The 57,671-nt window shown below is 31.0% G+C and carries 58 protein-coding genes, 1 tRNA gene and 1 pseudogene (2 of these 60 cut by a window edge); 35 read left to right on the top strand and 25 right to left on the bottom strand.

The features are described from left to right. On the top strand, window positions 1-822 hold the 3' portion of the coding sequence (locus G6N05_RS07500; RefSeq protein ID WP_166126223.1) for a TonB-dependent receptor. The gene continues 639 nt to the left of window position 1, outside the view; the window shows 822 of its 1,461 coding nt (coding positions 640-1,461); its start codon lies off the left edge, out of view; it ends in the stop codon at window positions 820-822. Window positions 823-868: 46 nt separating this feature from the next. Here G6N05_RS07500 and G6N05_RS07495 read toward each other — a convergent pair whose 3' ends face one another. From G6N05_RS07495 to G6N05_RS07480, 4 genes are all read right to left on the bottom strand, one after another. Then, window positions 869-1,303, bottom strand: a complete 435-nt coding sequence (locus tag G6N05_RS07495; protein ID WP_166126221.1) for a LexA family protein — start codon at window positions 1,301-1,303, stop codon at window positions 869-871. Beyond that, entirely contained in the window at window positions 1,297-2,586 is a 1,290-nt protein-coding gene (locus tag G6N05_RS07490) for a Y-family DNA polymerase (RefSeq protein ID WP_225875140.1), read from the bottom strand. The genes G6N05_RS07495 and G6N05_RS07490 overlap by 7 nt, the downstream gene beginning before the upstream one ends. A 117-nt stretch (window positions 2,587-2,703) precedes the next feature. Then, the gene (gene lpdA / locus G6N05_RS07485) at window positions 2,704-4,107 is read right to left on the bottom strand and encodes a dihydrolipoyl dehydrogenase (RefSeq protein ID WP_166126219.1); all 1,404 of its coding nucleotides are present in this window, start codon (window positions 4,105-4,107) and stop codon (window positions 2,704-2,706) included. 101 nt (window positions 4,108-4,208) lie between these two features. Next, window positions 4,209-4,664 carry an Lrp/AsnC family transcriptional regulator gene (locus G6N05_RS07480; protein WP_091311911.1) on the bottom strand — a complete coding sequence of 152 codons (456 nt, stop codon included), beginning with the start codon at window positions 4,662-4,664 and terminating at the stop codon, window positions 4,209-4,211. Window positions 4,665-4,849: 185 nt separating this feature from the next. Between G6N05_RS07480 and G6N05_RS07475 the strand changes: the two genes are divergently transcribed. From G6N05_RS07475 to G6N05_RS07450, 6 genes are all read left to right on the top strand, one after another. Then, window positions 4,850-6,067, top strand: a complete 1,218-nt coding sequence (locus tag G6N05_RS07475; protein WP_166126217.1) for an aminotransferase class I/II-fold pyridoxal phosphate-dependent enzyme — start codon at window positions 4,850-4,852, stop codon at window positions 6,065-6,067. A 103-nt stretch (window positions 6,068-6,170) separates the two neighbouring features. Then, window positions 6,171-8,339: a S9 family peptidase gene (locus G6N05_RS07470; protein WP_166126215.1), complete on the top strand. Its 2,169-nt coding sequence runs from the start codon at window positions 6,171-6,173 to the stop codon at window positions 8,337-8,339. A 117-nt stretch (window positions 8,340-8,456) separates the two neighbouring features. Beyond that, entirely contained in the window at window positions 8,457-9,407 is a 951-nt protein-coding gene (locus G6N05_RS07465) for a hypothetical protein (RefSeq protein ID WP_166126213.1), read from the top strand. 32 nt (window positions 9,408-9,439) lie between these two features. Beyond that, on the top strand, window positions 9,440-10,375 hold the full coding sequence (locus G6N05_RS07460) for a hypothetical protein (RefSeq protein ID WP_166126211.1): 936 nt from the start codon (window positions 9,440-9,442) through the stop codon (window positions 10,373-10,375). 81 nt (window positions 10,376-10,456) lie between these two features. Next, the gene (locus G6N05_RS07455; protein WP_166126209.1) at window positions 10,457-10,666 is read left to right on the top strand and encodes a hypothetical protein; all 210 of its coding nucleotides are present in this window, start codon (window positions 10,457-10,459) and stop codon (window positions 10,664-10,666) included. Continuing rightward, window positions 10,654-10,971, top strand: a complete 318-nt coding sequence (locus tag G6N05_RS07450; RefSeq protein WP_166126207.1) for a type II toxin-antitoxin system RelE/ParE family toxin — start codon at window positions 10,654-10,656, stop codon at window positions 10,969-10,971. Before G6N05_RS07455 ends, G6N05_RS07450 begins: the two co-directional genes overlap by 13 nt. Window positions 10,972-11,018: 47 nt before the next feature. On the opposite strand, the gene G6N05_RS07445 is transcribed toward G6N05_RS07450, so the two are convergent. From G6N05_RS07445 to G6N05_RS07415, 7 genes are all read right to left on the bottom strand, one after another. After that, window positions 11,019-12,485, bottom strand: a complete 1,467-nt coding sequence (locus G6N05_RS07445) for an AAA family ATPase (RefSeq protein ID WP_166126206.1) — start codon at window positions 12,483-12,485, stop codon at window positions 11,019-11,021. Window positions 12,486-12,594: 109 nt separating this feature from the next. Then, entirely contained in the window at window positions 12,595-13,704 is a 1,110-nt protein-coding gene (locus G6N05_RS07440) for a vWA domain-containing protein (protein WP_166126204.1), read from the bottom strand. 62 nt (window positions 13,705-13,766) lie between these two features. Beyond that, window positions 13,767-14,150 carry a YchJ family protein gene (locus G6N05_RS07435; RefSeq protein WP_166126202.1) on the bottom strand — a complete coding sequence of 128 codons (384 nt, stop codon included), beginning with the start codon at window positions 14,148-14,150 and terminating at the stop codon, window positions 13,767-13,769. Then, complete coding sequence (locus G6N05_RS07430; protein ID WP_166126200.1) at window positions 14,137-14,361, bottom strand: hypothetical protein; 225 nt, start codon at window positions 14,359-14,361, stop codon at window positions 14,137-14,139. The genes G6N05_RS07435 and G6N05_RS07430 overlap by 14 nt, the downstream gene beginning before the upstream one ends. Window positions 14,362-14,375: 14 nt before the next feature. Beyond that, window positions 14,376-15,980, bottom strand: coding sequence for a class I SAM-dependent methyltransferase (locus tag G6N05_RS07425; protein ID WP_166126198.1), 1,605 nt, complete (start codon window positions 15,978-15,980; stop codon window positions 14,376-14,378). A 62-nt stretch (window positions 15,981-16,042) separates the two neighbouring features. Next, the gene (locus G6N05_RS07420) at window positions 16,043-16,189 is read right to left on the bottom strand and encodes a hypothetical protein (protein WP_166126196.1); all 147 of its coding nucleotides are present in this window, start codon (window positions 16,187-16,189) and stop codon (window positions 16,043-16,045) included. After that, entirely contained in the window at window positions 16,176-16,667 is a 492-nt protein-coding gene (locus G6N05_RS07415; protein WP_166126194.1) for a hypothetical protein, read from the bottom strand. Before G6N05_RS07415 ends, G6N05_RS07420 begins: the two co-directional genes overlap by 14 nt. A 184-nt stretch (window positions 16,668-16,851) precedes the next feature. On the opposite strand from G6N05_RS07415, the gene G6N05_RS07410 reads away from it, so the two are divergent. The 3 genes and pseudogenes from G6N05_RS07410 to G6N05_RS07400 all read left to right on the top strand — a co-directional run bounded on the left by G6N05_RS07410 (window position 16,852) and on the right by G6N05_RS07400 (window position 18,240). Continuing rightward, window positions 16,852-17,574: a DUF4369 domain-containing protein gene (locus G6N05_RS07410; RefSeq protein ID WP_166126192.1), complete on the top strand. Its 723-nt coding sequence runs from the start codon at window positions 16,852-16,854 to the stop codon at window positions 17,572-17,574. A 20-nt stretch (window positions 17,575-17,594) separates the two neighbouring features. Continuing rightward, window positions 17,595-17,996: pseudogene (locus G6N05_RS07405) on the top strand (TlpA family protein disulfide reductase); the annotation flags it as partial. A gap of 163 nt (window positions 17,997-18,159) precedes the next feature. Further along, window positions 18,160-18,240 (top strand) — tRNA-Tyr (locus G6N05_RS07400). Window positions 18,241-18,295: 55 nt separating this feature from the next. Here G6N05_RS07400 and G6N05_RS07395 read toward each other — a convergent pair. Both G6N05_RS07395 and G6N05_RS07390 read right to left on the bottom strand, forming a co-directional pair. Continuing rightward, complete coding sequence (locus G6N05_RS07395; RefSeq protein ID WP_166126190.1) at window positions 18,296-18,988, bottom strand: SIMPL domain-containing protein; 693 nt, start codon at window positions 18,986-18,988, stop codon at window positions 18,296-18,298. Between the two features lie 45 nt (window positions 18,989-19,033). Next, window positions 19,034-19,672: a rhomboid family intramembrane serine protease gene (locus tag G6N05_RS07390; protein ID WP_166126188.1), complete on the bottom strand. Its 639-nt coding sequence runs from the start codon at window positions 19,670-19,672 to the stop codon at window positions 19,034-19,036. Between the two features lie 129 nt (window positions 19,673-19,801). Here G6N05_RS07390 and G6N05_RS07385 point away from each other — a divergent pair, with 129 nt between their 5' ends. Then, window positions 19,802-20,674 (top strand): lysophospholipid acyltransferase family protein, encoded by an 873-nt coding sequence (locus G6N05_RS07385; protein ID WP_166126187.1) that lies wholly within the window; start codon window positions 19,802-19,804, stop codon window positions 20,672-20,674. A gap of 55 nt (window positions 20,675-20,729) precedes the next feature. On the opposite strand, the gene G6N05_RS07380 is transcribed toward G6N05_RS07385, so the two are convergent. Further along, window positions 20,730-22,214 (bottom strand): aminotransferase class V-fold PLP-dependent enzyme, encoded by a 1,485-nt coding sequence (locus G6N05_RS07380; RefSeq protein WP_166126829.1) that lies wholly within the window; start codon window positions 22,212-22,214, stop codon window positions 20,730-20,732. A 175-nt stretch (window positions 22,215-22,389) separates the two neighbouring features. On the opposite strand from G6N05_RS07380, the gene G6N05_RS07375 reads away from it, so the two are divergent. From G6N05_RS07375 to G6N05_RS07340, 8 genes are all read left to right on the top strand, one after another. After that, the gene (locus G6N05_RS07375; RefSeq protein WP_166126185.1) at window positions 22,390-23,526 is read left to right on the top strand and encodes a HEAT repeat domain-containing protein; all 1,137 of its coding nucleotides are present in this window, start codon (window positions 22,390-22,392) and stop codon (window positions 23,524-23,526) included. Between the two features lie 146 nt (window positions 23,527-23,672). Next, window positions 23,673-24,947 carry a glycosyltransferase family 2 protein gene (locus G6N05_RS07370; RefSeq protein WP_317167478.1) on the top strand — a complete coding sequence of 425 codons (1,275 nt, stop codon included), beginning with the start codon at window positions 23,673-23,675 and terminating at the stop codon, window positions 24,945-24,947. After that, window positions 24,947-26,200, top strand: a complete 1,254-nt coding sequence (locus G6N05_RS07365; RefSeq protein WP_166126181.1) for a YaiO family outer membrane beta-barrel protein — start codon at window positions 24,947-24,949, stop codon at window positions 26,198-26,200. The genes G6N05_RS07370 and G6N05_RS07365 overlap by 1 nt, the downstream gene beginning before the upstream one ends. Before the next feature lie 12 nt (window positions 26,201-26,212). After that, the gene (locus G6N05_RS07360) at window positions 26,213-26,584 is read left to right on the top strand and encodes a response regulator transcription factor (protein WP_166126179.1); all 372 of its coding nucleotides are present in this window, start codon (window positions 26,213-26,215) and stop codon (window positions 26,582-26,584) included. Window positions 26,585-26,648: 64 nt separating this feature from the next. After that, window positions 26,649-28,214 carry a protein adenylyltransferase SelO gene (locus G6N05_RS07355; RefSeq protein WP_166126177.1) on the top strand — a complete coding sequence of 522 codons (1,566 nt, stop codon included), beginning with the start codon at window positions 26,649-26,651 and terminating at the stop codon, window positions 28,212-28,214. Between the two features lie 126 nt (window positions 28,215-28,340). Next, window positions 28,341-28,721, top strand: a complete 381-nt coding sequence (locus G6N05_RS07350; protein ID WP_166126175.1) for an iron chaperone — start codon at window positions 28,341-28,343, stop codon at window positions 28,719-28,721. Beyond that, a complete protein-coding gene (locus G6N05_RS07345) occupies window positions 28,718-29,125 on the top strand; it encodes an SRPBCC domain-containing protein (protein ID WP_166126173.1) in 408 nt (135 codons plus the stop codon). The genes G6N05_RS07350 and G6N05_RS07345 overlap by 4 nt, the downstream gene beginning before the upstream one ends. Window position 29,126: 1 nt before the next feature. Beyond that, window positions 29,127-29,564, top strand: coding sequence for an SRPBCC family protein (locus G6N05_RS07340; protein ID WP_166126171.1), 438 nt, complete (start codon window positions 29,127-29,129; stop codon window positions 29,562-29,564). Window positions 29,565-29,618: 54 nt separating this feature from the next. On the opposite strand, the gene G6N05_RS07335 is transcribed toward G6N05_RS07340, so the two are convergent. Beyond that, complete coding sequence (locus G6N05_RS07335) at window positions 29,619-33,305, bottom strand: fibronectin type III domain-containing protein (protein WP_166126169.1); 3,687 nt, start codon at window positions 33,303-33,305, stop codon at window positions 29,619-29,621. A 247-nt stretch (window positions 33,306-33,552) separates the two neighbouring features. Between G6N05_RS07335 and G6N05_RS07330 the strand changes: the two genes are divergently transcribed. Next, complete coding sequence (locus G6N05_RS07330; RefSeq protein ID WP_166126167.1) at window positions 33,553-34,419, top strand: hypothetical protein; 867 nt, start codon at window positions 33,553-33,555, stop codon at window positions 34,417-34,419. 99 nt (window positions 34,420-34,518) lie between these two features. On the opposite strand, the gene G6N05_RS07325 is transcribed toward G6N05_RS07330, so the two are convergent. From G6N05_RS07325 to G6N05_RS07310, 4 genes are all read right to left on the bottom strand, one after another. Further along, the gene (locus G6N05_RS07325) at window positions 34,519-34,842 is read right to left on the bottom strand and encodes a hypothetical protein (RefSeq protein WP_166126164.1); all 324 of its coding nucleotides are present in this window, start codon (window positions 34,840-34,842) and stop codon (window positions 34,519-34,521) included. Between the two features lie 3 nt (window positions 34,843-34,845). Then, a complete protein-coding gene (locus G6N05_RS07320) occupies window positions 34,846-35,172 on the bottom strand; it encodes a hypothetical protein (RefSeq protein ID WP_166126162.1) in 327 nt (108 codons plus the stop codon). Further along, the gene (locus G6N05_RS07315) at window positions 35,172-36,344 is read right to left on the bottom strand and encodes a GlmU family protein (RefSeq protein WP_166126160.1); all 1,173 of its coding nucleotides are present in this window, start codon (window positions 36,342-36,344) and stop codon (window positions 35,172-35,174) included. The genes G6N05_RS07320 and G6N05_RS07315 overlap by 1 nt, the downstream gene beginning before the upstream one ends. A 161-nt stretch (window positions 36,345-36,505) precedes the next feature. Continuing rightward, window positions 36,506-36,760: a type B 50S ribosomal protein L31 gene (locus G6N05_RS07310; RefSeq protein WP_091311849.1), complete on the bottom strand. Its 255-nt coding sequence runs from the start codon at window positions 36,758-36,760 to the stop codon at window positions 36,506-36,508. A 590-nt stretch (window positions 36,761-37,350) separates the two neighbouring features. Here G6N05_RS07310 and mtaB point away from each other — a divergent pair. The 15 genes from mtaB to G6N05_RS07235 all read left to right on the top strand — a co-directional run bounded on the left by mtaB (window position 37,351) and on the right by G6N05_RS07235 (window position 50,985). Continuing rightward, window positions 37,351-38,679: a tRNA (N(6)-L-threonylcarbamoyladenosine(37)-C(2))-methylthiotransferase MtaB gene (mtaB, locus tag G6N05_RS07305; RefSeq protein ID WP_166126158.1), complete on the top strand. Its 1,329-nt coding sequence runs from the start codon at window positions 37,351-37,353 to the stop codon at window positions 38,677-38,679. A 115-nt stretch (window positions 38,680-38,794) separates the two neighbouring features. Then, complete coding sequence (locus G6N05_RS07300; protein ID WP_166126156.1) at window positions 38,795-39,532, top strand: hypothetical protein; 738 nt, start codon at window positions 38,795-38,797, stop codon at window positions 39,530-39,532. Window positions 39,533-39,705: 173 nt separating this feature from the next. Beyond that, window positions 39,706-41,238 (top strand): hypothetical protein, encoded by a 1,533-nt coding sequence (locus G6N05_RS07295; RefSeq protein WP_166126154.1) that lies wholly within the window; start codon window positions 39,706-39,708, stop codon window positions 41,236-41,238. Window positions 41,239-41,440: 202 nt separating this feature from the next. Continuing rightward, complete coding sequence (locus G6N05_RS07290) at window positions 41,441-43,426, top strand: DUF262 domain-containing protein (RefSeq protein WP_166126152.1); 1,986 nt, start codon at window positions 41,441-41,443, stop codon at window positions 43,424-43,426. Between the two features lie 231 nt (window positions 43,427-43,657). After that, window positions 43,658-44,257, top strand: a complete 600-nt coding sequence (locus G6N05_RS07285) for an REP-associated tyrosine transposase (protein ID WP_166126150.1) — start codon at window positions 43,658-43,660, stop codon at window positions 44,255-44,257. 98 nt (window positions 44,258-44,355) lie between these two features. Then, window positions 44,356-44,736: a PH domain-containing protein gene (locus G6N05_RS07280; protein WP_166126145.1), complete on the top strand. Its 381-nt coding sequence runs from the start codon at window positions 44,356-44,358 to the stop codon at window positions 44,734-44,736. A gap of 17 nt (window positions 44,737-44,753) precedes the next feature. Beyond that, window positions 44,754-45,203 carry a hypothetical protein gene (locus G6N05_RS07275; RefSeq protein ID WP_166126149.1) on the top strand — a complete coding sequence of 150 codons (450 nt, stop codon included), beginning with the start codon at window positions 44,754-44,756 and terminating at the stop codon, window positions 45,201-45,203. 27 nt (window positions 45,204-45,230) lie between these two features. Further along, entirely contained in the window at window positions 45,231-46,037 is an 807-nt protein-coding gene (locus G6N05_RS07270; RefSeq protein WP_166126147.1) for an alpha/beta hydrolase, read from the top strand. A 17-nt stretch (window positions 46,038-46,054) separates the two neighbouring features. Next, complete coding sequence (locus tag G6N05_RS07265) at window positions 46,055-46,435, top strand: PH domain-containing protein (RefSeq protein WP_166126145.1); 381 nt, start codon at window positions 46,055-46,057, stop codon at window positions 46,433-46,435. Between the two features lie 102 nt (window positions 46,436-46,537). Beyond that, entirely contained in the window at window positions 46,538-47,065 is a 528-nt protein-coding gene (locus G6N05_RS07260; protein WP_166126143.1) for a hypothetical protein, read from the top strand. Window positions 47,066-47,127: 62 nt separating this feature from the next. Next, window positions 47,128-47,772 carry a hypothetical protein gene (locus G6N05_RS07255; protein WP_166126141.1) on the top strand — a complete coding sequence of 215 codons (645 nt, stop codon included), beginning with the start codon at window positions 47,128-47,130 and terminating at the stop codon, window positions 47,770-47,772. A 134-nt stretch (window positions 47,773-47,906) separates the two neighbouring features. Beyond that, entirely contained in the window at window positions 47,907-49,598 is a 1,692-nt protein-coding gene (locus tag G6N05_RS07250; protein WP_166126139.1) for a M1 family metallopeptidase, read from the top strand. A gap of 57 nt (window positions 49,599-49,655) precedes the next feature. Continuing rightward, window positions 49,656-49,922: a hypothetical protein gene (locus G6N05_RS07245; protein ID WP_166126137.1), complete on the top strand. Its 267-nt coding sequence runs from the start codon at window positions 49,656-49,658 to the stop codon at window positions 49,920-49,922. Between the two features lie 5 nt (window positions 49,923-49,927). Further along, window positions 49,928-50,395: a hypothetical protein gene (locus G6N05_RS07240; RefSeq protein ID WP_166126135.1), complete on the top strand. Its 468-nt coding sequence runs from the start codon at window positions 49,928-49,930 to the stop codon at window positions 50,393-50,395. Window positions 50,396-50,484: 89 nt separating this feature from the next. Continuing rightward, entirely contained in the window at window positions 50,485-50,985 is a 501-nt protein-coding gene (locus G6N05_RS07235; RefSeq protein WP_166126133.1) for a DUF2004 domain-containing protein, read from the top strand. Here G6N05_RS07235 and G6N05_RS07230 read toward each other — a convergent pair. The 6 genes from G6N05_RS07230 to G6N05_RS07205 all read right to left on the bottom strand — a co-directional run. Further along, a complete protein-coding gene (locus G6N05_RS07230) occupies window positions 50,982-51,467 on the bottom strand; it encodes a hypothetical protein (RefSeq protein ID WP_166126131.1) in 486 nt (161 codons plus the stop codon). The two genes, G6N05_RS07235 and G6N05_RS07230, sit on opposite strands and share 4 nt — an antisense overlap. 231 nt (window positions 51,468-51,698) lie before the next feature. Next, window positions 51,699-53,240, bottom strand: a complete 1,542-nt coding sequence (locus G6N05_RS07225) for an acyl-CoA carboxylase subunit beta (protein WP_166126129.1) — start codon at window positions 53,238-53,240, stop codon at window positions 51,699-51,701. Window positions 53,241-53,311: 71 nt separating this feature from the next. Beyond that, window positions 53,312-54,751 (bottom strand): acetyl-CoA carboxylase biotin carboxylase subunit, encoded by a 1,440-nt coding sequence (gene accC / locus G6N05_RS07220; RefSeq protein WP_166126127.1) that lies wholly within the window; start codon window positions 54,749-54,751, stop codon window positions 53,312-53,314. Window positions 54,752-54,921: 170 nt separating this feature from the next. Then, the gene (locus G6N05_RS07215; RefSeq protein ID WP_166126125.1) at window positions 54,922-55,407 is read right to left on the bottom strand and encodes a biotin/lipoyl-containing protein; all 486 of its coding nucleotides are present in this window, start codon (window positions 55,405-55,407) and stop codon (window positions 54,922-54,924) included. A gap of 93 nt (window positions 55,408-55,500) precedes the next feature. After that, a complete protein-coding gene (locus G6N05_RS07210) occupies window positions 55,501-55,710 on the bottom strand; it encodes a response regulator (protein ID WP_225875139.1) in 210 nt (69 codons plus the stop codon). 14 nt (window positions 55,711-55,724) lie between these two features. Continuing rightward, on the bottom strand, window positions 55,725-57,671 hold the 3' portion of the coding sequence (locus G6N05_RS07205; RefSeq protein WP_166126121.1) for a B12-binding domain-containing radical SAM protein. Its footprint extends 234 nt past the window's final position; the window shows 1,947 of its 2,181 coding nt (coding positions 235-2,181); the start codon falls outside the window, past its right edge — the gene reads right to left on this strand; its stop codon occupies window positions 55,725-55,727.

The raw sequence follows: 57,671 nt of genomic DNA, 5'->3' as shown, positions 1-57,671 counted from the left end.
CGTTTTGCTGATGTTGACAACAGATTAATGAGTTTACAATTAGTAAAATATGGATTTACAGATGCCGTAATGTTCAATCCAGAAGGAAAAAACATTTTACCAGCAGCTGTTTTATACAAAAAGAACATTTTAGCGTTACGTGGAAGTTTCCGTCCAGTAACGAAAGTAAATATGGATATGTATAAACAATCTTACGAGATGTTTATCAAAGAAAATAAAGTTAGTAAAGAAAATACATTTGTGGTTTTTGAAATTACCCTTTCTAACTTAAAAGCAGAAGGTGAAATTGACGAAAGAGATTTCTTAGATAGAGCGGAATTATTATGTTCATTAGGACAAACGGTAATGATTTCAAACTTCCAAGAATATTATAAAGTACTAGAATATTTCTCATCATTCACCAAATCAAGAACTGGTTTAGCGATGGGAGTAAGTAATTTAGTTGAAATTTTTGACGAAAAATACTACCGTCACATGTCGGGTGGGATTTTAGAAGCTTTTGGAAAACTGTTTTACAGAGATTTAAAAGTGTATTTATACCCAATGAAAGATCCTGAAACTGGTGAAGTTATTACTTCTGAAAACTTAAAAGTTCATCCTAGAATGAAAGAGTTGTATAAATTCTTTAAATACAATGGAAAAGTTACCGATATAGAAACTTACGATGAAAAAACATTAGATATTTTCTCTAGAAGAATTTTAAAAATGATTGCAAAAGGAGAACCAGGTTGGGAAGAAATGCTTCCTGATGGAACGGCTGAAATCATCAAAAAAGACCATTTATTCGGATATCTAAAAGAAAAAGAATTAGCGAAGTCATAAAAAAACATATAAATAAAAAATCCTGAGTAAACTCAGGATTTTTTATTTATAATTTCTTTACTACATACGTCACAATTCCCCATATGATAAAATCATTTTCTTGAGTGACTTCAATTGGTTCAAATAGTTTATTCTCTGGTAATAACAACAAACTGTTTTCTTGTACTTTAATTCTTTTTACGGTAAATTCGCCATCAATAAAACAAACGGCAATTTTACCATCTTCTGGCTCTATACTTTTGTCAATTACTAAAATATCACCATCGTCAATTCCGGCTCCAATCATAGAGTTCCCATTCGCTTTAGCATAAAAAGTAGCTGTTTGGTTTTTCACAACAATTTGATCAATACTAATTCTGGTACCATCAAAATCGGCTGCCGGAGAAGGAAACCCTGCTTTTATTCCACTAGAAATGTAAGGCATTTCTAAATTGCTTTCCGTATTTGGAATAAAAAACGATAAGTTATTTTTTTTTAGCATTTTATTTCTAATAATTCTTTTATATCTGTCGTGTATTTTTTAGACAAAAAATTCTGCTTCATTTTCCAAGTTCGTTGCAAATCTTGGTTTCCGAGTCGAATTTTTCTTTCACCCGTTTTTTTTCTGATATCGTCCATCACTTTCATTATTTTTTCGTGTTTCGGATTCTCTTCTACAAATAAATTAAATTGCTTTTGATCTTGTGGAATAATATCCGTTATAATAATTCCAGCTTTCGTATAGGTTTCGCCAACTTGCACTATCTTTTCTAACATTTTAATAGCTGTAGTACTTAATGTTAAACTTGATTGTGTCGCAAACGGTAACGCTTCGTAAACAGAAAAATTATACCGTTCATTTTCAGCTTTATATTTATCTTTTCTCAAATATAAAATAATTCCGTAACAACACGATTTTTGTTGGCGTAATTTCTCCGAAGCAATGGTTGCAAAAGTAGACACGCGTTCTTTCAATTCGCTTAAATTGGTAATAGATTTCTCGAAAGTTCGAGTAATGGCAATATTTTTTTTGGCTTCAGGTTGTTGTTCTAATTCTAATACAGAAAGACCTAACAACTCCGCACGAAGACGTTTCCCAACTACACCCATTGTTCTTTTTACGAAATCTTCATTATGCTGCAAGGTAAAATCGTAAGCCGAAACCATTCCAAATGCTTTCATTTTTTTAGACAACTGATACCCAATTCCCCAAATATCTTCAATTTTTGTCCATTTCAAAGCTTTAATACGTTTTTCGTCAGTATCAATAACATAAATCCCGCCTGTTCTCTCTTGAAATTTTTTTGCAATTTTATTGGCGACTTTACTCAGCGCTTTTGTTTCGGCAAAACCTATACAGACTGGAATTCCAATCCACTTTTGCACCCGTTGTTTCATTTGTAAACCACACGTTTCAAAATTGGTTGTATTCGTGTTTTTAAAATTAAGAAAAGCTTCGTCGATACTATAATTTTCAATATCTGGTGTAAAATCAGCTAATACATCCATTACCCGTTTACTTAAATCGCCATACAAGGCATAATTGGAAGAAAAAACAGCTATTTGGTGTTGTTTAATTTCGTTTCGAATTTTAAATTCAGGCACACCCATAGCGATTCCAAGCGCTTTTGCTTCATCACTTCTAGAAATCACACAACCATCGTTATTAGATAAAACGACAACGGTTTTTTTTTGAAATTGAGGTTGAAAAACACGCTCACAAGACACATAAAAATTATTACAATCGACCAATGCAAACATATGCCAAAGGTACGATTTCAGCATTGAATTTGGTTCGAGAATTTATTAACAATGGTGTTAAAATTTCGAAAAGAGAGAAAACAAAAAATCCCAAACTCCAGTTAAGGAATTTGGGATTTTCTATATTTTAAATTACTCTAATTATACGTGTAATGCTCTGTTTCCAGTTGCAGCTAAAGCCGCTTCTTTGATGGCTTCAGCAAAAGTTGGATGTGCGTGAGACATTCTTGAAATATCTTCAGCAGATGCTCTAAATTCCATAGCTGTAACTACTTCTGCAATTAAATCGGCACAACGCGCACCAATCATATGAACACCTAAAACTTCGTCTGTTTTCGCGTCAGCTAAGATTTTCACAAATCCGTCTGTATCACCACCAGCACGAGCTCTTCCTAATGCTTTGAAAGGGAAACTTCCTGCTTTGAAATCAATTCCTGCTGCTTTTAATTGCTCTTCTGTTTTACCAACAGCAGCAACTTCTGGCCAAGTATATACTACTCCAGGAATTAAATTATAATCGATATGTGGTTTTTGTCCAGCTAAAATTTCAGCAACCATTACCCCTTCTTCTTCCGCTTTATGTGCTAACATCGCTCCACGAACTACGTCACCAATTGCATAAATATTTGAAACTGAAGTTTGTAAATGATCGTTTACTTCAATCATACCTCTTTCTGTAACTTTAACACCTGCTTTATCTGCATTTAAAGCATCTGTATAAGGACGACGACCCACAGAAACTAAAGAATAATCACCTTCTAAAGTGATGATTTCTCCTTTTGCATTTTCAGCTTTTACAGTTACTACATCTCCTGCTCTATCAACCGATTGAACTTTGTGAGACGTGTAAAACTTCATACCTTGTTTTTTCAATACTTTAGTCAATTCTTTAGATAAAGAAGCATCCATTCCTGGAATAATTCTATCCATAAATTCTACGACAGAAACTTGCGCTCCTAAACGTAAATAAACTTGACCTAATTCAATACCGATAACTCCACCACCAATAATTACTAAGTGTTTTGGAACTTCTTTTAATTTTAAAGCTTCCGTAGACGTAATAATTCTGTCTTTATCTAATTTGATAAAAGGTAAAGAAGAAGGCTTAGAACCCGTAGCAATAATAATATTTTTAGATTCAATCACTTCTGACGAACCATCATTTTTAGTTACTTTAACTGAAGTAGCACTTTCGAATGAACCAACACCTTCAAAAACGGTAACTTTATTTTTATCCATTAAGTATTTTACTCCACCAGAAGTTTGATCTACAACAGCTTGTTTACGAGCAATCATTTTCTCTAAATTCACTTTTACCTCACCAGAAACCTCAATTCCGTGATCTGCAAAATGTTGTAATTCTTCATAATGATGCGAAGAAGCTAATAATGCTTTTGATGGAATACAACCTACGTTAAGGCAAGTTCCACCAAGAGTTGAGTATTTTTCAATAATTGCTGTTTTAAATCCTAATTGTGCGCAACGAATAGCTGCAACATATCCTCCAGGTCCAGAACCAATAATGGTTACATCAAATTGACTCATAAATATTTTTTTTATAAAATGATTGTTGTGTATTTTTCGAGTACAAAAGTAAAGTTTTTAAATAAATATGTACTGATATTTATTTAAAAACTTCAATAAATTTAATTGATTACAAATGAAGTGGAGTTTTTAACTTCTCCAATCATAAAAGTACTGTGCGTACTACCAATATGTTGCAGTGTTGTTAACTTCGTAACCATAAATTCTCTGTATTCTTCCATGTCTTTTACACAGATTTTCAGAATATAATCGTAATCTCCACTTACGTGAAAGCATTCTAAAACTTCATTTAGAGTAACGACTTCTTTTTCAAATTCAGAAATTAAATCTTTAGAATGTTTAATTAATTTGATATGACAAAATACCACAAATCCTTTATCGATTTTAGTTTTGTCTAAAATTGTAGCATATTTGCTAATAATTCCTTCACGTTCTAGTTTTTTTATCCTTTCATAAACCGCAGTTACAGAAAGATTTAGTTTACCAGAAAGCTCTTTAGTAGTTTTTTTAGAATCAATTTGCATTAATTCTAACAGTTTTTTGTCTGTTGCATCCATTTTAGTTGTGTTGTTGTATGTGTGTTTGTGACGCAAATATATCATTTTTTTTTAAATTTTGTTTTAAATTTCAGAATAAAAAACCTTTAAATTTGATTTTTTTAGATTTAAACTCTAAAATATCGTACCTATGTTGAAATATTAATTTTTTTTTATCAATTTTGATGAATAAAAAACTAAACAACATGAACAACTTTAACCCAGCAGACAAAATCCAAGATTTACAATATTTTGGTGAATTTGGAGGTGTAAATCCTTCTATTTCAGATTCCTCAACTTACACTTTTCTTTCAGCAAAAACCATGTTCGATACTTTCGAAGGTAACGCAGAAGGTTGTTATTTATATTCACGTCATTCTTCTCCAAGTAATTTATATTTAGATAAAGCATTGGCAGCAATGGAAGGAACTGAAACAGCGAACGTTTCTGCTTCTGGAATGGGTGCCATTACACCGACTATTTTACAATTATGCGGACAAGGTGATCACGTAGTTTCTAGTAGAACTATTTATGGTGGAACGTATGCTTTCTTGAAAAATTTTGCACCAAGATTTGGCGTTGCCACAACATTTGTTGACATTACTAAATTAGATATTGTAGAAGCAGCCATTACACCAAATACTAAAGTTTTATATTGTGAAACAGTTAGTAATCCTTTATTAGAAGTGGCAGATATTGCTTCATTGGCTAAAATCGCTAAAAAACATAATATTAAATTAGTTGTAGATAATACTTTTTCACCTTTATCAGTTTCTCCAGCAAAATTAGGAGCAGATATCGTAATTCATTCACTTACAAAATACATCAACGGAAGTTCTGATACAGTTGGTGGTGTAACTTGTGCGAGTCAGGAATTTATTAACGATTTGAAAAATGTAAATTCTGGTGCAAGCATGTTATTAGGACCTACAATGGACAGTTTACGTTCTGCTTCAGTAATGAAAAATCTTAGAACATTACATATTAGAATGAAGCAACATAGTCATAACGCAATGTATTTGGCGAATAAATTTGAAGCAGACGGAATCAAAACGGTATATCCAGGTTTAGCAAGTCATCCAAGTCATGAAGTATATAAAAATATGATTAATCCAGAATATGGTTTTGGTGGAATGATGACAATTGACGTAGGAAGTTTAGATAAAGCAAACGCTTTGATGGAATTAATGCAAGAAAGAAATTTAGGCTATTTAGCTGTAAGTTTAGGATTCTACAAAACGTTATTTAGCGCGCCAGGAACTTCAACTTCTTCTGAAATTCCTTTAGAAGAACAAGCAGAAATGGGTTTAACAGATGGTTTAATTCGTTTTTCAATTGGTTTAGATAACGATATTGAAAGAACGTATCAAAGCATGAATGCTTGTATGAAAGAATTAGGTATCCTACAATTAGAGAATGCATAATAATTAGAAAACACATAATATCAAAATCCGATTTAGAAATGAGTCGGATTTTTTTGTAACAATTTCTTAGCTTTGCCAACTAATACAAATTAAATAATTATAAATGAAAAAATATATTTTAAGTTTTCTTTTGGTTGGAAGTATTTCTTTCGCACAAAAGTTAACCATTGAAGAAACGGTGATGGGACCAAGAAAATATGCCCCAACTTCATTATTGGCTCAACAATGGAGAAAAGATTCAAAATCAATTACGTATTTAAGTTCTGATTTTTCTAATTTACTAGAAAAAAGTGCTGCAAACGGATGGAAAGAAACTAATTTAGCTACAAAAGCTGAATTTGAAGCCGCTTTAAAAGCAAAATTTCCAACAGAAGAATTCGCTTTAAGAACATTTCCTACAGCTATAACATGGAAAACTGCAACAACTTTTGAAACGGAAATCGCATCAAAAACAAACAATTATAAAGTTGTTTATAATGTATCTACAAAACAAATTTCTTCAGCAATTGGTTATTCAAATGAAGGAGCTCAAGCTAAATTTGCTTCAAACAGTAATGTCGCTTGGTTAAAAGATAACAACATCAGAATTACATCAAACACTAAAACTATCGAAGTTACAAATGATGAAAATCCAGCAATTGTTAACGGTTCAGATTATGTACACCGTCAAGAATTTGGTATCGATAGAGGAATGTGGTGGAACGAAACTGGAACACAATTAGCCTATTACAGAAAAGATGAAACTATGGTTGGAAATTATCCAATTATCAACTGGAACGAACGCGAAGCAATCAACAAAGACATCAAATATCCAATGGCTGGAATGACCAGTGAAAATGTGACTTTAGTGGTTTATGATGTTGCAACTGGTAAAAAAGTAACGATTCAAACTGGTGAACCAAAAGAACAATATTTAACGATGGTTTCTTGGGAACCAACTGGAAAATACATTTTTATTGGAATCTTAAATCGTGATCAAAATCATTTAAAATTCAATAAATACGATGCTTCAACTGGAGCTTTTGTAAAAACATTATTCGAAGAAAAAGCAACTACTTGGGTAGAACCTCAACACGCTTTGACTTTCGTACCCAACAATCCAAATCAATTTATTTATCAAACTGATTTTAACGGATACAACCAAATGTATTTGTACAATACAGATGGAAAATTGATTAAAAACTTAGGTTTTAAAGATGTGGTTGTGACTAATTTATTAGGTTTCGATGCGTCGAATTCAAAAATCAACTACATCGGAACAATAAATAATGGTTTAGACAGACAATTGTTTCAAGTTGATATTAAATCTGGAAAAACGTTACAATTAACAACAGTTTCTGGAACGCATAATGCTTCTGTTTCTTCTGATGGAATGATGGTTTTAGACCAATACAGTAATACAACAACGCCTAATGAAATTTCGATTTTAAACATCAAAACAAAAATGGCCAATACGACTTTAGTGAAAGCCGAAAATCCTTTTGCAGGAAAAATTGATTTACCAAGAATCGAAATGGTAACTTTAACTTCACCTGATGGAAAAACGCCTTTAAATGGAAGATTAATTTATCCAGCAAATTTTGATGCGACTAAAAAATACCCAGTAATGGTTTATGTTTATGGTGGTTCGCACGCGCAATTGGTGACTAACAAATGGTTAGGTGGCGCTGGTTATTTTGATATATACATGGCACAACAAGGTTATGTGGTATTTACATTAGACAACAGAGGAAGTGATGCTCGTGGAAAAAGATTCTGCGATGTCACACATAGAAATTTAGGAGTAAACGAAATGGCCGACCAAATGAAAGGTGTAGAATTTTTAAAATCGAAATCATTTGTAGATGCGGATAAAATTGGAGTTTTCGGATGGAGTTTTGGTGGTTTTATGACGACTTCTTTATTAACTGCTCAACCAGAAACTTTTAAAGTTGGTGTTGCTGGTGGACCAGTTATTGATTGGAAATATTATGAAATTATGTACGGAGAACGTTACATGGATACACCACAAGATAACCCAGAAGGTTATGCAAAAGCATCTTTATTAGATAAAGTAAAAAACTTAAAAGGAAGATTATTAATCATTCACGGAGCTCAAGATCCAGTTGTAGTGCAACAACACAGTATGAATTTCATTGAAGCTTCTATAAAAGCAGGAAAACAAGTAGATTATTTCTTATATCCAAACCACGAACATAATGTGGGCGGAAGAGACAGAATTCACATGTATGCGAAAATCGCAGATTATTTCGATGTGCATTTGAAAAAATAATGAGTCAATTCGACAATGTGTCGATTAGTCAATAAAAACAAAATCCGTCCCGATTATTTCGAGACGGATTTTAATTTTATAAAAACTTCCTTACATTTGATTTTTAGAAATTATATTATGAAAAAAATAGTTGTATTATTATTAGTGCTTTTTGTTTCCATTTTGGGGTTTTCTCAAGATAAAAAAATATCAGGTTATTTCACTACAAAGGAATTAACTAAAAATTATGTTGATACAATAGTTAACATAAAAAACTATAACATTTACTTGCTTAAAGATTTAAATCCTGATTCTAGATATAAAAAAATATTGACATCTTTAAACGAAAAATTTGAAATTTCAATTAGCAAAAAAGATGCAAAAAAGTATTATTATTTGGAATTTGAAAGTGAAAACAGAGGTGCACTTTATGCGATTAATAAAATACCTAACGATACCATTTTAATTGCTAAAGTTGGAGAAAATTTGGGGGATTATAGTAAATATAAAATAATGGTAGGTAAACCAGCTATTTATCTTTATCCAAAAGTTAAATCTGAAATTAGTATTAAAAATGATTTTAAAGGAAAAATCATGAACACCTATCCTTCATACAAAAATGGTTGGAATGTTATGGCAGAACCAAATGGAGTTTTATATAATTTAGATGACAAACGAACCTATAATTATTTATTTTGGGATGGCTCTTATAATTTTACGAAGAAACATTATAATTACGAAAATGGTTTTTATGTCAAAAAAGAAGATAATATTACCTTTCTTCAAGAAAAATTAGAACTTTTAGGCCTAAATAATACTGAAATCAATGATTTTATCGTGTATTGGTTACCCGAATTAAACAAAAACGAAGAAAATTTCATACACTTTTGGGTAAATGATAATATCGATAATTCTTCTATTTTAAACATCAATCCAAAACCTGAAACATTGTTGAGAATTTTCATGGAATTTAAAGTTTACAATGGCGAACAAAAATTACCTATTCAAGCATTAACTTCAACACCAAGAAAAGGATTTACTGTCGTGGAATGGGGTGGATCAAACATTGATGAACCAATATTAAAATAAACTTCCTAAATTTGCTTATTAGAAACTACATTATGAAAAAAATATTTGCATTATTCTTACTTTTTATAACTTTTTTAGGATTTTCCCAAGATAAAAAAATATCAGGTTATTTCGTAGATGAAACTAACAAAGACACAATAATATATCTAAAACATTATCATATCTACCTTCTTAGAGATTTTAATACATACTCAAAAGCAAAAAAAATATTAGAAACAAAAAATGAAAAATTTGAAATTTCAATTAGTAAAATTGATTTAAGAAAATATCCTTATTTGGAATTTGAAAGCAAAAACGGCAATGCAATTTATGTGATAAATAAAATTCCAAATGATAGTATTTTAATTGCTAAAGTAGGAGAAAATCCTAATTACAATCCTGATCTAGAGATTGTTGGAGCGAAACCAGCTATTTATCTTTATCCAAAAGTTAAATCTGAAATTAGTATTAAAAATGATTTTAAAGGAAAAATCATGAACACCTATCCTTCATACAAAAATGGTTGGAATGTTATGGCAGAACCAAATGGAGTTTTATATAATTTAGATGACAAACGAACCTATAATTATTTATTTTGGGATGGCTCATATAGTTTTACGAAGAAACATTATCAATATGAAAATGGGTTTTATGTCAAGAAAGAAGACAATATTACTTTTCTTCAAGAAAAACTAGAGCTTTTAGGTTTAAATAATACTGAAATCAATGATTTTGTAGTGTATTGGCTTCCAGAACTAAACAAAAACGAGGAAAACTTTATTCATTTTTGGGTGAATGATAATATTGATAATTCTTCTATCTTAACTATCACACCAAAACCGGATACTTTGTTGCGAATTTTCATGGAATTTAAAGCATATCATGGTGAAGAAAAACTACCTCAACAAGAATTAAGCACAACTCCAAGAAAAGGTTTTACCGTTGTAGAATGGGGTGGTTCCAATATTGATGAACCTGTTTTGAAATAAGAAAAAACAAAAAACATAATTAAAAATCCGTTGTGAATTCAGTGGTTTTTTTTTGTAATTTTGTTTTATAAATATTCTATTATGAGTACAATTGAGCTAAAACAAGAACTTCATGACATCATCAATAAAGGTGATGATAAGTTTGTGCAATTATTTTACGATATGGCTAAAACATACTTAGTTCAAATAAAAAAAGACAAAATGATAGCTGAATCTGAAAAAGATATTGATTCTGGTAACATTCATACTCAAGAAGAAGTAAAAAAAATGATTGCTAATTGGAAAGAATAATTAAACCTGTTTTTTGGACCAATAGAGCAGTAAAAGATTTAGAAAAAGTAACTCGCTTTAATAGTAAATTATTTGGTTTTAATAAAGCAGTTGAAATTGCAATTGAAATTCAAGAAGGAACTGAAATTTTAGAATCAAGTGATTTCAATAAAATTGGATCAATAGATGAAGATTTCACTCATTTAAAATTTGAATATAGAAAATTAATTCATCATCACTGCAAAATAACTTACCGAGAAGGAAAAAATAAAATATACATAAATAGAATTTTTGACACGCGACAAAATCCTAATAAAAACAAATAAATCCGTTCTAATTTTTAATCAGAACGGATTTTATATTTTATATTTAACTAAGACAATCTACTAATAAACTTAGCATACGGATCTTTAAATTGAAAACCGTCTTGTGTTCTTTCTTTTGATAATTTATTGTATTCTACTAAAGCCCAAAGTATAAATTCTTTTAGGAAATATTTATCTGAAATGGCAATTTCTGGTTGGTATTTTTGAATTAAATTCTCAAGTGGTTCCACTTCATCTAAAACATTTTTATACACTTCATCTGAACAATCATCTGACAATTCAAAACCAGATTCATTGAAAAACCATTCTGAAATTTCTGTATAAGGATTGACTTCATTTTGTTTTTCTAATTTCTCTATTTTAGGAAAATAACCTGGGAAAAAAGTATGAATCGCATTGGAAATTAAATATTGCGCTACAACTCCTGCTCCTTCTTGTTCGCCTTCGTACACTAATTCTACTTTCCCTGTTATTGCTGGAATAATTCCTAAGAAATCAGACAAACGAACTGTTGTTTTTTCTTCTCCATTTTGCAATGCTCTACGTTCTGCCGTACTAATTAAATTTTCATAAGCGGTAATACTCATTCTGGCAGAAACACCACTTTTCGCATCAATATATTCAGATTCTCTTGCTTCAAAACCCACTTGTTCTAATAAATCTTTTGCTAAATTTGGAACATGTACGATAGAAGATTGATTTTCATCTAATTTAGCTTCTTGATGTGTAATCGTTTTAGCAATTTCAATAGTTTCTGGATAATGCGTTAAAATTTGTGAACCAATTCTGTCTTTTAAAGGCGTAACAATACTTCCACGATTAGTGTAATCTTCAGGGTTTGCTGTAAAAATGAATTGTAAATCTAAAGGCATTCTTAACTTAAATCCACGAATTTGAATGTCGCCTTCTTGCAAAATATTGAATAGCGCGACTTGAATACGAGCTTGTAAATCGGGCAATTCGTTAATAACAAAAATACATCTGTTCGCTCGCGGAATCATTCCGAAGTGAATCACACGTTCATCTGCATAAGATAATTTTAAATTCACAGCTTTTATTGGATCTACATCACCAATTAAATCAGCAACAGTTACATCTGGCGTAGCTAATTTTTCGAAAAAACGCTCACTTCTGTGTAACCAAGAAATTGGTGTTTCGTTTCCTTTTTCAGCAATAAAATCTATGGCAAAACGAGAAATCGGGTTTAAAGGATCGTCATTAATTTCAGAACCAGAAACAAACGGAATATATTCATCCAAAAGTTCGACCATTTTTCGGGCTAAACGAGTTTTCGCTTGTCCACGCAACCCTAATAAATTGATATTGTGTCGAGATAAAATAGCGCGTTCCAATTCAGGAATAACCGAATTTTCAAAACCATGAACACCAGTAAAAGTAGGCTGTTTGGCTATTAATTTATGTCGCAAATTGTTACGTAACTCGTCTTTTATGTTTTTAGATTGATAACCTGACGCTATCAATTCACCTAAAGTATTTATATTTTTAATGTCCATGTTTTAATTTATTTTTTTTTAGACTTTCGTCAACCTTACTTGAATCTTTTACTTTTTACTTGGCTCTTTTTACTTGGCTCTTTTTACTTGGCTCTTTTTACTTGGCTCTTTATTTCAACTTCTTTTTTCTATTCGCTTCATAATCTTGAAAAATCATTTCTCCTAAACCTTTCAAACCGGTATAAAAAGCTTTTCCTTGATTGGCTTCTGTAAATTTATCTACGAATTGTTGCAAATACGGATCGTTAGCAATCATAAAAGTGGTAATTGGAATATGTAATTTTCTGGCTTGAGCAGCTTGTGTGTAACATTTTTCTACGATATATTCATCTAAACCGTTACTATTCATGTAATAAGAACCATCTTTTTCACGAACACAACTTGGTTTTCCATCGGTAATCATGAAAATTTGTTTGTTGGTGTTTCGTTTTCTTCGCAGCATGTCCATAGCTAATTGTAAACCAGCTACAGTGTTTGTATGATATGGTCCGACTTTTAAAAACGGTAATTCTTTTATAGAAATCGGCCAAGCATCATTACCAAAAACTAAAATATCGATGGTGTCTTTTGGATAGCGCGTGGTAATAAGTTCTGCCAAAGCCATCGCTACTTTTTTGGCAGGCGTAATTCGATCTTCACCGTATAAAATCATACTGTGCGAAATGTCAATCATTAAAACCGTGCTCATTTGCGATTTGTAATGTGTGTCTTCAATCACCAAATCGTTTTCAGTTAATTGAAAATCTCCGATTCCGTTGTTGATTTGAGCGTTTTTTAAACTTTCGGTTAATGAAATTTTATCTAAAGAATCGCCAAAATTATAACTTCTGAATTCGCCAGTAAGTTCATCACCACCGCCAACTTGTTTGGTTTTATGGTTTCCACTACCCGATTTATTTAAATTCCCGAAAATTTGATCTAAAGCCGATTGTCTGATTAAACGCTCTGTTTTTGAAGTTATAGTAGTTTCGCCGGAACCACCATCAGGTGTGATTTCTTCACGGATGAATCCTTTTTTCTTTAAATCTTCGATAAAATCTTCAATTGTGTATTCTGGAGTGGTTAATTTGTATTCGTTATCTAATTCTCGTAACCAATCGATAGCTTCATCAAAATCGCCTGAAGTGTGTACAATCAATTCTTTAAAAACGCCAAAAAGCACCTCAAAGGGTGTCTTAAATGGTTTTTCGTATGTTTTAAAATAGAATCCTTTTTTCATACACTAAAATTACAAGGTTTATATTTTATAACATAAAAACGAATACTAATTTTTAGTTAAATCTAATAGAATTTCCCATCTACATAAAACCAAGCGTCTTGAAAGTTGATAAACGTTGATTTTTCGTGATGAATTTGAGGTTTTCTGTTTTCGTCTAAATAATAGGCTTTAAATTCTACTGTATTTTCAGAGAAATTTAAGATTTCTAATTTTTGCCAAGTGTTTGATTTCGCCCAAGCTAAAATATCCGATTTATTGGTGTATTTTTTTTGAGAAACATGAGTCGTATTGTATAAATAATCGGCATTTTGCAAACAATAAGCTGTAAACCTAGAACGCATTAGTTTTTCTGCAGTTGGTACTACTACTCCATCGTAAATATATGGAGAACAGCAATTTTCCAAATGTAATTCACTCCCACACGGGCAAGGTTTAGTCTTTATCATTTTGTATTTTATGTAATAAATGTTTCAATAAAACTTGGTATTTACCTAACTCAATTAAATGCGCATCAAGCGACACGGAATCAATTAAATCTTCAACTTCATTACTTACTTCATGTAAATAAACATGGGCATTTACCAAATCTTTTTTGGCTATGAAGTCAATAATGGTTTGAACTTTCGGTTTTAAATTAACTATTTGTTCTGTAAACATATCTTTTTTTAAAATTAGCCTTTTAATAAATTAATACTAACTGTGGCGTAATTGGTATTTGGAAACTTTTTAAAATATAATGGATCGGGAAACAATCCTACTTCGGCGGCAACTTTATGTAAAACATCGATTTCTACTATGTATTGGTCTGAAAAACCGTGAGTTGCATCGTAAGCTGTTGCAGCTGTATTCCCTAAATTATTTGCTGTTATTTCTGGTGGTATCGTGTGTAATTCTATTATTAACAATCCGAATTTTTGAACGTAAGTCGACCATTTTTGTAAATGTTCCAACAAATTATCTTCTACTTCGTTGTTTTTAATCCAAACTCCTCTGTGAGCAAAAGCACCACTTGACGTACTAATTCTATCTTTTGAAACAGTTTTTGGTGTTTCCCAAATTCTATTATGATCTAAAAATGTTCGTACATTTAATAAATCTTTCAAATCGATATTGTAATTTTCTTTTAAATCTGAAGCTAATAGTTCTGGATTTCCGATGTCGCCCCAAATTACTTTTGCCCAAATATCTGCTTTTATCAAATTCGCTCTTGTCACCTTTAAAGCGGCTTGATTATAATCGGCTCCGACCAAAAACAAAGGATATTCATCCAACATTTTTCCTCGAATGGTTTGACGTTCGATAACTTCATAAATATGTTGTAAAAACGCTCCATTCCCACAACCCATATCTAAAATTCCTTTAGGTTGTTCGTTGATGGGTTTATTAAATAATTCGATAATAATTTCATCAATTACTTTAAAATACGTAGTATGTGCGCCACCGCTTCCCCAAACATTCATTTCTCTATTGACGTGAATTTCGTCTTCACCAATAGCGGTTTCTCTCAATGCTTTCGGATTTCCGAACAATAATTTATCTATATTTTTGAACATCGGCAAATAAGAAACCGTTACACCATAAGCCGAAGCTCTTTTGGCAAAAGACAAACCTAATTCTGTAAATTGATAATTGTCTTTTTTATGGGTAAACCAACCTAAATGCGTGAAGAAATCTAAAATAATTTTGAAAACTTCCGGATGTTTATGAAATTCTTCCGGACTGAAAGACGTTTCCATAAAATACTTATGAAACATGCCTGTCATTCCTAAACTTACGATAATTGGCCCAACTAAATACCCTTCAATATGTGCTAAAAATTGTTCTTGAATGGCTCTTTCTTCATCATTTTCAGAAAGTTGAACATGACACTTGTTTTTATACCATTCGAACAACCTGTTTAAATCCTGATACGATTCGTTTTGAATTTGTACCGAAGTAAACCAATCTTTCTCTTTTAAAACATCAATAACTTCTTCGTAAACTGGTGCTAAAGAAAAGAAAAGTGCCGATTTGGAATTGGTTGAAACCACCACCGAATTATTGGCATTGTCTAATTTATATTCTAACAAACCTTGAGATGCCAAAACACGCAAAGCAATGTTAAGATATCCTTCGTTGGCTTTAAATTCTGAAGATAATTTGGATAGTGAAACTTCTTTATTTTCGAGCAGATAGTGTAAAATTCCTTTTTGATGAAGTGCAAAAACAACCGGTGCAGTTACTAATCCATCTAAGTGTTGAAAAATTCTTTGTCTAAAATTTGAAGTTGTCGTCATATATAAACTGATTTACTCAAATATAGCAAAAAATTATTGGCAACGGTAAAAAAATAAAGGAATTACTGATTTTTTAGCGATTGCTTGTATTGCTCTAAAATAGAAGCTTTTTTGGCAGCAGAAGTTAATTTTGTCTGTTTAATTTTCTTCATGTGATTATCCAATTGTTTTTTATGCTTGTCTTGATTTACGGCGTTATTTCTTCCCATCTTTTAATATTTTACGCAAATTTACGAAACTTTCGTTGGTATTGCTCAATTCTGATAGCATTTTACGTCTAATTTCTTCAAAATCATCAAAAACCAGATATTTTGCCCAAGAAGTATTCTGTAAAACTTCTTTTATTTCTTTAATTCTTTTTGCGGTTTCCGAAGCATTTCTTAAAACTTGATTCGTATAATTCGGATTGTTTTTATGATTGAAATGGACTTCGTTTTTTTCTTCATTTATTTCGATGTAAAACAATTTATCTGTTTCATTATTCGAATAAAAATCAGTCCAACGTGCAAATCCGATGATTTCAGTTTGGTTTTTATATTCGGAATTCACAAGTAATCGCCAACGACAATTCGCCGCTCTTCCCCAATGATTGGATTTTCGGTACACGCCAACTTCCGTGAAATAATATTCGCTTCCAGAATTGCTTTTGTATCCGAGTTTCAAATCGGACAAAACAGAATTATCCACTTGTTGAAACAAGCAAAAAGTGTGTTTGTGAAAATTGTTCCTATGATAAACATTCATTTTGCAAAGATAATCATAACTATTTTCCTTTCCGATAAGATTTCATTAATCCTAAAAAAATTAATACATTTGCATCCAATAAAAATAAAAACTGAGTTTTCAGTATAACAATTTACAAAAAATAAAAATGAAACAATTAGTAGTATTATTTTCTGCATTAATTTTAATTTCTTGCAACAAGTATAAAGTTGAAGGAACTGCAACTGGTGTTGCTAACGGAACAAACGTATTTTTAGTAACTTCAGATTCTACTGGAACTCCAAAACCTAAAGACACAGTTAAAGTAACAGATGGTAAATTTGAATTTGAAGGTAAAAGTGAAAAACCTGAAATTGCTTATATTGCTTTTGAAAAAACGCCAAACGGAAATGTTGGATTTATATTAGAAAAAGGAACTGTTGCTATTAATTTTGACGCTAAAAACATTGAAAAAAATGCTATTAGTGGAACTAAAAATAATGATTTATACCAATCATACAACAATGCTAACTTAGACATTCAGAAAAAAGTTAAAGCTATTTACGAAGCAAATGGTGCATTTATGCAAAAACAACCAGAAACAGATGAAGAAAAAGCTAAAGCCGAAGTAATTATGGCTGAATTTCAAAAAATTCAACTGGAAATGGATAAAAGATCAAAAGATTTTGTTGCTAAAAATCAAAATTCTTTTGTGTCTTTATTATTAATTGAAAACTTATTCTATAACAATAAAATGGAAGCTTCTAAAGTGAAAACATTTTATGATGGATTGGATGCTGACTTAAAAGAAACTACAAGCGGAAAAAGTGTAAAAAAACATTTAGACACACAATTACCATTAGAAAAAGGTAATACAGAAAAAAAAAAGTAGATAACTCAACTAAAGCTGCTGATTTTTCTGCGAAAACGCCTGAAGGAAAAACAGTTTCTTTAAAAGAATCTTTAGGAAAAGTTACAATTATTGATTTCTGGGCTTCTTGGTGTGGACCATGTAGAGCTGAAAACCCTAATGTAGTGGCGTTATATAACGAATTACATAGCAAAGGTTTAAATATTATTGGTGTTTCGTTAGACGATGATGCCGCAGATTGGAAAGCTGCTATTGCTAAAGATAAATTAACTTGGACACAAGTTTCAAATCTTAAGAAATGGAAAGATCCAATTGCGTTAGCTTATGAGATTGAAGAAATTCCTTCAACATTTATATTAGATGCAAAAGGTAATATTGTTGCAAAAAACCTTAGAGGTGACGAATTAAAAGCTAAAGTAAAAGAATTATTAGGTGTAAAATAACACATCAAGCTATAAAAATCAATCCCATTTTGTTAATTATTACAAAATGGGATTTTTTTATGTTTTTAATATTCAGAAAGTTATAAAATAATTTAAATATTCCTTTAAAATAAGTTTGTAACTCTAAAAAACAATTATATATTTGCACTCAAGCTATGGCCACGGGGAGATACTCAAGCGGCCAACGAGGGCAGACTGTAAATCTGCTGTGAAAACTTCGTAGGTTCGAATCCTACTCTCCCCACAAAAAAAAAGCACTTCAATTGAAGTGCTTTTTTTATTTTACATGTGTTTGAGTTTTACTCTAAACTAAAACTAACATTTACTGTACAAACGATTTCAATTTCACCTACTGCTAATGTTTCTCTTGGTGCTGCTTCTGCATCCATCATGGCTCCTTTTGCCATAAAAACTGGTTGTGGATAATTTGTATAAGAGTTATCTGAAATCAAGATGGCTTTACCTACTTTTTGACCAGGTAAAACAGATACATAATCGTCTGCTTTTTTCTTAGCATTTAAAATGGCTTTTTTTCTAGCTTCAGTTTCGTAAGTTTCCATTTTAGAAGACTTAAACTCCACTCCGTTAATTACGTTAATTCCTGTTTCCATTACGTCCATCATAAAGGCATCGTATTTAGAAATATCTTTTAAAGTAACAGAAATAGTTTGATTCGCTTGGTACGAATATTTCTTTTTCTCGTAATCGTAATTTTTATATAAACTCATTTGAGCTGTTTGATAATCGGCCGTTGGAATATTAAACTTCTTGATATACTTAATTACTTTATCAATTGTTACATCGTTTAAAGTTTTTACTTCTTTGGCATCTTTACCATTATTTTGAACTCCTAATTGGATTACCACAATATCTGGCGTTACTTTAATTTTTCCTTCACCAGAAATAGAAATTTGTGGTACTAATTTGTGTTGTTCTTGACTCATAACATTCATTGTTGTAACTAATGTTAGTAATAAAATTAACTTTTTCATTTTGATTTTTTTTAGTTTAAATTTCTAATTCAAATAGCATGCCAATTATATCTTTTTCATCTTTACTAAATAAATTAAAACGGCTATTGGAATCAATAAAATCCCAATGAATAACAATCTTGTTTCAAATAAATTTGGCATAAGTAATAAAGTAAACAGTAATCCACCAATGGCACCACCTAAATGCGCAGTATGCCCAATATTATCGTATTGACCTTTCATTCCGTAAATAGAATAAGCTAAATACAAAAAAGCAAAAATATAGCCTGGAATTGGAATAGCTCCAAATAACAAAATAGAATTTTCTGGATACAACAAAATCGCACAATAAATAATTCCCATTACCGCTCCAGAAGCTCCTATTGCTGAATAAAAAGGTTCTTCTTTATGAATATAATAGGTTAATAAACTTCCAATTGCCATACTTCCGAAATAGATTACAAGAAAATGTATAGTACTAAATTCTTGAGTAAGGAAATTGGCAAAACTCCAAAAACTAAACATGTTAAAAGCAAAATGAAACCAATCGGCATGTAAAAAACCGGAAGTTATCATGCGATATTGTTCGCCTGCCTTGATGCCAGAAATATTAAACTTAAACTTGTCGAAAAATACTGGGTTGGACAAACCTGTATAGGTTACTAAAGCGGTAATTGCAATGATAATTGTTGTAATAGAATACATATAAAAATTTTAATAAACATAAAGGTAAGATAATAATTCAATTCTTTATCATAAAAATCCAATGTTAACCAAAATTTAAAATGTTTTCCTAAGAAATAACAAAACGTGTATATTTGCAAAAAAAGATTCATGCAATTAGTACTATATATTTTAATTTATCCTATTATCTGGATCATTTCTATACTTCCATTTCCTGTTTTATATTTTTTATCAGATTGTATTTATTTTCTAGTTTATAGAGTTATTAAATATAGAAAAAGAGTCGTTAGAGGAAATATAGCTTTAGCTCTTCCGCATTTATCTGAAAAAGAAAGAAATGTAATTGAGAAAAAATTCTATTCACATATGTGCGATATGTTTTTAGAAATGATAAAAACGTTATCTATTTCTCGTAAAGAAATTGAAAAAAGATACGTTTTTACCAACATGGAAGTGTATCACGAATTAGAGAAAAAAGAAAAAAGCATTGCTTTATTGTGCGCCCATTATGCCAGTTATGAATGGGCTGTTTCTATGAATTATCACATTAATTTTTTAGGGTTTGGTGTATATAAAAAATTAGCTAATCCGTATTTTGATAAATTGGTACGAAAAATTCGTTCTAAATTTAAAAGCGAGTTAATTGATAGTAAATCTACAATTCCAACAATAGCTTCGAATTATAGAAGTAAAACGTTTAGCGTGTATGGCTTAGTGAGCGATCAATCGCCAAAACTAAGCGCTACACACCATTGGCAAAAATTTATGGGCGTGGAAGTTCCGGTTCATACAGGTGGCGAAATGTTAGCCAAAAAATACGACATGAACGTGATTTTCTTAAAAACGAAGAAAGTCAAACGTGGATATTATGAAGCTAGTTTTGAAATTCTTTCGGACGGAAATACAAAAGATATCCCAAATTACGAAATCACAGATAATTTCCTAAAATTAGTAGAACAACAAATTTATGACGCTCCAGAATTTTATTTATGGACGCATAAACGTTGGAAACATAAGAGATAAGATAAAAAAAATCGTTGTTAACTAAAAACAACGATTTTTTTTTAGAATGTTGAAATTACAAAAACCAACCTTTTACCATTTCAACTTCAGGTCTCATATCATTTTTATGATTGAAATCATTTTTAGCTGGATTATAAACGTAATCTTCTTGCCAAGTTGTAAAATTTTCCGCTAAATCAATAATTCCATCACAAACCAATTGAATTTCTTCTGAAGTTGTTGTTGGGTGAATCGACATACGAATCCAACCTGGTTTGTTGGTTAAATCACCTTCATTAATACTGCAAGTGATTGAATTTGAAGTTTCTTGGTTTACATTTAACAAATAATGTCCGTACGTTCCCGCGCAACTGCATCCACCACGAACTTGAATTCCGAATTTATCATTCAATAATTTCACTCCTAAATTAAAGTGTAAATCTGTAATGTAAAACGAAATCACTCCTAATCTATTGGTATGTTGTTCTGCTAAAATATTGATGTTTTCAATTGGCGCTAATCTTTCAAAAATATAATCTACCAATTCATGTTCTCGATCTAAAATATTCTTCACGCCCATTTTTTCCTTCAATTGAACAGAAAGTGCTGCTTTGATAACTTGTAAGAAACCTGGCGTTCCACCATCTTCTCTATCTTCAATATTGTCTATATATTGGTGTTCTCCCCAAGGATTTGTCCAGCTTACTGTTCCACCACCTGGACAATCAGGAACATTATTTTTATATAATTCTTTATTAAAAACCATCACGCCACAAGTTCCAGGTCCACCTAAAAATTTATGTGGCGAAAAGAAAATCGCATCTAAATAAGCGTCTTTATCTTCGGGATGCATGTCAATTTCTACATATGGACCAGAACATGCAAAATCTACAAAACAAACCCCGTTATTTTGGTGCATAATTTTGGCAACTTCATGGTAAGGAGTTCTGATTCCTGTAACATTAGAACAAGAAGTAATAGAAGCAATTTTAAAACTTCTATCTTTATATTTATTGACTAATTCTGTAAATTGATCTAAACAAAACAAACCTTCTTCATTAGCTGGTATTACTTCAACATCTGCAATGGTTTCCAACCAAGACGTTTGGTTTGAATGGTGTTCCATGTGTGAAATAAAAACAATGGGCTTAATTTCTTTAGGAATAGTTGTGTATTCTTTTAAGTTTTCTGCAATACGTAAACCTAAAATACGTTGTAGCTTATTTACTACGCCTGTCATCCCCGTTCCATCTGTAATTAGAACGTCGTTATCATTGGCATTTACGTGATGTTTTATAATATGACGCGCTTCGTGATAAGCCATAGTCATTGCCGTACCAGTAATAGAAGTTTCTGTATGTGTATTGGCAACAAAAGGTCCAAAAGAATTCATTAATTTTTCTTCAATTGGACGATATAACCTTCCACTTGCAGTCCAATCGGTATATACAATTTTTTGTTCCCCAAAAGGTGATACAAAAGTTTGATTGATACCAATAATATCTTTTCTAAATTGTTGAAAATAAGTTTCTAATTCTGTTTTTACCAATGTTGCGTTCATTACTTCTAAATTTGCTTTCAAAATTACGTCTTTTTTTATTCAGTAAAAAAAAATCCTTTTAAATTATCTTAAATAAAAGAATGACAATAGGTTATGTCAATTTCATTTTAATATATTTGTGCAATAATTTATGTTAAAAAAAAATATTTAAAAACTATAATTTCGAATTTTAAAAATGATTTCCCTTAATTTCAAAGCTTCATACTTCTTATTCTCATTAAATGCTGAAAGTATATACTATTTTTTATTATACTTTTTTATTCCTTTAATTGTACTTTTTGTTGTTTTAATTGTTTTAACATTACTATACACAAGATATGCTGTTGACAAAAATGATGATTTTAAAAAAGACATTGAAAATGAAACCAATACATTTTTAACCGAGCTAATATTTTCAGATTTTACAGCTCCTGAAATGAAAAGTAAAATCAAAGAATTTAAATTGAAACATAAATTAAACAAAAATTCTAAAAAGTACATTTTAAATAAAATCATTCATATTAAAGAGAATTTAAATGAAACCAACGAACATACTATGTTATTAATTTACAAGTATTTCGGTTTTGATGAAATTTCAAATAAATTAATTCGCAATAGAAAATGGTATTCCAAATCGGAAGCCTTTCATCATTATCAAAATATTGGATATAAAATAAAAACTGGACATGTAAAACAATTTCTAAACAGTAAAAACAAAGCTTTACGTTCCAATGCTATCATTGCTTTAATTTCATTATCTGATGAAAAATTTGATGTTTTAGACAACTACAAATACACTATTTCTAAATCTGATGAAGTTAAAATTTTAGATATTATTTATAGAAAAAAATCAAATATTCCAAAGAACATTAAAAACTGGTTAAACAGTAAAAATGATTCAATTGTAATTATTGCTATAAAATTAATTGTCCGATTTAGACACAAACAAAACATTTCTCTAGAGCAAATTTCCTACTTACTAAATTTAGAAAATCCATCTGTTAGAAAAGAAGTTATTCTAGCTATTAGAGAGCTAGTTATGTTTGAAGCGAATGACATTTTAATGCAACATTTCACCAAAGAAACGAACATCAGAAACAAAATTTCTATTGTAAAAACTTTGAATATTATCGGTACGTCGGAAAATATTGCCTTTATGTCGGGATTATTAAATGAAGACGAAAATTTAGATTTAGATTTGAAACTTGAAATTGTGAATTTTATCAATAAAACGAATCTTTCATTTTTCAAAAATTTCAAATTTAACAACGAAGAAAAAAATACCGAGTTACAAAAAATGATTGCACACTCAAATTGCCCCTATTTAAATTGACAACCTTAGAAAGTATCGTTAAAGGCTCCGAATTATTTTTTGGATGCTATTCCATTTTTTATATTCTTGTATATATAATATTGGCTATTTCGTCTTTTAACGAAATAAAAAAATATTATATCGGTAAGTATTTCCTCAAAAAAGATGTGATCATAAAATCAAATAATGCGATTGGAGTATCTATAGTTGCACCAGCTTTTAATGAAGGTATGACCATCATTTCGAATGTAAAATCATTACTTTCTCAAGAATATCCAAAGTTTGAAGTGGTTATCGTTAATGACGGAAGTACTGATGACACCTTAGAAAAATTAATTTCCGAATTTGAACTTGTAAAAGTTGATTTCTTCTATATCGAAAAAATCAAAACCGAACCTGTAAGAGGCCATTATCGCTCTACAAATCCGATTTACAACAAACTTTTAATTGTTGATAAAGAAAATGGAAAAAGTAAAGCAGATGCTTCCAATGCAGGAATCAATTCTACAAAATATTCCCTTTTTATTTGTACAGATGTCGATTGTATTTTGCGACGTGATACAACAGCAATGCTTGTAAAACCCTTTTTGGAAAGCGATAAAAAAGTAATCGCGGCTGGTGCGGCATTACGAATTTCAAATTCATGTACTTTTAAAGAAGGCATGTTATACAAATCCCATTATCCTAATACTTTTTTCGCTGGATTTCAAGAGTTAGAATACATTCGTTCGTTTATATTCGGAAGAATGGCTTGGAGTAAACTTAATGGTTTACTTTTAGTTTCTGGTGGCCTTGGAATTTTCGATAAAGATACGGTGATTGCTGTTGGTGGATATTGGAATAAATCGCTTGGTGAAGATATAGAACTGATTACCCGAATGCGAAAATACATGCACGAACAGAAAAAAGAATTCGAAATAAAATACATTCCAGAATCGTTATGTTGGACAGAAGTTCCCGACGATAAAGAAGTATTTTTACGTCAACGTGTACGCTGGGCTAGAGGTTTAATTCAAACTTTATTTTTACACAGAAAACTATTTTTCAATCCGAAATACAAAAACACAGGAATGATTGTGTTTCCTTATTATGTATTTTGCGAATTTATTGTTCCGGTTTTAGAAGTTATTGGGTTGGTTTTTATATTATTAAACATTTTCTTCTTCGGAATAAACGTTCCGTTTTTAGTGATTATTAGCATTTCTGTTTATTGTTTTTACATACTCATTACACTAAGTTCTATTTTCTTAGATCAAATGATTCACAAACAATATTCGAGTTTAAAAGAAGTAGGCCGACTAATTATTATGGTTTTCATCGAACCATTTGTATATCATCCATTAAACGTGTATGCTTCATTAAAAGGTTATGCACATTTCTTACTTAAAAAAGAGAAAAAATGGGGAGAAATGTCTCGTAAAGGATTTAAAACTGCAAACTAATGACTACTAAATTTAAAATACTATACCTTTTTATATGTTTTTGCAGCACTGCTTTTGCTCAAAAATTAAATACTGATAGTTTATTGGTGGTGACAAACAACATCCTTAATTCTGATACAAAAGACTATTTTAAAGCTAAAAAAATCGCCCATCAATGTTTGAAAGTGGCTCCAGATTATTTAGACTTTCACATGGCGTTAGGAAGAATTCATAAAAATGAAAAAAGCATTGACAGTGCGAGATATTATTTTCAACACGTTATTGATGCCAATCCTAAATACAAAGAAGCATTTGTGTTTTTAAGTAAAACCGAATTAGAAGCAAAAAACAAGGAAGCTGCATTAACAGCAATCAACAAAGGAATTGTGATTCATCCAGAAGAAAAAGAATTTTATTTGGTAAAACTTCAAATTATTAACAGTGAAGAAAATCCAAAAAAAAGCTTAGAATATTTAGAATTTTTAAGCGAGAAATATCCTGAAGATATTGAAATTCAAAACCAACTTCGTGAAGTAAAAAGCAATCTAAAATCCAACAGAATTGGAACTGGCTACAGCTTTACTCATTTTAGTCGAGACAATTACGGTCCTTGGCATTTGAGTAATGTGAATTACATGAAACAATTTGAAAAGTTCTCACTTGGCGGAAGAATTAGTTATATTGATAGAAGAATAAACGGCGCTAGCTCAAATTCTGGGTATTTTTATGAACTAGAATCGTATTTTAAAACGTCAAAAAAGAGCTATTCGTTTGCAAATGTTGGTTTTAGTGAAGGAAAAGTTTTTCCCGAATTCCGATTTTTATATTCTTATTACTTGACTTTAGGAAAAGGTTTTGAAACAGAAATTGGTTACCGATTCAATCAACAAGAAGACATAAAATTAAGCACCGGAATTGTCGCATTTGGTAAATATTTCAAAAATAATTGGATCAATTTCAGAACCTCTTTTCTAGTAAGCGAACCGAAATTATATCCTTCGTTTACTTCAAATTTCAGACATTATTACAACACCAAATACGATTATTTTTCTTTCACAGCAGGTTATGGAACTTCACCAGATGAAAGACAAACATTAACACAATTTCAAGACCGAATTGCTCTAACTTCCTACCGATTTGGTGCAGGTTTTAGTAAACTTTTGGCAAAAAAATACATAATTGGATTTAATACAAGTTTTAATAATCAAGAATACTATCCAGAAAAATTTCAAAATGAATCTAATTTTTCAATAGATTTAACATACTTATTCTAAAAAACACCTCCTATGGCTAATAAAATATTAATTATTGAAGACGATAAAATCATCAAAAATATTATCGAATTTTTATTAAAAAAAGAAGGCTATCAAATCGAATTTGCGGAAGACGGCTTAATTGGTTTGGAAAAAATTAATTCTTTTTTACCTGATTTAATTATCACAGATATTATGTTACCTTACAAATCTGGTTTAGAAATTACTTCGTATTCAAAAGCAAATTTCCCTAATGTTCCAGTTATCATTATTTCCTCTTTAGGTAAAGAAGATTTAACTGTTATTGAAGCGTTTAAATTAGGTGCAGATGATTTAATTGCAAAACCTTTTAACCCAATAGAATTAGTACTTAGAGTGAAACGCTTTTTTTTAAAAAATTCTTAAAACTATACTAATCTTTAAAATAGTTAAATATTTATAAGTACTTTTGATAGACAATTTTACAACCATGTCTATTCAATTTTTACATAAATTTACCACCAATTTACCTTCAGATGCTATTGAAGAGAATTACACACGTCAAGTTCCAAAAGCTGCTTTTTCGTATGTAAAACCTCGAATTCCGAGTCATCCAAAGCTGATTCATATTTCAAAAGAAGTACAAAATTTAATTGGTTTTTCGGATGATTTTGTACAATCTGAAACCTTTTTACAATTAGTTTCTGGTGCAGCAATTGTTTCCAATTCGAAACCTTTTGCCATGAATTATGCAGGACATCAATTTGGTAATTGGGCTGGACAACTAGGCGACGGAAGAGCCATTGTTATAGGAGAAATTGAACACAATAAGCAAACATTTACCTTACAATTAAAAGGTGCTGGAGCTACACCCTATTCTCGTCGTGCTGATGGTTTAGCTGTTTTACGTTCTTCTATACGTGAACATTTATGTAGTGAAGCGATGTTTAATTTAGGCGTTCCCACTACTCGATCTTTATCTTTAGTTTCTACTGGTGACGAAGTATTACGAGATGTGATGTACAACGGAAATCCAGCCATGGAAAAAGGTGCGATTGTGTGCCGAATAGCGCCAAGTTTTATTCGTTTTGGAAGTTTCGAATTGTTCTCATCTCAAAACGATATCGAAAATTTAAAACTATTAGCCGATTATACGATTTCGAATTATTATACCGAAATTCAAGTTGAAGGAAAAGAAAAATATATCGAATTCTTCAAAAATGTAGCCGAAAACACAAGAGAAATGATTGTACATTGGCAACGTGTAGGCTTTGTTCACGGTGTAATGAATACTGATAACATGAGCATTCACGGCATCACAATTGATTACGGACCTTACGGCTGGCTAGAAGATTACAATCCGAATTGGACACCAAACACTACCGATGCTGAAGGCAAAAGATACCGTTTTGGCAACCAAGCGAATATTGCCTTGTGGAATTTATACCAATTGGCGAATGCTTTATATCCATTAGTGGAAGAAGCGGAACCTTTAGAAACGATTCTGAATAATTTCGCTAAAAAATATGACGAAGATTTATCGGAAATGATGCTAAAAAAACTCGGAATTACTTCAAAAAAGGAAGAAAACGACAAGTTAATTCAACAATTACTATACAATTTAGAACAAACGGAAACCGATTACACGATATTTTTCAGAAACTTAAATCAAATCAATAAAACCGATTCGGTTGAAGAATGTGTTTCTAAAATCAGTTTTGCCTTTTATAAACCAGAAGAAGTTACCAGAATCATTTTAGAAACTTGGCATTTTTGGTTCGCACAATATTTGTCGATTTTAAAAGAAGAATCGAATTCCGATTCAGAACGTAAAACACAATTAAATGCAGTCAATCCGAAATACGTTTTACGAAATTATATGGCACAAACAGCCATTGAATTAGCCGAAAAAGAAGACTATTCTTTAATTGAAGAATTGTATACTTTACTGTTACATCCGTACGACGAACAACCCGAAATGGAAAAATGGTTCGCCAAAAGACCTGATTGGGCGCGACAAAAAATTGGTAGCTCGATGTTAAGTTGTAGTTCTTAAATAAGACGTTTTAGTTTATTTAGAAAGTTAGACAACACAGATTTAAGAAATTATAATAATTAATAAAATTTCTCAAATCTGTGTTTAAAAATATTTGAAAATTAGAATTGTTAGAAAATAGAAAGTATGATTAAAAACGATTTTAAAACTATAGACGAATACATTGCAGCGCAACCCAAAGAAATTGCTGTGCTGTTAGAAAAAGTTAGAGCAACCATAAAAAAAGTAGCACCAGAAGCTACTGAAGCCATCAGTTATGCTATTCCAACCTTTAAATTATATGGTAATTTGGTGCATTTTGCCAATTTTAAAAATCATATTGGATTTTATCCTGGTGCTTCTGGTATAGAAAACTTTCAAGACGAATTAAATGATTATACATTTTCAAAAGGCACCATTCAGTTTCAATTTTCAGAACCTATTCCTTACGATTTAATTGAAAAAATCACTAAATTTAGAGTCGAAGAAAACGTAAAACTATCTATTATAAAAAATAAGAAAAAATGATTACTGTAAACACAACTATCAAAAACAAAACAACAGAAGAAGTTTGGGACTATTTCACTAACCCAAAACACGTAATGAATTGGAATTATGCTGGAGACGATTGGCATTGTCCGAAAGCAGAAAACGATTTAGAAGTTGGGAAATCTTTCACTTATACTATGGCAGCTAAAAATGGCGAAATGAGCTTCGATTTTACTGGAATTTATACAGAAATTGAACCTTTATCTAAAATAAGTTACGTTTTAGCTGACGATAGAAAAATTCACATCACTTTTCAGGAAACAGAAGAAGGTATTGAAATTATTGAAAAATTTGATCCAGAAACAGAGAATTCAGAAGAATTACAACAAACAGGCTGGCAAATGATTTTGAATAATTTTAAAAAATATATTGAGTCAAATTAATATGACAACACTAAAATTCACAGTAGATATCAACGCACCTGCTAGTAAAGTTTGGCGTGTTTTGTGGGACGATGCCACATACAGAAAATGGACAACTGCTTTTTGTGAAGGTTCTTATGCGGTAAGCAATTGGAACGAAGGAGATGCTGTACATTTTTTAGCTCCAAATGGCGATGGAATGTATAGTGTAATTGAAAAGAAAATCGCCAATCAACTGATGTCATTTCGACATATTGGAAACATTAAAGAATATAAAGAAATGCCTTTGGACGAAGAAACCCGATTATGGTGTAATTCGAAAGAAACATACGAATTAAGCGAAGAAAACAACCAAACTCAACTAACTGTCAGCATTGATGCGTTAGAAACTTATGTTGGTTTTTTCAATGAAAGCATGCCAAAAGCCATTGAATTGATTAAAAATTTAAGCGAAAATTAAACAAAAAAAAGCCCGATTCAACATCGGGCTTTTTCTTTAATAAATGTAATATATTTAATAAATCACTTTAAAAGTCTTTTCTTTATTTAAATTGGTTTTAATCGTAATAAGTAAAATCTGATTTTGAACATTTAAGTTACTCACTATAAACTGATTTTCATTAATATCTTTTTTAGAATATATTAATTGCCCTTGAACATTATAGATAAAAATATCATTTAACAATTCATTTGGAGATAAAGCTGTAATTACTTTATTGTTTGAATACACTTGCACATTTTCAAAATTAAAAGTATCATTACTTAGTGTTGAATTTTCATAAACAATTTCAAATCTATCATTAAATGTTCCTTCATTTGAGTTAAAGTTATAAGGACTTAACTTAATATCATGAACTACATTGTTTAATTTATCTTTTAAATAAATTTCTTGATTCGCAAAAATTCCTTCAAAAGAATCAAATGAAATAGAATAATTTCCTGCAGTATTAATTTTTAATCCTAATGGTACAATATCTTCAGCAACAAAAGGTATGGAACGACCTTGAATAATTAAATCAGAAGTATCCAAAACAGAATATAAATAAGTTTGAGAATTATCTAATGCTTTTGCATCTATTCCAGTATCAATTCCGTTTGTAGATTCATTTGAATAACCAACTAATATTTGATTATAAGCATTTTGACTATCATTTAAATTCAATCTAAAAATATGCTTTTCAATTTCATTAGAACTATTTACTACATTATTTTGTTTAAAAAACTGAGTAGAATTAACTGCTTTAACTCTTTGTTTATTACTAAAATTAGCTGTTGTTGCAACTGACGAATTTACATAAAAACCTTGTGCAGTTTGAATATAAGCATTAGGTACAGCACCACCAGAAGCAGCAGCTACACCACCTAATCTATTTCTGTAAGAATAATTATTTTGAGGATACAAACCACCAACTGCCGCTACATTATGATTCCAAAAATAAACCGTGCTAATAGTTGGATTTTCTTCAAAAAAAGTATCCACAGAGATAGGTGAAGCGTACGGATTTCCAACTAAATTATAACCTATACCAATGTTTTGAGTATAACCTCCATTATTTGGATTACCTGTAAATGAGCTTAAAAATGAAGTTAATGTTGTAGGCCAATCATTTGCTGCACGAATCAAATATCCTTTACTTGGAACAAAATTAGTTAACGGATTTATTGCTTGAAATGCTGTTGCAGTATTTGTTCCTGTAAACAAATATTGATAAAAACGATTATCCAAAGTGGATGGTGAAAACGCTTTTAACTGTTGACCAGTAACCGGAGAAGACCAAGCGGTATAATCTAACCGGACCATTGGGGCTGAGTTTCTTTTGACTATTATATCACCAAAATTACTTGAAATTGAATTAATTTGGACTAAAGCCGCATTATTGTTTATAGTTAAATTAGAACCTGGAGCAACACTAATATCATTTTTAACAGTTAATGTATTTCCTGAATTTACAGTAACAATTGCATTATTCAAAACATTGACACTGCATGCTTCAATATCTGAAGTAGCGTTGTAGTTCCCTGTAAAGTTAGCTTCATAAATTTTGTTAGGCACTCCATTTGACCAAGCTGATCCATTCCAATTTGTAGTTAAAGCACCACAACAAGCATAAGTAAAATTAACTACTAATTTTGAAGCTTTTGTAGCACCACCTTCATAAGCATCAGCTACTCTTTTTGCTGCAGTGTTTGTTAAACTAGCTCCAGTTCCAGTAATCATTATACCCACAGCATTATTTTCTTCCCAATCGTTATTATCCACTACTTTTTGAAGTAATGTCCTTAATTCTGGACTTCTTTGATTAACTCCTGCTTCATCTATAGTATTCCATGCTGGTGGAACCCAATTGATTTTATCTGGAAAATAATCTCGTCCGGAAAGTCCATACAATACACTTTCTACGTAAGGTTCGGCATCTTGACTATTTTCTATTTGAAAATTTAAACTTGCTGCTGCTGTATTAACTTCATCAGCAGTAAACTGAATATAAGCACTATTAATTACTGCACCTTGTGGGATTCTTATACTTGAAAAACGTAATCCTACTTTCTGATAATTAACAGATGGTGTAACATCATAAACCATTTCAATGTCAGAACTATTTGTATAAAATTCACCAGTTGAACCATGTTCTTCTACATCATCATCTCCAACAACAATTGGAAAAGATAAAGTTTGAGTTGAAAATCCTACAAAAAAGTTTTTAACAACTGAATCCGTTTGACCATCAATTCCTGTAGCAACCATAACTAATTGATGTGAACCAAAAGTATAGTTTTGAGTTAATTCAAATGGAGCTGTTGTATCTGTACCAATTAATACATTATCTAAATAAAAGCCAACACTAGTTATCGTACTACCGTTATTTGCAAAAGTAATTCCATTCGTAATATTATTACCAGATTCATAACAAGTAAAAGTACTGATAGTGCTTAATTCAATTTGAGGAGCTGGAGTAACAACAGCTTTATTTATTACAATTACCGATCCATTTGAAGGATTCCATACATTTAAATTTGCTGGTAAAGTAAATGGGTCTGTATTTGAAACTACACCAACTGTTGCAATATCTGCTGCAACAGAACCCACATTAATTGTACGTATCTCTATCTTATTTTGATCTACAAAAATTAATTTAAATTCATTAAAAGAACCAGAATTTCTTGTCCAAGTTCTATTATCATCTGCAGGACGTAATGGAGCTCCCCAACAACCTTCTCCAACAAACACAGTTCCGTTTACATCATCTCTTACAAAACCATCCACATTTCCTGGAGCTGTACTTGGTCTTAAAGGCCATGTTGACTTCACACAATGTGAATCACAATCTATAACTAATTTGACATTATTATCATAAAAAGATTGCGCCCATGCCGTTTGCAAATCTAAATTATCTGCTTTTGCAGATTGATGTGGTCTAAAAGGTGTATGAAATTGAGCACCTTTCCATATAGCACCCGTATTGGCAGCAAAATCATTGTACAACCAAACTGATTGAGCTGAAGTTGCAGAAACAGCAATTTCAGAGTTTAAGGTATAAGCTCTATATAAATTATTACCAAAAGTTAAAGCATAGTATTCTACTAGAGGTATATCAAATAAGCTATTTATTGTATTAGCAGCCTCATGATTTCCTCTTGCTGGAACAATCGGAAACATTCTTCCATCTGTAGCTCTAGTTAATTGCCAATCATCAAACCATTCAATCCATTGTGTATTGTTATCAACATCAATCATATCACCTCCAAAAAAAACAGCATGTGGTTTTAATTTAGAAACTAAAGTATTTGCATTTTGACGTGGCGATCTATTGTTTCTTGAATCACCACCAGCAATAAATGACAAACGACTTAAATCATTAGGGCAGGTTTTAAACCACATTCTAATACTAGTTCCAGCATCATCTTTAATTACAAAATAATAAGCTGTATTTGGAGTTAAACCAGTAATTCTAGCAAAATGATTATTCATCCCTCTATACGCAACTACTCTATCAGCTGTTTTAGAGTTTGGATAAGACGCCCATGTTGTACCAAAATCTGTTGTTCCATATCTAACAACTGGATTATTGCTTGATACTTGATTCCATGCAATTGTAATAGTTGTACTTGGATCCGAAGTTAAAATTAATCTATATTTGTCTGTATTAGAAAAGACAAATAAAGAACCTAATAAATACAAAAAAGTAAATATTTTTTTCATGATAATACAATATATAAGTTGGTTGTTTGTTTATCAGACAAAACTAAAATTTTGTGTCAAGTTATTAACAATTAACATATTAATATAAAGTTAATAAATGTTAAAATAAATATTCACAACGTTACAAGTCAAATTAAAATATAAAAACTGTATCAAATTATAAGTATAAGACTTGTTAACTTATTATTAATTTTAATCATATATTTTTTAAAGTTGAAAAAAAAATCAATATTTGAAAAAAAAAAACATGACTCAAAAAAATGCATACTTCTTAAAAATAATAATAATTCTTACTTTTTTATCTAGAGCTTACCAACATATTGTATTAGATGTTTCTTACAGGACAATTATTTGGAGTGAAGGCTATTCAAGAAATTTTATTGAAAATACCTGCAAAATTAAATGGGAAGATTTTGTTTCTCCTATGTATGATTATAAAATTCAGTTTTTTATACGAACCATTGGAGTGTTTTTTATTATAGCATCAATTTGTGTATATTTTATCAATAAAAACAACTATAACAAACTAAAATATCCAATCATTTTTATTTCATTTTGGCAATTTATTATGTTTTTTGTGTTAACTAAAGAGGCTTTTTATCAATTAGGTATGTTTTTTGAACACGCCATTCAAATAGGAATATCTATTTTATTGCTTTATTATTATTCAAAATATTATAACGAAAGTAGATTTTATTTCTTTTCAAAATTCATAATCGCTTCAACATTTTTCTGTCATGGTTTATATGCTTTCGGATATTACGCTGTACCTGGTCGATTTGTAGATATGACTTTAAATATTATTAAAACTTTTGATGAAACTGATGCTAGAATTTATCTTAAAGTTTTTGGCTTTATAGACTTTTTGGTATTACCGTTTATATTTATAAAAAGCACCTTAAAACCGGTTTTATATTATTGTATAATTTGGGGATTATTAACTGCTTTTGCTCGAATTATTGCTAGTTGGAATTATGACTTTTTATACGATGTTTTAAAAACATTCACCCATGAAACCATAGTAAGATTATGTCATGGACTTTTCCCTTTATTTCTGTTAATAGCAATTAATTATAAGAAAGAAACTAAAAAACATTTTAAAACTATTTCTTAGAAGGCACTAATTTGTAGAATTAGTTGGTTTAAAAATAAAAAACCGCAAATTCAAGGTGTAATAATCTTTGAATCTGCGGTTTTAATTTATACTTTCGTTTTACTCATTTGAAGTTCCAATAGCCTCAATTTCTGTTAAAGGATTTACATATTCTCTTTTCCATTTCTTCTCTAAAAAATTATATAAAAAATAACAGGAAGCAGCACCAACAGGAATACCTAATAAATTGATCCCTACACCTTCAAAGTCTAGTCCTAAAATGAAAATCTCATTTAAAACTGCTAAAATAAAACCAACTATCAATTGACTTCCATAATATGTTGCTAATCCTAAAACAGCAAATCCCCATTTACTTTTATTAAATTCGATTGCTAATTGGTAAAAATATTTTCCAACCCAATAAATTAATATAATTCCAAACATATTTTATTCTTTTAAATCACCAATATCTTCTATCTCTTCTAAGTTGGCGAATCGTTCTTCATTTCCAAATTTTTTAATCAAATAAGCTCTATACAAAATTGACGTAATTAGACACAAAATAAAAATTGTTAGAGAAAAAATCACATTATTCTCAAATAAATCTTCAGAAAAATACTTAAAAACATAACCTACAATGTTTACTAGTATAAAATAAAAAACTAAAAAACGTATTACATTTCCAATATATCTGAAATCATAAAAATAGGAAATCTTATAAATATAAAAAGCAAAAACTAAAAAAATAACAATTAGACTTGATAATAACTCCATTATTCTTTTCTATATTTTTTAGTTTCTTCAAAAACATGCTCTAAAATTTTAGCATCTTCTTCAGAGAACTCTACATTTCTTCTTGCCATTACAATTTTAGCCGTATCAAAAGCTTTTTTAGTTAAATACGTTGTAAATCCGCTTGCACCGCCCCAACTGAAGCTAGGCACAAAATTTCTTGGAAATCCTGCTCCAAAAATATTCGTACTTACACCAACAACTGTTCCAGTATTAAACATCGTGTTGATACCACATTTACTATGATCACCCATCATTAATCCGCAAAATTGTAAGCCTGTTTTAGCGAAATTTTCCGTTTCGTAGCTCCATAATTTTACTTCTTCGTAGTTGTTTTTTAGGTTACTATTGTTACTATCGGCTCCAATATTACACCATTCTCCTAAAACGGCATTACCTAAAAACCCATCATGACCTTTATTAGAATACGCGAATAAAACCGAATTATTCACTTCACCACCAATTACAGAATGTGGTCCAACCGTAGTAGCGCCATATACTTTAGTTGCTAGTTTCACCCTACCCGATTCGCACAAAGCAAAAGGTCCGCGAATCACAGACCCTTCCATAATTTCAGCATTTTTACCGATATAAATAGGTCCTGTTGATGCGTTTAAAGTCACGAATTCTAATTTCGCACCTTCTTCTATAAAAATATGTTCTGGTGACAATACGTTGACCGATTTAGGAATCGGTTGTGAATATCTATCTTCTGTTAGCAATTCGAAATCTTCACGAATGGCTACGTCATTTTTTTGGAAAATATCCCAAGTGTTTTCTATTTTAATGCATTCGTTGGTGAATTCTATCACTTCAAAAGAATCAAAATCGACTTCTTCTCCTTCTTTAGCATAAAACGCTACCACTTCTTCGTCTTGAAAAATAGCTTGATTTAACTCTAAATTCTTTACCATTTCTACCAAAATATCATTGGGTAAAAAAGAAGCACTAATCATCACGTTGTTTTCCATTTCTACCATTGGCCATTTGTCTGACAAATATTCTTCGGTAATGGTAGTAGTTGTATAACCTAAATATTTTTCCCATTTTTCACGAATGGTTAAAATCCCTACACGAATATCGGCAACAGGTCTGGTGAAAGTAAATGGCAATAAAGCGTTACGATGTGGGCCATCAAATAAAATATAATTCATATTGTGATTTTTTATAATTTGTAGGGACAAGTCGCGACTTGTCTCTAATTATCGTATTTTGTCCTTACTATTTGGTGATTCCAAAATTAAAGAAATAAAAATAATATATATAAAAAAACCCCGAATAAATTCGAGGTTTTGTATGATAGATAAATTTGATATTATTTTTTATCGAATTTAGCGTATTTAGTTTTGAATTTATCAATACGACCTGCAGTATCAATAAGTTTAGATTTACCTGTGTAAAAAGGGTGAGACGTTCTAGAAATCTCCATTTTGAAAACTGGATACTCAACACCTTCGTGAGTGATAGTTTCTTTAGTTTCAACAGTTGATTTTGTGATGAATACGTCATCGTTAGACATGTCTTTAAAAGCGACTAATCTGTAATTTTCTGGGTGAATTCCTTTTCTCATTTTGTAAATCTTTAAATGTATGATTATAATTTGTTTCGCGGCTTTTTACTAAAAAGGTGTAAACGCCTTATAACCTTTTGTTAATTTTGTTTTTATTTCAGGGTGCAAATATAAGTATATATATTAAACCTACAAACTTTTTTGGAAAAGAAAATGTAATATTATTTTTTGCACGCAAAGACGCAGAGCCGCTAAGTTTAACCTTAATTTTATCGGTTGATATTAGCAGTGTGTAAAAACAGTAAAAATAAAAACACACTAATTGATAAAAAATCAACCCAAATTTGCTCTGTGCCTCTGCGTTTTTGCATGAAAAAGAATAAAACTTTGCGCCTTTGTGTCTTCGTGGCAAAATGAACCTTTGCGTCTTCATGGCAAGCTATTGCTCCTTATATAAAAAATACGTAATTTTGCATCCGATTTGCGTGAGGGATAGTAGTGGAAATCCTTTTTTATAGTAGTGTATAGCACTTCGACTCCGCTCAGTGTGACAATTGAGCAAGAATAAAAAAGATTGTAACGGATAGCCCGACCTGAAAGGGCACGCCCACACTTCGACTCCGCTCAGTGTGACAAATAAAGAAATGATTATGTCTGATAGAAAAAAAGTAGCTTTTTATACACTAGGTTGTAAACTGAATTTTTCGGAAACTTCTACGATTGCCAGAAACTTCAATGACGAAGGTTTTGATAGAGTAGATTTTGAAGAAGTAGCCGATATATATGTGATTAACACGTGTTCGGTAACGGAAAATGCCGATAGACAGTTTAAACAAGTGGTGAAAAAAGCCATGAAACTAAACGACAAAGCTTTTGTAGCAGCCGTAGGTTGTTATGCCCAACTGAAACCCGAAGAATTAGCCGCAGTGGATGGTGTAGATTTGGTTTTAGGTGCAACAGAAAAATTTAAAATTACCGATTACATCAACGACCTATCTAAAAACGATATGGGCGAAGTACACAGTTGTGAAATTGAAGAAGCCGATTTTTATGTCGGAAGTTATTCTATTGGCGACAGAACGCGTGCTTTCCTAAAAGTGCAAGATGGTTGCGATTATAAATGTACCTATTGTACGATTCCGTTAGCGCGTGGAATTTCAAGAAGTGATGCGTTGGAAAATGTGTTGAAAAACGCCAAAGAAATTTCAGAGCAAAACATCAAAGAAATTGTATTAACCGGTGTAAACATTGGCGATTACGGTAAAGGAGAATTTGGAAACAAAAAACACGAACATACTTTCTTAGAATTAGTACAAGAATTAGACAAAGTTGAGGGTATTGAAAGACTAAGAATTTCAAGCATTGAGCCTAATTTACTAAAAAACGAAACGATAGAATTCGTAAGCAAAAGCAGAACGTTCGTACCGCATTTTCATATTCCCTTACAAAGTGGAAGCAATGAAATTTTAGGAAAAATGAAGCGCCGTTACCAACGTGAAATTTATACGGAACGCGTAAATAAAATTAAAGAAGTAATGCCACACGCTTGTATTGGTGTGGATGTCATTGTTGGATTTCCTGGTGAAACCGACGAACACTTTTTAGATACTTACAATTATTTAAATGAAATGAACATCTCGTATCTGCACGTGTTTACCTATAGTGAACGCGACAATACGGAAGCCGCAAATATGCCAGGCGCTGTGCCAGCAAACGTAAGAAGTAAACGCAGTAAAATGTTACGCGGACTTTCAGTTAAAAAACGCAGAGCGTATTACGAAAGTCAAATTGGTACAACAAGAACGGTTTTGTTTGAAAACGAAAACAAAGAAGGTTACATTACCGGTTTTACTGAAAATTATGTAAAAGTAAAAACACCTTGGAACCCAGAATTAGCCAACACATTACACGAAATCACCCTAACAAAAATTGACGATGACGGTTTGGTAAGAATGGATTTTGTTAACGTACAAGCATAATTTGTTTCAAATAGTAAAATTTAATTGTCAATAATTAAAAAAAACTAGTATATTTCAAAACGGTTAAAACCTTATGAATTGAAAGTTGAAAAATTGTTTAAGTAAGACAGTAACAATGAAAAATAGTACTACATCATCAGATATAAAAACTCTTGTAGAAGTAACAAAAGTTGACAGCAGCATAAAAAAAGCGGAATTATTACCACATCCAGATTCTAGATTAGATTCTTTCTTAATGAAAATTCATCCCATTAGCGATGAAGGTGTTCCTTACAGAGATCTAACTAATTTGGAAACCAAAAAAGAAAGTTTAGGTCAATTAATTGAAAAACTAAACGTTACAAAAAGCATAAGATACCAAAGAACGGTTGAAGATACCTATTGCAACGTATACTCTTATGATTATTGTTATTTCGCTAAAGTCTATTTACCCACTATTTGGTGGACAGATGAAGCTTTACAAAGAGTATTAAACGGTGAAGAAGTAGAACCTGTTTTCGGTGAAACGGTAGATAACATTTACTCGAGTGCGATTCACGATTGGTTTGGAGTTTGGGGCGCTAGTTTTGGTTGGAAAAAAATGACCGATTTAGACGAAATTCAACATAAAGTCAACACAGAAGGTGGTATTGGTATCATTTGCGCCAAAAGAAAAATAGTAGGTTTATCAGGACATATTGTACCAATTGTCCCAGAAACAAAAACCAAAAAAGCATTCCGAGAAAATGGTGTAGTTAAATACCCATTACAATCTCAAGCCGGTAAAATAAATTATAATTATTTTGCTAGAGCGAGAAAAGATTGGTGGAATCATGAACGTTATTCGTCTCATGTGTTTTACTATCACGAATAAAAAACGTCAATTCGAGTGTTCCGATGAAGCATGAATCGGAATGTATCGAGAATCGTTTTAATGAAATTTTACTTGTTCTCGAAACAAGTTTCTGACAAAAAAATAGCAGCAAAAACAAATTACATCCAACGGATAAAAAATAATATATCAAACTTAAAAGAACAAACGTATAAATGAAAGACAATCAGACAACAAAGTATTATTGGGGAATTGGATTAGAAAACGAAACCTATATTCAATTTGAAGATCCTCTAACGGTGTCTGGTGCATTTATACATGAAAAAGTAGGTCGTGAAAGATATAGTTTAGATTACACTACCTATTACAAGCCAGGAAGTTTGTCATTAGCTTTAAAAACGGGTTTCGAAGAAAACAAAAACTATTTTATAAGTAGAATGATCAACAGTCATTCTTTAGAAAAATTAGATTTAAAATACAATCATAAAACAATAGCCAAAAAAATCGAAACAGAAGCGCCAGACAACGGAAGCATCAGTATCGAAACTATTGAAAATCCAGATTATTTAGGTAAAAGTATCTTAGAAAACTTTTTAGAAAAACAACCGTTCAACATTAGTAGCATGATTACTACTAAAACAAATCCAATGGGATCGGTTTGTTTTGATGGTGATTCTATTGAATTTGTCACTAAATATTTCGAAAACAGAACTATAGAAGAATCTTGCAATGAATTAATTACGACAAAAAATTTATTTGTTGACAAAATTAACGAATCGGGAGTCCTAGAAGAAAAGCTTCATTTTCCTGCCTACAACAGCGGACTAAACATGTTCATGTCGAACCAAGAAAACATTGTTTTGTTCAATAATGGAACATATCATTTTCACCTTACCTTACCTACTCTAACGCAAAACAGCCGAATTGTAGATTACGATGCCTTCGAAAATACGCACGCGAATGCCATGTATTTATTACAATGGTTTCAGCCGCTTTTTATTGCAACACTAGGAAGTCCGGACATTATGGGCGTGATTAGTGAAAAGTTCAATTTAGATAAAAACTATGCTTTAGGTTCTATGCGAAATGCCATGTCGCGCTATATTGGCGTAGGTACGTATAATAAAGTGATGCCGAAAGGTAAAATACTAACCTATAAAGTAGAGGATTTTAGAAAACTCCTAAAGTTCACAAAAGAAGAAAACATTTGGTGGAGAGATCAAATTGAAAACGACATGGAATATAATTTACTTTCTGATGTAGGTTTAGATTTCAATCAGGAAAAAATGTACCAAAGCGGCTTCGAATTTAGAAGTTTTGATGAGTTTCCTATCTCCTATTTACAAGATGTACTTTATGCGATACTATTAATTTGCGAACATTCTTTAAACGTAACCGATGTAGCTTGGGGACACGACAGTAAGGTTTGGAACAACATCATTTTTAAATCGTTAAAACACGGTTATACAACCGAAATGAATGCTGAAGAAAAAGCAGAAGTTTTAGAGGAATTACAACTAACTAATTTTAAATCAGAATTTGATACTATAGTTTTATTAGAAGAATTTTTCTTTAAAATATTAGAAGTGTTACACGATAAATACAAAGACGATAACATTTGCATCAACGCCATGAGCAACCAAAAAAGAGACCGTTTTACAAGATGGGATAACTTTAACAAATTCCAAATTGAACAACATAAGAAACAAATTGAAAGGGTAGGTTTAGAAGCTAAAATTTTAAGCTAAAAATAAACTTGTTGATAAGTTAACTACATAAAGACTGCTTTGGCGGTCTTTTTTTGTGGGGTTTTTATATATTTACGGAATAATGAATTTTATAGAAATTTATTTTAAAATGAAAAAATATCTAGAATTTGAACTTATACAATAGATGCAACTTTTCAAATTAAGTTAACAAATAAGAAAAACAGAAATAAAACAAGAATAAATGGACAATCAACTTCAATCAATATCAAAAATATTTACAGAAAAAATATTCCGTATTCCTGATTATCAAAGAGGATATGCTTGGACTGAAAAACAACTGAAAGACTTTTGGTCTGATATTATGCTTTTAGAAGAGGATAAAAATCATTATGTTGGTGTTTTGACTTTAGAAGGTGTTCCCAAAAAAACATATGAAAATTGGGCAGATGACAATTGGATTATAAAATCAAAGAACTTTGAACCTTATTATGTTGTAGATGGACAGCAAAGACTAACAACTACAATTATTTTGATTCAATCATTAACTGAAGTAATTTCAAAAGATGAAGTTCTAAATTACACAACTGTTGAAGAAATAAAAAAAAGATTTATTTTTGATTCAAAGGATAATGGTATTTCTAGATCATATATTTTTGGATATGAAAAAGACAATCCGTCATACGAATTCTTAAAAACTAAAATTTTTAATGAAACTTCAACTAGCGGATATAAGAATGAAATAACTATCTACACACATAATTTAGAAAATGCAAAAGAGTTTTTTGTAAATAAACTAAAGGAGCTTACTAAAGAGGAACGTGAAGTAATTTTTACAAAAGTAACACAAAACCTATTATTTAATATCTATACAATTTCAAGTGATATTGATGTTTTTATTGCATTTGAAACAATGAATAATAGAGGAAAACCGTTATCAAATTTAGAACTTTTAAAGAACAGACTAATTTACTTATCTACCAAATTTAATGCTGATGATTCCGAAAGAAATAAATTAAGAAAGATAATAAATGATGGATGGAGAGGTATTTATCATTATTTAGGTTTAAATAAAAATAAACCTTTAAATGATGATTTCTTTTTAAATAATCATTGTTCAATTTATTTCGGACACGAAATATTTCCTTACGATGAAATTCAAGCAAATAGATTAAGAAGACCTAGTCATCACTTAAGAGACAATTTAGAAGATTTTTTATTAGAAAGTAAGTTTACATTAAAAAACATAATCACAGAAAATAATCTGACAATAAATTCAATTAAAAAGTATGTTGAAAGTTTACAAAATTCAGTTGTTAATTGGTTTTATTTTTTCAACCCAACGCTTTCAAATGATTATACAGATAATGAAAAAGTTCTATTAGACAGTCTAAATAGAATTGGCCTTTCTAATTTCTCAGCATTAATTTTAGCGATCTACTTAAAGAAGCCTAAGGCTGATTTAAAAATTAAACTTTTAGAAAAATTAGAAAAATTAGCCTTTTTATATTTACTTATATCATACAGATATTACGTGAATTATATAGATTTTTCTATGGTAGCAATTAAAATTCAAAAAGGTGATATGTCACTAAACGATTTAATCAAAGATTTAGATTTAAAAATAAAAGAAATCATAGAAAAACCTGATTTTATTGACCGTTTAGTTGATAATTTTAAAAGTGATGGATTTTATGGTTGGAACGGAATAAGGTATTTTCTTTACGAGTATGAATTAAGCATAAAAGGGACATCTAAAACTAAGAAAAATAAAATAGATTGGTTTGAATACAGAAATGAAAAAGATGATTTTATTACAATTGAACATATTTACCCACAGACACCCAGAACGGATTGTTGGACAAAAAACTTTAATTCATATACATTAAGAGAACGTAAAACATTGAATAATTCATTGGGTAACTTATTGCCGTTATCTAAACCTAAAAATTCAAGTTTACAGAACAAGTGCTTTATAGATAAAATTGATAATGGTGAAAATTATGTTGGTTATAAATATGGTTCTTATTCTGAAAATGAAATTTCAGGTTTAACTGATTGGACACCTCAAAACATTTTAGACAGAGGTATAAAACTTTTGAAATTTATGGAAAAAAGATGGGAACTAAATTTTGTTTCTGATTACAAGAGAAAAGAAATTTTAAACTTAACATTTGTAAAAGAAACAACTCCTGATAAAATTTTTGTAAAAAAAGAAAAGAAAAAATAAACCCCCACGCTAGTGCGAGCTTCCAGCTCGTGCACACAAAGCATATATTTTTAATTATTTAGAACGATTACGAGCTAGAAGCTCGCGCTAGCGAAAAGGTAAGGAATAAAAAAAACACCCCGCTGCGCAAAGTCTCCTGACTTTGAGCTAAAACAAATAAAAAACAAGTTCAAAGACAGGAGACTTTGCAAAGCATCAACTATAAGCCACGAAAAATTAATATTTAAGATAATGAAAGAAGGATACACAATAAAAGAACAAGAAAAAGCACATTTTATTACTGCTACAGTTGTAGATTGGATAGATGTATTTTCAAGAAAAAGTTATAGAGATTCTATTATAGAATGTTTTGATTATTGTATAAAAAACAAAGGAATGATTTTATATGGCTATGTTATTATGAGTAATCATATTCATATGATAATTCAATCTAACGATGGAAAACTTTCAGATTTATTAAGAGACTTTAAAAAATTTACTGCTAAAACAATTTTAGAAAAAATACAATCTGAACCTGAAAGCAGAAGAGAATGGATGTTAGAAAGATTTAAATTAGCAACGGAAACTCATTCGAGAAATAAAAATTATCAATTTTGGCAATACGGAAATCACGCTGAAGAGATATTCACAGAGCAATTTTTGTGGTCAAAATTAGATTATATACATATGAATCCAGTACGTGCTGGAATTGTAATAAAAATGGATGATTATCTTTATTCTAGTGCAAGTAACTACATGAATGGAACAGGAATCATTCAAGTAGAAATAGTAGAAATCCCAAAAGTTGATGTATTAAAACAATCTTCTTTTGATAAATATATAAGTCAATAGTAGCTCAAAGTCGGGAGACTTTGCGCAGCGTTAGAGACTTTTCGCAGCGTTAAAGTACACTCATAAACCAAAATCAAACAACATAAAAACAAAAAAACATGGGAATATTTTCATCATTATTAGGTAACGCAGGAGCCGTGACCCAAGAAGACTTATTAAAAAAATACGGGCAATTATTAACCGATTCAGAAGAAATAGAATTAGGTTTTAAGTTAATTCGTGATACCTTTATTTTTACCAACAAACGTCTAATTTTAGTTGATGTTCAAGGACTTACTGGAAGTAAAACGGAATATAAAACAATAACTTATAAAAGCATCACACGTTTCAGCATAGAAACTGCAGGAACATTCGACTTAGAAGCAGAATTGAAAATTTGGATTTCTAGCGAAGCGCAACCAAGTATTGTAAAACAATTTAACAAATCGGTAAATGTGTACGATGTGCAAAAGGTTTTGGCGCATCATGTTTTGAAATAAAATAATACTCGTTTAAAATGGAAGAAATCACAAACAGCCAATTTGATCAATTTGAAAAGAAACCAGTCAACAGAAGAGCCTTATTACCCGTATGGATAAAAGTATTTTGTTGGTTATTTATGATTATGGGAGTAGCAGGAATTGCTTGCTTTCTTATTGGAATTTTTGGAGGAACAGCCGATTTATCTTTATATGGTTTTGAAACAAACAAACCTGTAAGTCTATTAGGTAGTTTAATTATTGCTTTAATGTCATTTAAAGCTTTCACTGCCTATTCTTTATGGTTTGAAAAAGACAATGCCATCCAATTAGGAAAGATTGACGCTATTGCAGGAATTATTATTTGTTTTATTTCAATGGTTGTTATTCCTATTTTTGTTGAAAATGCTGGTGTAACACTTAGATTAGAACTTATACTTCTTCTTCCTTTTTATTACAAATTAGAGGCTATCAAAAAAGCTTGGTAAGCAAATCAAAACTTAAACTAATTTAAAATGAAATCTATTTATTTCTGTATCTTATCGTGCTTACTTAGTATTACAAATACAATTGCCCAACAAAACGATTCCATTCCAAAATATGAAACGTTTACCATCTCATCAAAAAAAGTAAATGAAACTCGAGTTATTAATGTTTGGCTACCTTCAGAATATAGTAAAAGTACCGATTCATTACCTGTTTTATACATGGCAGATGGCGGCATTCAAGAAGATTTTCCACACATTGCCAATACATTAGCTAAACTAATACAACTTAAAAAGATACAACCTATCATTTTAGTCGGCATTGAAAACACACAACGCAGAAGAGATTTAACGGGCGAAACGGTAGTGAAAGAAGATAAAGAAATTGCACCAGTTGTTGGTGGTTCAGCAGCATTTAGAGCATTTATACAAGAGGAACTTTTCCAAGAAATCAATTCAAAATATAAAACGACAGCCAAAAAAGGCATCATCGGAGAATCCTTAGCTGGACTTTTCGTAACCGAAACCTTATTACTACAACCTGAAATGTTCGATTTCTATATCGCTTTCGATCCTTCTCTTTGGTGGAACAATAAGCATTTAGTCAAAAATGCCAACGAACACCTCAACCATTTTTCAAATAACAAAAAAACATTTTGGTTCGCTGGTTCAAGTGAAAAAAGCATTTTTAAATCGACTAATAAATTGGCTAAAATTTTAACGACAAAGAACATTCAAAATCTAAATTGGAATTACTCACCAGAAAAAAAAGAAGACCATAGTACTATCTTTAGAGCAACTAAAGAAAAAGCTCTAATTTGGTCGTTGAATAATTAAACCAAAAACATAAAAACATGGGAATATTTTCATCATTATTAGGTAACGCAGGAGCCGTAACCCAAGAAGACTTATTAAAAAAATACGGGCAATTACTAACCGATTCAGAAGAAATAGAATTAGGTTTCAAGTTAATTCGTGACACCTTTATTTTCACAAACAAACGTCTAATTTTAGTCGATGTGCAAGGTCTTACTGGAAGTAAAACCGAATACAAAACAATAACCTATAAAAGCATCACACGTTTCAGTATAGAAACCGCAGGAACATTCGACTTAGAAGCAGAATTAAAAATTTGGATTTCTAGCGAAGCGCAACCAAGCATTGTAAAACAGTTTAACAAATCAGTAAATGTGTACGATGTGCAAAAGGTTTTGGCGCATCACGTTTTGAAATAATAATCCCCGCAATTGCGCCAATCCGAGGAACGCTATTACGTAAGTTTAACAAAAGATACGACAACTATCTAATAATCAATAACAGAAAATAAAACATAAAAAATGAAAAAGACAATTGCAATTTTCACAACAATTTTGGTTTTAATGACCATGACATCATTTGCCCAAACTGAACTAAAAAAGTATAAGGCTGGACATACTTTTGAAATTGGCCTTCCAGAATACATGAGTAAAACTATCGGAATTAATGGTTCGTCAGCAATAGAGTACCAAAACATTGTAAAAGAAGTTTACGGTTTTATAATTTTTGACACCAAAGAAGATTTAGATTTAGTCGATATGAAATTTTCTTCAATAAATGAGTTTTATGATGATTTCATAAAAGACTTTTTAAAAGACGAAGAAAAGAGAAAAGTTTCAAAACCTCAATTTCAAAAAAAAGGAGAAATAAATTTTATTGAGTCTGATGTAACATTCTATGACAAGGAAGCTAAAACAGAAATTTATTATTTAGTAGGAATTGTAGAAACAAAGACTAGTTATTACAAAGTTATGTCTTGGGCAGCAGCAGAAGATAAAGACAAATTCAAAGCTGACTTTCAAAAAATACTTTACAGTCTGAAGGACTAATAATAAATACCCTCCCGCTGCGTAAAGTCTACCGACTTTGAGTTATCAATAAATCTAAAAAAATGAAAAACTTAGTTACCATACTATTATTAATTTCATCAAACTTGTTTTTCTCTCAAGAAAAGAAAGAAGAAGTTAAAGAATCTAAATCTGAAAGTTCAGAAAACGGAAAAATAGAAAATGGCGTTTATATTTGTGATCTAATTGAATGGGAAATTGCAATTCCTGAAGGTTATCAAATAATCAAGAAAGAACGAATTGAAGAATTAGAAAAAAAGGGCCTCGAGGCTATAAAAAAAGAAGTTCCAAATGGAATAATTATTAATGGACACCCTCCACAATTAATTGGATTTCAGCTTGATAGATTTAATTATTTCAAAAGTAGTTTAGAAACTTTAGTAGGAAAGAAGAAATTTACATTAGAAGAACATAAATTATTTACCGAAAAATTATTACGTGATACGTATTCAAACATTAAAGAATTAAAATATGAATTAACTAAATCTGACCTACAATTAGGGAAACATAACTTTTACAAAATAGAAGTTAAAATATATAGTGCAAAAGATGACAGACATTTACTAACTCAAGAATTATATAATGCTTATATCAATAATAGTCTATTCAGCGCGTCAATAAATTACACAAAAGAAAGTGTTGGAATGATATTAAATTATAATTTCGAAAAATCTTTTGAAAAACAATAGCTAATGTACAAATACATTAAAGTCCGTTAGCACCAACATAGTATATTTGTTAATAACTGATATAGAAAGACTGCTTGTAGCGGTCTTTTTTTGTGGGATTTTTTGTATGTTTGGAGACTTAATAAAATATATTTATGAAAAGAAAATTTTTATTTTTTACACTGTTTTTAAACATCACATTCGTATCTGCACAAGAAGAAATAACGGCAAAAGTTATAATCGATGAAAACTCAAACCTACAAGTAAATCAGATTTTAAAAGAGAACAATAAAGCCATTTATATACTTCCTAAAAGCTATTCCCCGAATCAAAAAGAAATCGTCTTTTTAAGAGAGTTAAGTTCTTCGAAAGAATATGAAATATATAATGTAAACAACATCAATTTTGAAGTTATTACTAACACATCAAAACTAAATACTGATTTTTTCATTTCTGATTTGAAATATTTAGGTTTAAAAAAAAATAATTTCTTAGATTTTAAAAAATTCAATCTCGATATTTCTTCAAAAAAATATCCTGTTATTTTTCCATCAAAAGATGATTTAAAAGAAACCTATATAACATCTCCAAAAATTGTAGCAGGGAATTTTAATTTCTTTGAGGAAAATGGTTTTAAAGTGTATTATCTAGAAAAGGAAAAAGAGTTTTTAGAGGAAATGAAAAAAGCCAATATCGGAATGAATAACGCTTTTAATTATTTTTCAAAATACTTTGGCGAAAAAAGAAAACCAAAGATTGTGTTTGCTCCAAACAATGAACCAAGTGAAACTACTGAAAATTTAATTGTTTACAATTCTGACGTTGTTAAGGGAAAAAACATAGAGAATACTATATCTCACGAAATTGCTCATATTTGGTTTGGTCTAGACGGAATAATTATTAAGGAAAGACCTCTAACCGAAGGAATTGCTGAATTTCTTTCTATGCAATATGTTATAAATCAATACGGAGAAAGCCAACTTGACAAATCAATAAATGAAAGATTATATTTATTAGAAGGAAAAAAATCATTAAATGACTTAAGGAAAAAAGATTTAGACGCGAAATCCACAAAGTCATTATCGTATGGTTTATTGCCTATATATTTTCATACAAGACAATTAAGCAATCCGGATTTTATTAATCAACTTGCAGACTTGTATAAAAACAAAGAAAAAAGAAGAAAAACAAGTCTTGACGAAATAAATATATTCTTTGATTCAAAAGGAATTGAAGCGATAGCAACAGATGAATTCTTTCCTGATTTTTTCATTTCAGATTGCGCTTCAAATGAAGTTTGTATAACATCAAATTCCAATAAAAGCTATACCGTTGAAATCGCTATAACCGACTCAAACAATGAAAAAACTTTAAAAACTTTATCTTTTTCAAAAGAACAAAAAATACAAAAATTAAATATTGAAAACGTTAATAGAATTATAATTGATCCATCATACAAGATTTTACAAATTTCAAGATTGAATGATGTTTGGTCTAAAAATGATACCAATGTATTTAATAAAAACAGATATTTTAAAATCAATTCAAAAGAAGAAATCGCATTTATTTCAAATGAAATTGCTAATTATTTAAGTGGAAAAACTGAAAACATTTCAGACAAAATTAAAATAAGCTCAGAACCAGCAAACGAACTTATAGAATTAAGAAGTGATAATTCAAAAAAAGTAATGACAGGTGGCGCTACTTCGTATGTTGAAAAAACCAATTCTTTATTTCTTTACTTTGCTTTTAATAATGAAAACAATAACGAAACAACAGTAATAAAAGCAATAGCAAAATTAAATGCTGAGAAGACATCGATAGTAGATTTAAAAGTTGAAAAATAAAACCCGATAGCACGGATTTGCAATCCGTGCGATAATTCTAAAGAGTAACAATACAAAATGACAGATAAAAATAAACTTGACGAAAACCAAATTTGGACTTTAGTAATGATCGTTTTACCATGCATTATTTTAATGAATGCCGGAAAAGAACTAACAAATGAAAGTGGAATGCAAATTTTATATTCAGGAGTATTTGGCGGACTTGGAGCTGGTTTGGGTTTATTAGCCAACTATCTAACAAAAAATAAAAGCAGAAGTATTAAAATTTTAGCGACGACATTAATAATAACTTTATGTGTTTTAATAATAAGAAGTTTAAATTAATAAAAATGAAAAAAAGCATTTTAATACTCGTTGCCTTTCTATTTGCTCAATTGACTCTTGCGCAATTAAGAAAATCATACAGTGAAATTCATAAATTATATCCCGAAGCAACTTCTAAAGGTTTAAGAGCCGAAGGAAGTTTTTTAGTGGAAGATTTAATAGTTTCAAAAGACGAGAAAAAAATGATTACATATACTAAAGACAGTATTGCAATCGCAGTTGGAACTTTAAATAAGAATTTTATGGATGAAGCTTCATTTAAAAACTTAATAGCTAGCGAAATTCCAAATTTTAAAGTTTCGAAAACTGCAACCGTAAATACTATGATGTACTATTATGATACGGTGAATAACTATCTAATTATGACTAATCCACAATCTGAAAACAATAAATTCCCTATAAAGTTAGTCATGCTTGTTATTGAACCCATCATAATTGAAGCTTGGACAAAAAACATAACGAATTGGGAGTAAAATCCAAAAGCACAGATTCCCCCGCTCGTGCGCGAATCCTTTCGCGTTCGTTCATAACCAAACAATATAACAAACTAAAAATAATAAAAATGACAGAATATACATTACCACATTTCGGAAAACTAGCAACAGAAAATTTGGAAGAATATTATGATGTTGATATTGTGTTTAACGGCAACGAAATTCAAATTGACCTCAATTTTGAAAACAAAGCTATTGATATAGCTACTATGGACAAAGTAAAAAACTTCATTGAGAATATTGAAAAATTTGACATTCTAAATAAGAACTATATTCTTGACGACTATAATGACGAAGAAGGAGACACGGTAAAATTTTATTTAGAAGATCATCTTGAAGAAATTGGAAAAGACGAACTTTCGACACTTATAAACTTTGACGACACAACAATTGAACTAGAACAACAACTTTTGGCAAAATTAAAATTAGTAAGAGTTGGTCTTTACCCTGAAAGTGAAGACAATTTTGCGATTTTTGATTATTCAATTGGTCAAGACATAACAAATTATTTAGTTGTTATAAATACAGATGAAAATGGACAATTGGAATATATGACAATGGAAAGCTAAATTATAAACCAGCTGTTTAAAGTATTCCTATTTACAGACCTGACAGGTTTCAAAAACCTGTCAGGTCTTGTTATAAAAACACCACACCATATTGAACTTCTTGAAACTACATTTCCACTTTTAACAGTTTCATTTCCATTTCTTTCATAGTCATTTCCATTTCTTTCATAATCATTTCCATTTCTTGCATCGGTATTTCCACTTCTTGCATCAGTATTTCCTAAATTAACATCTACATTTCCATTTCTTGCATCTGTATTTCCACTTCTTGCATCGGTATTTCCTAAATTAACATCGACATTTCCATTTCTTGCATCGGCATTTCCATTTCTTTCATAGTCATTTCCATTTCTTTCATAGTCATTTCCACTTCTTTCATAGTTATTTCCAGTTTTAGCAACTTCATTTCCGAAACTTACGAACGCATTCCCGCTTTTAGCAACCGCATTTCCGAAATTAGCAACTGCATTTGTAAAACTCATTACTCCAAAGTTAAAACTCCTCGTTACAAGTATAAAACTCCTCATTACAAGTATGAAACTGTTCGTTACAAAGTTATAACTCCTCGTTACAAAGTTAAAACTACCTATTACAAGTGTAAAACTCTACGTTACAAGTATGAAACTCGCTGTTGCAAGTATATTTTTCTAATTCACATATAGGCATAAAAAAACTCCCAATTCACATTGGGAGTTTTTGTTAGTATAAGAATTCTATAAAGGAATGTTACCGTGCTTTCTTTGCGGAGTTAAAACCTGTTTGTTTTCTAACATACTGTACGCTTTTATTAATTTCTTACGAGTATCTTTTGGTAAGATCACCTCATCAATAAAACCACGTTGCGCTGCTGTATAAGGGTTCGCGAATAAATCCGCATATTCTTGTTCTTTCTCTAATAATTTAGCTGCAGGATCAGCGGCTTCACTAATTTCTTTCTTAAAGATAATTTCCGAAGCTCCCTTTGCTCCCATTACGGCAATTTCTGCACTTGGCCAAGCAAAATTCATATCTGCACCAATGTGTTTCGAGTTCATTACGTCATACGCACCACCATAAGCTTTACGTGTAATTACGGTAATTCTTGGAACTGTCGCTTCACTAAATGCATATAATAATTTCGCTCCGTGAGTGATAATTCCGTTCCATTCTTGGTCGGTTCCTGGTAAAAATCCTGGAACGTCTTCTAATACCAATAAAGGAATGTTGAAACAATCGCAAAAACGTACAAATCTCGCCGCTTTTATCGAACTGTTAACATCTAAACAACCTGCTAAAAACATTGGTTGATTGGCTACAATACCAATACTTCTTCCACCTAATCGTGCAAAACCAACAATAATGTTCTCCGCAAAGTTTTTATGAATCTCAAAGAAACTATCTTGATCAATAATTCCTTTAATAACATCATGCATATCGTACGGTTTATTCGCAGAATCGGGTACGATGTTACTCAATTGTTCTCTAATTTCGTCTTTCAATTCAAAAGGAATCGCAGGTGCTGTTTCTCTATTGTTTTGAGGCATGTAACTCAACAAACGCTTGATATCTTCTAAACATTCAATTCCATTTTCAGACGTAATATGCGCCACTCCAGATTTCGTTGAATGCGTACTCGCACCTCCTAATTCTTCCGAAGTTACTTCTTCATTCGTAACCGTTTTCACCACATTCGGACCCGTTACAAACATATAACTGTTGTTTTCCACCATCATAGTGAAATCGGTCATAGCTGGAGAATAAACCGCTCCACCAGCACATGGTCCCATAATTGCAGAAATTTGCGGAATCACTCCAGACGCTTGAACGTTTCTGTAAAAGATATCCGCATAACCACCTAATGAACGTACGCCTTCTTGAATACGAGCACCACCAGAATCGTTTAAACCAATCATTGGAACTCCGTTTCTTAAAGCCATATCCATCACTTTACAGATTTTCTCTGCATGCGTTTCAGATAACGAACCACCAAAAACAGTGAAATCTTGTGCGAAAATATAAACCGCTCTTCCGTTGATAGTTCCGTAACCTGTAACTACTCCATCTCCATAATATTGTTCTTTCTCCATTCCGAAATCTGTCGTACGATGTGTCACCAACATCCCAATTTCTTCAAAAGAACCTTCGTCCATTAAGTACTCTACTCTTTCTCTTGCCGTTAATTTCTTTTTAGCATGATGCGAAGCAATACGTTTTTCACCACCGCCTAATTTAGCTAAGGCGATTTTATCTTCTAATATTTTTATTTTGTCTTGCATATCTTTTAGCTTTTAGCATTTAGCATTTAGCAATTACTTTTGCCTTCTGCCTTTTGCCTTTTTACTTTTTACTAATTAGGAATTCTTACAATCTCTTTATCCTCTAAATATCTTTTCAAAGCTACTAAAGCCGCAATTTCTGCTTCTTTATCGAACTTGGCTTTTAGTTTGTTGCTGTCGTAATATTTCTTTACGAAATTCGTATCAAAATCTCCCGAACGGAACGCTTCATGCTCCATAACGAATGTTCCAAAAGGCAACGTCGTACTAATTCCTTCAATATGATAATTGGCAATCGCTTTAATCATCAATTCGATAGATTCCTCACGAGTTTTACCATACGTGATTAGTTTGGCTAACATCGGATCGTAATAAATTGGCACATCCATTCCTTGTTCAAAACCATTATCTACACGAATACCCTCACCTACTGGAATTTGATAAACATCTAAATGTCCAACACTTGGTAAGAAATCGTTTAGTGTATCTTCAGCGTACACACGTAATTCCATCGCGTGTCCTTTTATTTGTAAATCGTCTTGAGTAATCGTTAATTTTTCACCACGAGCGACACGAATTTGCATTTCAACTAAATCTAAACCTGTAATCATTTCTGTTACTGGATGTTCTACTTGCAAACGTGTATTCATTTCTAAAAAGTAGAAATTCTTGTTTTCGTCTAATAAAAACTCAACCGTTCCAGCTCCTAAATAATCGCAAGATTGCGCCACTTTTACAGCTGCTTCACCCATTGCTTTTCTGATTTCTGGAGTTAAGACTGAAGAAGGAGCTTCTTCCACCACTTTTTGATGACGACGTTGAATACTACATTCTCTTTCAAACAAATACAAGATGTTTCCATGACTATCCGCCATAACTTGAATTTCGATATGACGAGGAGAACCTACATATTTTTCAATAAAAACAGAACCATCTCCAAAAGCATTCGTAGCTTCAGAAATTGCTCTGTCCATTTGTGATTCAAATTCTGCTTCGTTTTCTACGATACGCATTCCTTTTCCACCACCACCAGCAGATGCTTTGATTAAGATAGGAAATCCGATTTCTCCAGCAACTTTCTTCGCTAAAGCGATATCAGTAATCGCTTCATCCAAACCAGGAACCATAGGAATATTGAACGCTTTCACGGCTTCTTTCGCAGCTAATTTACTTCCCATCACTTTCATCGCCTTAGATTTCGGTCCGATGAACGTAATGTTATTTTTTTCGGCTAGTTCTGCGAAATCTGAATTCTCACTCAAAAATCCGTAACCTGGATGAATTCCATCTACACCTAATTGTTTACAAACTTCTATAATTTTATCTCCTAATAAATACGATTGATTCGATGGCGCTTCACCAATACAAACGGCTTCATCAGCAAATTTTACGTGTGGCGAATTTCTATCGACTGTAGAATATACAGCGACTGTTTTAATTCCCATTTTTTTGGCAGTTTGCATTACTCGAATGGCAATCTCACCTCTATTTGCAACTAATATTTTTCTCATCTATTTTTTGTTTAACCGCAAAGAAGCGCAAAGGTTTCGCAAGGCTCGCAAAGATTTTCACTTTTCACTTGGCTCTTCCCACTTTTTACTTGGCTCTTTTCACTTGGCTCTTTTCACTTGGCTCTTTTCACTTGGCTCTTTTCACTTGGCTCTTTTTACTTGGCTCTTTTTTACTCAAACTCAATTAACAATTGTCCTTTTTCTACGGCGTTGCTTTTGTCAACAGCAATAGATTTAATTTTTCCGCTACGTGGCGACACTAATGTGTTTTCCATTTTCATAGCTTCTAAAATTAGTAACGGTTCATTTTCGGTAACTTCTTGTCCGACAGCCACACAAACTTCTAGGATTAATCCTGGCATTGGTGCTTTTACTTCGTTAACCACTTTGTTAGCACCCACAGCAATTCCCATAGATTCAATTAACAAATCTAGTTCATTAGCAATCGCAACTTGATAGGTGTTTCCGTTAACTTTTACGTTATACTTTCTAGAATTGAAATCGGCAGTGATAATTTCTGCCTGAAAAGGTGTGTTTCCGTTTAGAATATGAAAATGATTTTCTTCTACACTTACAGCATCTAAAGTAGTTAAGCTATTTTCAGTAAGATTAAAAACTTGATTTTGATCTACTGAAACTTTATAAGGTTTACTCATAATTACATATAATTTGAGCGTAAAAATAAGCAAAAGAAAACGTTTTCGTAAATTTTATTTAGAAGAATTTGTAAAAATGATATAGTTTAAATATTACTTATTGAAGTATTTTTTCACTAATTCGTATAAACGCTCTTTATCCAAAGGTTTGGAGATAAAATCGTTGAAACCTAGTTGTTTAATTTTTTCCACTTCTTCTGGAAAGGAATACGAACTTTGTGCAATAATCGGAAGCGTTTTATTGAATTTACGGATCTTTTCAAAAGCGCCGTAATCGTCTAAATTAGGCATTTTAATATCCATAAAAACCAAAAAAACTAAAGAATCAACAATCCGGAATCACGTAAAGTTTTCATAGGTTTACTGAACCAAAACAATTCGAAATCTTCAAAATGAGTCTCAAAATCTTGTTTGATATCTTTTAGCAAACCGCTTTTCATTGCTATAGTTGGAAGGATATTTACTAGCCAATTTGCGATATCTTTTTCGATAGAAATTTCAACAGCATCCGACTTAAAATGAAAAGTTAGTTTGGTCATTTCCCAAGAATTTCCTTTTTTCGATTTGGTAAAATGTTCCACTATTGGTTGATTGCCAATCCAAATAATTTTTGAGTTAGGTTTTAGAGTAAAATCTTCAGTATTAAAAATAGCGTTTTCAATAAAATTAGGTTGAATTTTAGTTTTTGGAATTTTAAATTCGAACCAATCTTGTAAATCGTAATCGAAACAAATGCCATGCATATAATTGAATAACGATTTTTTCAGTCCGAAACTAAACTTATCGTGATTGATTCCGGTTTTATCTGTAAATTGAATATCATTATTAGCAAAAGTAATATCGTTTTGTTGTGGAATTACGCCAAATTCTTCAGGGTTCAATCCTACTGGAGAATGTGCTGTCATTGCAAATTGATGCCAAAATCCAGATTGAATCACACCTAATTGAAATAATTGTCGGACCATTTCTAAACTATCCACTGTTTCCTGAATCGTTTGCGTGGGATAACCGTACATTAAATACGCGTGAACCATAATTCCGGCTTCCGTAAAATGATGTGTGACTTTTGCAACTTGTTCTACCGTTACACCTTTGTCAATTAATTTTAATAATCTATCTGAGGCGACTTCTAATCCACCAGAAACGGCAATACAACCAGAAGCTTTTAGGAGCAAACATAAATCTTGCGTAAAGCTTTTTTCAAAACGAATGTTCGTCCACCAAGTGACAACCAACTTACGATTTAAAATTTCCAAAGCGACCTCACGCATTAAAGCTGGTGGCGCGGCTTCATCCACAAAATGGAAACCTGTTTCGCCAGTTTGTGCAATCATTTCTTCCATTCTGTCAACTAAAGTCTTAGCCGCAATGGGTTCGTAAATTTTAATATAATCTAAAGAAATATCACAAAACGTACATTTTCCCCAATAACAACCGTGTGCCATTGTTAACTTATTCCAGCGGCCATCACTCCACAAACTGTGCATTGGGTTGGCAATTTCTATTACAGAAATATATTTATCCAAAAGTAAATCCGAATAATCAGGCGTTCCGACTTCCGATTGTTTGTAATCGTGTTTTGTGGTATTGTTTTTATAGATGACTTCGTTGTTTTCTAGGAGGAATGTTCTTTTGAATTCAGGTTCTGAAACAAGTTCAGAATGACAAAAATTGTATAAAAGTTCCACTGGTAATTCGCCATCGTCAAGTGTTATAAAATCTAAAAACTCAAAAACTCTCGTGTCTTTTAAACTACGTAATTCGGTATTTGGAAAACCGCCACCCATTGAAATTTTGATTTCGGGGAAATTGGCTTTTATAAATTGCCCACAACGGAAAGCACTATATAAATTCCCTGGGAAAGGAACCGAAATTAGCACCAATTTTGGTTGCACTTCTTTTAGTCTTGTTTCTAATATTTTAAGTGTGATTTTATCAATATATGTCGTTTCGTTTTGTAATTCGGAATACATTTCATCAAAAGAATTCGCACTTCTACCTAAACGTTCTGCGTAGCGACTAAATCCGAAATTTTCATCGACAGATTCCACAATAAAATCGGATAAATCTTCTAAATACAAGGTTGCTAAATGTTTGGCTTTGTCTTGCATTCCCATGTTTCCAAAAGCCCAATCCATATCGTCTAATTGATTGAAACGAAACGCTTCTGGTAAGAAATTCCCACTACAAATTTGTCGCGCTAATGTTGGATTATCACCTTGAAGAAAAGCAATCACAGCGTCAATTGTATTTATGTAATCAGC

Source organism: Flavobacterium bernardetii (genome assembly GCF_011305415.1).
In the GTDB taxonomy this organism is placed as follows: domain Bacteria; phylum Bacteroidota; class Bacteroidia; order Flavobacteriales; family Flavobacteriaceae; genus Flavobacterium; species Flavobacterium bernardetii.
This window is presented reverse-complemented; position numbering and strand designations above follow the sequence as displayed.

Coding starts and splice junctions, on each gene's coding strand:
- G6N05_RS07290 (WP_166126152.1), top strand. CDS start 41,441: ATGGACAATCAACTTCAATCAATATCAAAAATATTTACAGAAAAAATA.
- G6N05_RS07445 (WP_166126206.1), bottom strand. CDS start 12,485: ATGGACATTAAAAATATAAATACTTTAGGTGAATTGATAGCGTCAGGT.
- G6N05_RS07215 (WP_166126125.1), bottom strand. CDS start 55,407: ATGAGTAAACCTTATAAAGTTTCAGTAGATCAAAATCAAGTTTTTAAT.
- G6N05_RS07395 (WP_166126190.1), bottom strand. CDS start 18,988: ATGAAAAAGTTAATTTTATTACTAACATTAGTTACAACAATGAATGTT.
- G6N05_RS07300 (WP_166126156.1), top strand. CDS start 38,795: ATGAAAAATAGTACTACATCATCAGATATAAAAACTCTTGTAGAAGTA.
- G6N05_RS07420 (WP_166126196.1), bottom strand. CDS start 16,189: ATGGGAAGAAATAACGCCGTAAATCAAGACAAGCATAAAAAACAATTG.
- G6N05_RS07365 (WP_166126181.1), top strand. CDS start 24,947: ATGACTACTAAATTTAAAATACTATACCTTTTTATATGTTTTTGCAGC.
- G6N05_RS07340 (WP_166126171.1), top strand. CDS start 29,127: ATGACAACACTAAAATTCACAGTAGATATCAACGCACCTGCTAGTAAA.
- G6N05_RS07430 (WP_166126200.1), bottom strand. CDS start 14,361: ATGTTTACAGAACAAATAGTTAATTTAAAACCGAAAGTTCAAACCATT.
- G6N05_RS07245 (WP_166126137.1), top strand. CDS start 49,656: ATGACAGATAAAAATAAACTTGACGAAAACCAAATTTGGACTTTAGTA.
- G6N05_RS07440 (WP_166126204.1), bottom strand. CDS start 13,704: ATGAAAAAAGGATTCTATTTTAAAACATACGAAAAACCATTTAAGACA.
- G6N05_RS07455 (WP_166126209.1), top strand. CDS start 10,457: ATGAGTACAATTGAGCTAAAACAAGAACTTCATGACATCATCAATAAA.
- G6N05_RS07380 (WP_166126829.1), bottom strand. CDS start 22,214: ATGAACGCAACATTGGTAAAAACAGAATTAGAAACTTATTTTCAACAA.
- G6N05_RS07350 (WP_166126175.1), top strand. CDS start 28,341: ATGATTAAAAACGATTTTAAAACTATAGACGAATACATTGCAGCGCAA.
- G6N05_RS07470 (WP_166126215.1), top strand. CDS start 6,171: ATGAAAAAATATATTTTAAGTTTTCTTTTGGTTGGAAGTATTTCTTTC.
- G6N05_RS07255 (WP_166126141.1), top strand. CDS start 47,128: ATGAAAAACTTAGTTACCATACTATTATTAATTTCATCAAACTTGTTT.
- G6N05_RS07285 (WP_166126150.1), top strand. CDS start 43,658: ATGAAAGAAGGATACACAATAAAAGAACAAGAAAAAGCACATTTTATT.
- G6N05_RS07320 (WP_166126162.1), bottom strand. CDS start 35,172: ATGGAGTTATTATCAAGTCTAATTGTTATTTTTTTAGTTTTTGCTTTT.
- G6N05_RS07460 (WP_166126211.1), top strand. CDS start 9,440: ATGAAAAAAATATTTGCATTATTCTTACTTTTTATAACTTTTTTAGGA.
- G6N05_RS07345 (WP_166126173.1), top strand. CDS start 28,718: ATGATTACTGTAAACACAACTATCAAAAACAAAACAACAGAAGAAGTT.
- mtaB (WP_166126158.1), top strand. CDS start 37,351: ATGTCTGATAGAAAAAAAGTAGCTTTTTATACACTAGGTTGTAAACTG.
- G6N05_RS07325 (WP_166126164.1), bottom strand. CDS start 34,842: ATGTTTGGAATTATATTAATTTATTGGGTTGGAAAATATTTTTACCAA.
- lpdA (WP_166126219.1), bottom strand. CDS start 4,107: ATGAGTCAATTTGATGTAACCATTATTGGTTCTGGACCTGGAGGATAT.
- G6N05_RS07480 (WP_091311911.1), bottom strand. CDS start 4,664: ATGGATGCAACAGACAAAAAACTGTTAGAATTAATGCAAATTGATTCT.
- G6N05_RS07250 (WP_166126139.1), top strand. CDS start 47,907: ATGAAAAGAAAATTTTTATTTTTTACACTGTTTTTAAACATCACATTC.
- G6N05_RS07230 (WP_166126131.1), bottom strand. CDS start 51,467: ATGAGTTTTACAAATGCAGTTGCTAATTTCGGAAATGCGGTTGCTAAA.
- G6N05_RS07490 (WP_225875140.1), bottom strand. CDS start 2,586: ATGCTGAAATCGTACCTTTGGCATATGTTTGCATTGGTCGATTGTAAT.
- G6N05_RS07225 (WP_166126129.1), bottom strand. CDS start 53,240: ATGCAAGACAAAATAAAAATATTAGAAGATAAAATCGCCTTAGCTAAA.
- G6N05_RS07495 (WP_166126221.1), bottom strand. CDS start 1,303: ATGCTAAAAAAAAATAACTTATCGTTTTTTATTCCAAATACGGAAAGC.
- G6N05_RS07385 (WP_166126187.1), top strand. CDS start 19,802: ATGCAATTAGTACTATATATTTTAATTTATCCTATTATCTGGATCATT.
- G6N05_RS07315 (WP_166126160.1), bottom strand. CDS start 36,344: ATGAATTATATTTTATTTGATGGCCCACATCGTAACGCTTTATTGCCA.
- G6N05_RS07235 (WP_166126133.1), top strand. CDS start 50,485: ATGACAGAATATACATTACCACATTTCGGAAAACTAGCAACAGAAAAT.
- G6N05_RS07295 (WP_166126154.1), top strand. CDS start 39,706: ATGAAAGACAATCAGACAACAAAGTATTATTGGGGAATTGGATTAGAA.
- G6N05_RS07330 (WP_166126167.1), top strand. CDS start 33,553: ATGACTCAAAAAAATGCATACTTCTTAAAAATAATAATAATTCTTACT.
- G6N05_RS07475 (WP_166126217.1), top strand. CDS start 4,850: ATGAACAACTTTAACCCAGCAGACAAAATCCAAGATTTACAATATTTT.
- G6N05_RS07465 (WP_166126213.1), top strand. CDS start 8,457: ATGAAAAAAATAGTTGTATTATTATTAGTGCTTTTTGTTTCCATTTTG.
- G6N05_RS07240 (WP_166126135.1), top strand. CDS start 49,928: ATGAAAAAAAGCATTTTAATACTCGTTGCCTTTCTATTTGCTCAATTG.
- G6N05_RS07390 (WP_166126188.1), bottom strand. CDS start 19,672: ATGTATTCTATTACAACAATTATCATTGCAATTACCGCTTTAGTAACC.
- G6N05_RS07280 (WP_166126145.1), top strand. CDS start 44,356: ATGGGAATATTTTCATCATTATTAGGTAACGCAGGAGCCGTGACCCAA.
- G6N05_RS07435 (WP_166126202.1), bottom strand. CDS start 14,150: ATGATAAAGACTAAACCTTGCCCGTGTGGGAGTGAATTACATTTGGAA.
- G6N05_RS07265 (WP_166126145.1), top strand. CDS start 46,055: ATGGGAATATTTTCATCATTATTAGGTAACGCAGGAGCCGTAACCCAA.
- G6N05_RS07260 (WP_166126143.1), top strand. CDS start 46,538: ATGAAAAAGACAATTGCAATTTTCACAACAATTTTGGTTTTAATGACC.
- G6N05_RS07210 (WP_225875139.1), bottom strand. CDS start 55,710: ATGGATATTAAAATGCCTAATTTAGACGATTACGGCGCTTTTGAAAAG.
- G6N05_RS07355 (WP_166126177.1), top strand. CDS start 26,649: ATGTCTATTCAATTTTTACATAAATTTACCACCAATTTACCTTCAGAT.
- G6N05_RS07310 (WP_091311849.1), bottom strand. CDS start 36,760: ATGAGAAAAGGAATTCACCCAGAAAATTACAGATTAGTCGCTTTTAAA.
- G6N05_RS07275 (WP_166126149.1), top strand. CDS start 44,754: ATGGAAGAAATCACAAACAGCCAATTTGATCAATTTGAAAAGAAACCA.
- accC (WP_166126127.1), bottom strand. CDS start 54,751: ATGAGAAAAATATTAGTTGCAAATAGAGGTGAGATTGCCATTCGAGTA.
- G6N05_RS07335 (WP_166126169.1), bottom strand. CDS start 33,305: ATGAAAAAAATATTTACTTTTTTGTATTTATTAGGTTCTTTATTTGTC.
- G6N05_RS07360 (WP_166126179.1), top strand. CDS start 26,213: ATGGCTAATAAAATATTAATTATTGAAGACGATAAAATCATCAAAAAT.
- G6N05_RS07410 (WP_166126192.1), top strand. CDS start 16,852: ATGAAACAATTAGTAGTATTATTTTCTGCATTAATTTTAATTTCTTGC.
- G6N05_RS07270 (WP_166126147.1), top strand. CDS start 45,231: ATGAAATCTATTTATTTCTGTATCTTATCGTGCTTACTTAGTATTACA.
- G6N05_RS07375 (WP_166126185.1), top strand. CDS start 22,390: ATGATTTCCCTTAATTTCAAAGCTTCATACTTCTTATTCTCATTAAAT.
- G6N05_RS07425 (WP_166126198.1), bottom strand. CDS start 15,980: ATGACGACAACTTCAAATTTTAGACAAAGAATTTTTCAACACTTAGAT.